The sequence below is a fragment of the Rhizobium sp. LC145 genome, assembly GCF_001005825.1.
In the GTDB taxonomy this organism is placed as follows: Bacteria; Pseudomonadota; Alphaproteobacteria; order Rhizobiales; family Rhizobiaceae; genus Neorhizobium.
Genome location: NZ_LBHV01000009.1, coordinates 115,344 through 172,070, shown reverse-complemented (window position 1 = coordinate 172,070; position 56,727 = coordinate 115,344). Strand labels below are relative to the sequence as shown.

56 protein-coding genes and 2 pseudogenes (2 of these 58 running past the window's edge) are annotated in these 56,727 nt (G+C 61.2%); 27 read left to right on the top strand and 31 right to left on the bottom strand.

Annotated elements, in window-relative coordinates:
* The 13 genes from YH62_RS22795 to YH62_RS31050 all read right to left on the bottom strand — a co-directional run.
* Positions 1-220, bottom strand: partial view of a carbohydrate ABC transporter permease gene (locus tag YH62_RS22795; protein WP_046796579.1) — the start only. The gene continues 662 nt to the left of window position 1, outside the view; only the first 220 of its 882 coding nucleotides appear in the window; it begins with the start codon at positions 218-220; its stop codon lies beyond the left edge, outside the window.
* Positions 221-228: 8 nt separating this feature from the next.
* Positions 229-1,158, bottom strand: a complete 930-nt coding sequence (locus YH62_RS22790; RefSeq protein WP_046796578.1) for a sugar ABC transporter permease — start codon at positions 1,156-1,158, stop codon at positions 229-231.
* A gap of 8 nt (positions 1,159-1,166) precedes the next feature.
* Positions 1,167-2,270: a sn-glycerol-3-phosphate ABC transporter ATP-binding protein UgpC gene (ugpC, locus tag YH62_RS22785; RefSeq protein ID WP_046796577.1), complete on the bottom strand. Its 1,104-nt coding sequence runs from the start codon at positions 2,268-2,270 to the stop codon at positions 1,167-1,169.
* A 30-nt stretch (positions 2,271-2,300) separates the two neighbouring features.
* Complete coding sequence (locus YH62_RS22780; RefSeq protein ID WP_082118463.1) at positions 2,301-3,089, bottom strand: GntR family transcriptional regulator; 789 nt, start codon at positions 3,087-3,089, stop codon at positions 2,301-2,303.
* A 156-nt stretch (positions 3,090-3,245) separates the two neighbouring features.
* Positions 3,246-4,481 (bottom strand): arsenite efflux MFS transporter ArsK, encoded by a 1,236-nt coding sequence (arsK, locus tag YH62_RS22775; protein WP_245282158.1) that lies wholly within the window; start codon positions 4,479-4,481, stop codon positions 3,246-3,248.
* 13 nt (positions 4,482-4,494) lie between these two features.
* Positions 4,495-5,205 (bottom strand): arsenical resistance protein ArsH, encoded by a 711-nt coding sequence (arsH, locus tag YH62_RS22770; protein WP_046796574.1) that lies wholly within the window; start codon positions 5,203-5,205, stop codon positions 4,495-4,497.
* Positions 5,205-6,260, bottom strand: a complete 1,056-nt coding sequence (arsB, locus tag YH62_RS22765; RefSeq protein ID WP_046796573.1) for an ACR3 family arsenite efflux transporter — start codon at positions 6,258-6,260, stop codon at positions 5,205-5,207. Before arsB ends, arsH begins: the two co-directional genes overlap by 1 nt.
* Before the next feature lie 9 nt (positions 6,261-6,269).
* A complete protein-coding gene (arsC, locus tag YH62_RS22760; RefSeq protein ID WP_046796572.1) occupies positions 6,270-6,692 on the bottom strand; it encodes an arsenate reductase (glutaredoxin) in 423 nt (140 codons plus the stop codon).
* 8 nt (positions 6,693-6,700) lie between these two features.
* Positions 6,701-7,243 (bottom strand): arsenate reductase ArsC, encoded by a 543-nt coding sequence (locus YH62_RS22755; protein ID WP_046796571.1) that lies wholly within the window; start codon positions 7,241-7,243, stop codon positions 6,701-6,703.
* Positions 7,236-7,598, bottom strand: a complete 363-nt coding sequence (locus YH62_RS22750; RefSeq protein ID WP_046796570.1) for a metalloregulator ArsR/SmtB family transcription factor — start codon at positions 7,596-7,598, stop codon at positions 7,236-7,238. The genes YH62_RS22755 and YH62_RS22750 overlap by 8 nt, the downstream gene beginning before the upstream one ends.
* 171 nt (positions 7,599-7,769) lie before the next feature.
* The gene (locus YH62_RS22745) at positions 7,770-8,375 is read right to left on the bottom strand and encodes a nucleoside deaminase (RefSeq protein ID WP_137326685.1); all 606 of its coding nucleotides are present in this window, start codon (positions 8,373-8,375) and stop codon (positions 7,770-7,772) included.
* Between the two features lie 19 nt (positions 8,376-8,394).
* Positions 8,395-9,867, bottom strand: a complete 1,473-nt coding sequence (locus tag YH62_RS22740; RefSeq protein WP_046796647.1) for a nucleobase:cation symporter-2 family protein — start codon at positions 9,865-9,867, stop codon at positions 8,395-8,397.
* 171 nt (positions 9,868-10,038) lie between these two features.
* Positions 10,039-10,161: a hypothetical protein gene (locus tag YH62_RS31050; protein ID WP_280950076.1), complete on the bottom strand. Its 123-nt coding sequence runs from the start codon at positions 10,159-10,161 to the stop codon at positions 10,039-10,041.
* 190 nt (positions 10,162-10,351) lie between these two features.
* On the opposite strand from YH62_RS31050, the gene YH62_RS22735 reads away from it, so the two are divergent.
* The 8 genes from YH62_RS22735 to YH62_RS22700 all read left to right on the top strand — a co-directional run bounded on the left by YH62_RS22735 (position 10,352) and on the right by YH62_RS22700 (position 18,944).
* A complete protein-coding gene (locus YH62_RS22735; RefSeq protein WP_046796568.1) occupies positions 10,352-11,023 on the top strand; it encodes a response regulator transcription factor in 672 nt (223 codons plus the stop codon).
* On the top strand, positions 11,023-12,360 hold the full coding sequence (locus tag YH62_RS22730) for a HAMP domain-containing sensor histidine kinase (protein ID WP_046796567.1): 1,338 nt from the start codon (positions 11,023-11,025) through the stop codon (positions 12,358-12,360). Before YH62_RS22735 ends, YH62_RS22730 begins: the two co-directional genes overlap by 1 nt.
* Positions 12,361-12,577: 217 nt before the next feature.
* Positions 12,578-13,375 carry a DUF3313 domain-containing protein gene (locus YH62_RS22725; protein WP_245282164.1) on the top strand — a complete coding sequence of 266 codons (798 nt, stop codon included), beginning with the start codon at positions 12,578-12,580 and terminating at the stop codon, positions 13,373-13,375.
* Between the two features lie 83 nt (positions 13,376-13,458).
* Positions 13,459-14,316, top strand: coding sequence for a MurR/RpiR family transcriptional regulator (locus tag YH62_RS22720; RefSeq protein WP_046796566.1), 858 nt, complete (start codon positions 13,459-13,461; stop codon positions 14,314-14,316).
* Between the two features lie 81 nt (positions 14,317-14,397).
* Complete coding sequence (locus YH62_RS22715; RefSeq protein WP_046796565.1) at positions 14,398-15,510, top strand: ABC transporter substrate-binding protein; 1,113 nt, start codon at positions 14,398-14,400, stop codon at positions 15,508-15,510.
* Positions 15,511-15,562: 52 nt separating this feature from the next.
* Positions 15,563-17,296 (top strand): iron ABC transporter permease, encoded by a 1,734-nt coding sequence (locus YH62_RS22710; protein ID WP_046796564.1) that lies wholly within the window; start codon positions 15,563-15,565, stop codon positions 17,294-17,296.
* Between the two features lie 11 nt (positions 17,297-17,307).
* Positions 17,308-18,348 carry an ABC transporter ATP-binding protein gene (locus YH62_RS22705; RefSeq protein WP_046796563.1) on the top strand — a complete coding sequence of 347 codons (1,041 nt, stop codon included), beginning with the start codon at positions 17,308-17,310 and terminating at the stop codon, positions 18,346-18,348.
* Positions 18,345-18,944, top strand: coding sequence for a histidine phosphatase family protein (locus YH62_RS22700; RefSeq protein WP_046796562.1), 600 nt, complete (start codon positions 18,345-18,347; stop codon positions 18,942-18,944). The genes YH62_RS22705 and YH62_RS22700 overlap by 4 nt, the downstream gene beginning before the upstream one ends.
* A 31-nt stretch (positions 18,945-18,975) precedes the next feature.
* Here YH62_RS22700 and YH62_RS22695 read toward each other — a convergent pair whose 3' ends face one another.
* Positions 18,976-19,629 carry a TetR family transcriptional regulator gene (locus YH62_RS22695; protein ID WP_046796561.1) on the bottom strand — a complete coding sequence of 218 codons (654 nt, stop codon included), beginning with the start codon at positions 19,627-19,629 and terminating at the stop codon, positions 18,976-18,978.
* 297 nt (positions 19,630-19,926) lie between these two features.
* Between YH62_RS22695 and YH62_RS22685 the strand changes: the two genes are divergently transcribed.
* The 5 genes from YH62_RS22685 (at position 19,927) to YH62_RS22665 (ending at position 25,696) form a co-directional block, all read left to right on the top strand.
* Positions 19,927-20,484, top strand: a complete 558-nt coding sequence (locus tag YH62_RS22685) for a TRAP transporter small permease (RefSeq protein ID WP_046796559.1) — start codon at positions 19,927-19,929, stop codon at positions 20,482-20,484.
* 13 nt (positions 20,485-20,497) lie between these two features.
* Entirely contained in the window at positions 20,498-21,778 is a 1,281-nt protein-coding gene (locus YH62_RS22680) for a TRAP transporter large permease subunit (RefSeq protein ID WP_046796558.1), read from the top strand.
* 63 nt (positions 21,779-21,841) lie between these two features.
* The gene (locus tag YH62_RS22675; protein ID WP_046796557.1) at positions 21,842-22,852 is read left to right on the top strand and encodes a TRAP transporter substrate-binding protein; all 1,011 of its coding nucleotides are present in this window, start codon (positions 21,842-21,844) and stop codon (positions 22,850-22,852) included.
* Positions 22,853-22,914: 62 nt separating this feature from the next.
* Positions 22,915-23,775 carry a shikimate dehydrogenase gene (locus tag YH62_RS22670; RefSeq protein WP_046796556.1) on the top strand — a complete coding sequence of 287 codons (861 nt, stop codon included), beginning with the start codon at positions 22,915-22,917 and terminating at the stop codon, positions 23,773-23,775.
* A 28-nt stretch (positions 23,776-23,803) separates the two neighbouring features.
* Positions 23,804-25,696, top strand: coding sequence for a sugar phosphate isomerase/epimerase and 4-hydroxyphenylpyruvate domain-containing protein (locus YH62_RS22665; protein ID WP_046796555.1), 1,893 nt, complete (start codon positions 23,804-23,806; stop codon positions 25,694-25,696).
* A gap of 10 nt (positions 25,697-25,706) precedes the next feature.
* Here YH62_RS22665 and fhuF read toward each other — a convergent pair whose 3' ends face one another.
* The 6 genes from fhuF to YH62_RS22635 all read right to left on the bottom strand — a co-directional run bounded on the left by fhuF (position 25,707) and on the right by YH62_RS22635 (position 33,439).
* Positions 25,707-26,447: a siderophore-iron reductase FhuF gene (gene fhuF, locus YH62_RS22660; RefSeq protein ID WP_046796554.1), complete on the bottom strand. Its 741-nt coding sequence runs from the start codon at positions 26,445-26,447 to the stop codon at positions 25,707-25,709.
* Positions 26,444-28,432 carry a Fe(3+)-hydroxamate ABC transporter permease FhuB gene (fhuB, locus tag YH62_RS22655; RefSeq protein ID WP_046796553.1) on the bottom strand — a complete coding sequence of 663 codons (1,989 nt, stop codon included), beginning with the start codon at positions 28,430-28,432 and terminating at the stop codon, positions 26,444-26,446. Before fhuB ends, fhuF begins: the two co-directional genes overlap by 4 nt.
* A gap of 2 nt (positions 28,433-28,434) precedes the next feature.
* Positions 28,435-29,301: an ABC transporter substrate-binding protein gene (locus tag YH62_RS22650; RefSeq protein WP_052760484.1), complete on the bottom strand. Its 867-nt coding sequence runs from the start codon at positions 29,299-29,301 to the stop codon at positions 28,435-28,437.
* 23 nt (positions 29,302-29,324) lie between these two features.
* Positions 29,325-31,778, bottom strand: coding sequence for a TonB-dependent siderophore receptor (locus YH62_RS22645; RefSeq protein WP_052760483.1), 2,454 nt, complete (start codon positions 31,776-31,778; stop codon positions 29,325-29,327).
* 109 nt (positions 31,779-31,887) lie between these two features.
* Positions 31,888-32,826, bottom strand: a complete 939-nt coding sequence (locus YH62_RS22640) for a FecR family protein (RefSeq protein WP_245282157.1) — start codon at positions 32,824-32,826, stop codon at positions 31,888-31,890.
* Positions 32,827-32,932: 106 nt separating this feature from the next.
* Entirely contained in the window at positions 32,933-33,439 is a 507-nt protein-coding gene (locus YH62_RS22635) for an RNA polymerase sigma factor (RefSeq protein ID WP_046796551.1), read from the bottom strand.
* A 239-nt stretch (positions 33,440-33,678) separates the two neighbouring features.
* Between YH62_RS22635 and ssuD the strand changes: the two genes are divergently transcribed.
* The 6 genes and pseudogenes from ssuD to YH62_RS22605 form a co-directional block, all read left to right on the top strand.
* The gene (gene ssuD, locus YH62_RS22630; protein WP_046796550.1) at positions 33,679-34,842 is read left to right on the top strand and encodes an FMNH2-dependent alkanesulfonate monooxygenase; all 1,164 of its coding nucleotides are present in this window, start codon (positions 33,679-33,681) and stop codon (positions 34,840-34,842) included.
* 50 nt (positions 34,843-34,892) lie between these two features.
* Entirely contained in the window at positions 34,893-35,897 is a 1,005-nt protein-coding gene (locus YH62_RS22625; protein WP_046796549.1) for an ABC transporter substrate-binding protein, read from the top strand.
* A gap of 3 nt (positions 35,898-35,900) precedes the next feature.
* Positions 35,901-36,707, top strand: coding sequence for an ABC transporter ATP-binding protein (locus YH62_RS22620; protein WP_046796548.1), 807 nt, complete (start codon positions 35,901-35,903; stop codon positions 36,705-36,707).
* Positions 36,700-37,536 (top strand): ABC transporter permease, encoded by an 837-nt coding sequence (locus YH62_RS22615; RefSeq protein ID WP_046796547.1) that lies wholly within the window; start codon positions 36,700-36,702, stop codon positions 37,534-37,536. Before YH62_RS22620 ends, YH62_RS22615 begins: the two co-directional genes overlap by 8 nt.
* A 357-nt stretch (positions 37,537-37,893) precedes the next feature.
* On the top strand, positions 37,894-38,268 hold the full coding sequence (locus YH62_RS22610) for a VOC family protein (RefSeq protein WP_046796546.1): 375 nt from the start codon (positions 37,894-37,896) through the stop codon (positions 38,266-38,268).
* A gap of 66 nt (positions 38,269-38,334) precedes the next feature.
* Positions 38,335-38,895, top strand: a pseudogene (locus tag YH62_RS22605) (aldo/keto reductase); the annotation flags it as partial.
* A 227-nt stretch (positions 38,896-39,122) separates the two neighbouring features.
* On the opposite strand, the gene YH62_RS22600 reads toward YH62_RS22605, so the two are convergent.
* Together YH62_RS22600 and YH62_RS22595 are read right to left on the bottom strand one after the other, a co-directional pair.
* Complete coding sequence (locus tag YH62_RS22600; RefSeq protein WP_280950074.1) at positions 39,123-39,356, bottom strand: YgjV family protein; 234 nt, start codon at positions 39,354-39,356, stop codon at positions 39,123-39,125.
* A 24-nt stretch (positions 39,357-39,380) separates the two neighbouring features.
* Entirely contained in the window at positions 39,381-40,001 is a 621-nt protein-coding gene (locus YH62_RS22595) for a nuclear transport factor 2 family protein (protein ID WP_245282156.1), read from the bottom strand.
* A 43-nt stretch (positions 40,002-40,044) separates the two neighbouring features.
* Here YH62_RS22595 and YH62_RS22590 point away from each other — a divergent pair, with 43 nt between their 5' ends.
* On the top strand, positions 40,045-40,998 hold the full coding sequence (locus tag YH62_RS22590) for a LysR family transcriptional regulator (RefSeq protein WP_046796544.1): 954 nt from the start codon (positions 40,045-40,047) through the stop codon (positions 40,996-40,998).
* A gap of 616 nt (positions 40,999-41,614) precedes the next feature.
* Here YH62_RS22590 and YH62_RS22585 read toward each other — a convergent pair.
* Positions 41,615-41,989: a hypothetical protein gene (locus tag YH62_RS22585; RefSeq protein ID WP_046796543.1), complete on the bottom strand. Its 375-nt coding sequence runs from the start codon at positions 41,987-41,989 to the stop codon at positions 41,615-41,617.
* 220 nt (positions 41,990-42,209) lie between these two features.
* On the opposite strand from YH62_RS22585, the gene YH62_RS22580 reads away from it, so the two are divergent.
* Complete coding sequence (locus YH62_RS22580) at positions 42,210-42,473, top strand: hypothetical protein (RefSeq protein WP_046796542.1); 264 nt, start codon at positions 42,210-42,212, stop codon at positions 42,471-42,473.
* A gap of 826 nt (positions 42,474-43,299) precedes the next feature.
* On the opposite strand, the gene YH62_RS22575 is transcribed toward YH62_RS22580, so the two are convergent.
* On the bottom strand, positions 43,300-44,379 hold the full coding sequence (locus tag YH62_RS22575; protein ID WP_046796541.1) for a D-TA family PLP-dependent enzyme: 1,080 nt from the start codon (positions 44,377-44,379) through the stop codon (positions 43,300-43,302).
* Positions 44,380-44,565: 186 nt separating this feature from the next.
* On the opposite strand from YH62_RS22575, the gene YH62_RS22570 reads away from it, so the two are divergent.
* From YH62_RS22570 to YH62_RS22545, 6 genes are read left to right on the top strand one after another with little or no spacing between them, the layout of a single operon-like run.
* Positions 44,566-45,411, top strand: a complete 846-nt coding sequence (locus YH62_RS22570; protein ID WP_046796540.1) for a transporter substrate-binding domain-containing protein — start codon at positions 44,566-44,568, stop codon at positions 45,409-45,411.
* Between the two features lie 57 nt (positions 45,412-45,468).
* Complete coding sequence (locus YH62_RS22565) at positions 45,469-46,131, top strand: amino acid ABC transporter permease (protein ID WP_046796539.1); 663 nt, start codon at positions 45,469-45,471, stop codon at positions 46,129-46,131.
* A gap of 7 nt (positions 46,132-46,138) precedes the next feature.
* Positions 46,139-46,801: an amino acid ABC transporter permease gene (locus YH62_RS22560; protein ID WP_137326689.1), complete on the top strand. Its 663-nt coding sequence runs from the start codon at positions 46,139-46,141 to the stop codon at positions 46,799-46,801.
* Between the two features lie 12 nt (positions 46,802-46,813).
* Positions 46,814-47,584, top strand: coding sequence for an amino acid ABC transporter ATP-binding protein (locus tag YH62_RS22555; protein WP_046796537.1), 771 nt, complete (start codon positions 46,814-46,816; stop codon positions 47,582-47,584).
* Between the two features lie 18 nt (positions 47,585-47,602).
* Entirely contained in the window at positions 47,603-47,992 is a 390-nt protein-coding gene (locus tag YH62_RS22550; RefSeq protein ID WP_046796536.1) for a RidA family protein, read from the top strand.
* A gap of 50 nt (positions 47,993-48,042) precedes the next feature.
* Positions 48,043-48,873, top strand: coding sequence for an IclR family transcriptional regulator (locus tag YH62_RS22545; RefSeq protein WP_046796535.1), 831 nt, complete (start codon positions 48,043-48,045; stop codon positions 48,871-48,873).
* A 203-nt stretch (positions 48,874-49,076) separates the two neighbouring features.
* Here YH62_RS22545 and YH62_RS22540 read toward each other — a convergent pair whose 3' ends face one another.
* From YH62_RS22540 to YH62_RS22505, 7 genes and pseudogenes are all read right to left on the bottom strand, one after another.
* On the bottom strand, positions 49,077-50,150 hold the full coding sequence (locus tag YH62_RS22540) for an LLM class flavin-dependent oxidoreductase (protein WP_046796534.1): 1,074 nt from the start codon (positions 50,148-50,150) through the stop codon (positions 49,077-49,079).
* 8 nt (positions 50,151-50,158) lie between these two features.
* Complete coding sequence (locus YH62_RS22535) at positions 50,159-51,100, bottom strand: ABC transporter substrate-binding protein (protein WP_082118460.1); 942 nt, start codon at positions 51,098-51,100, stop codon at positions 50,159-50,161.
* 74 nt (positions 51,101-51,174) lie between these two features.
* Positions 51,175-52,113, bottom strand: a complete 939-nt coding sequence (locus YH62_RS22530; RefSeq protein ID WP_046796533.1) for an ABC transporter substrate-binding protein — start codon at positions 52,111-52,113, stop codon at positions 51,175-51,177.
* A gap of 31 nt (positions 52,114-52,144) precedes the next feature.
* A pseudogene (locus YH62_RS31045) lies at positions 52,145-53,934 on the bottom strand (amino acid ABC transporter permease/ATP-binding protein).
* 10 nt (positions 53,935-53,944) lie between these two features.
* Positions 53,945-54,496 carry a GNAT family N-acetyltransferase gene (locus YH62_RS22515; protein WP_046796639.1) on the bottom strand — a complete coding sequence of 184 codons (552 nt, stop codon included), beginning with the start codon at positions 54,494-54,496 and terminating at the stop codon, positions 53,945-53,947.
* Between the two features lie 25 nt (positions 54,497-54,521).
* Positions 54,522-55,709 carry a M20 aminoacylase family protein gene (locus tag YH62_RS22510; protein ID WP_046796638.1) on the bottom strand — a complete coding sequence of 396 codons (1,188 nt, stop codon included), beginning with the start codon at positions 55,707-55,709 and terminating at the stop codon, positions 54,522-54,524.
* 67 nt (positions 55,710-55,776) lie between these two features.
* Positions 55,777-56,727, bottom strand: the 3' portion of a protein-coding gene (locus YH62_RS22505) for an LLM class flavin-dependent oxidoreductase (protein WP_046796532.1). It continues 387 nt past the right edge of the window; 951 of the gene's 1,338 nt are visible here — the last part of the coding sequence; its start codon lies beyond the right edge, outside the window; the stop codon is at positions 55,777-55,779.

Sequence of the window (56,727 nt, the reverse complement as noted above, 5' to 3'; positions counted from 1 at the left end):
AGAACATCCGGTCCGAGAGCACGCGGTCGTAAGCCGCAAGCGTCATGTCCACCGGCCAAAGCGTGACCCGGCCCGAGGTGACGGCAGCGCCAGACGAGAGCGACGCCGAAAGGATGTAGATGAACGGGTAGAGCGTCGACAGGACAAAGAGCCCAAGCAGAATGGCGTTGATCCAGCCAAAGATCTTGTCGCCGCGGGAATAGAGATTGAAACTGCTCATCCCGGACCTCACCAGAGCGACGTTGAAGAAAGTCTTCGGCTGATGCGATTTGCCGAATAGACAAGGGCGAAGGCGATGACCGCGTTGAACAGCCCGGCGGCGGTCGCCAGATCATACTGGGTTCCCTGCAGGCCGGTCCGATAGATGAAGGTCGAGACGACATCGGCCGTCTCGTAGGTCGGCGGGCGGTAGAGCAGGATGATGTATTCGAAGCCGACTTCGACCAGATTGCCGATGCGGATGATCAGCATGATGATGATCGTCGGGAGAATGCAGGGCAGCGTGATGCGCCACATCATCTGCCAGCGCGAGGCGCCGTCCACGCGGGCCGATTCATAAAGCGTCGGGCTGACCCCTGCGATCGCCGCGAGATAGACGATCGATTCGAAACCCGCTTCCTTCCATACGGACGAGCCGATGAAGACGGGCCGGAACCATTCGGGCCTGGTCAGAAAATAGATTGGTTCGAAACCCAGGCTGGTCAAAAGCAGATTGACCACGCCCGTGGAGGGCGAAAGGAAATTGATGACGATGCCCGCGACGATCACCACCGAGATGAAATGCGGCAGATAGACGATCGTCTGCGCCCAGCGCTTCGCGACGGCGTTCTGCACCTCATTGAACATCAGAGCCAGGATGATCGGTATCGGGAATGCGAAGATCAGCCCCAGCCCACTGATGGCGATCGTATTCCAGAAGGCCCTGATGAACATGTCGTTCTGGAACAGAACCTCGAAATGGGCAAAGCCCACCCATGGACTGCGCTCGATGCCCCGGAAGATCGAAAAATCCTTGAAGGCGATCAAAAGCCCGTACATGGGCTTGTAGAGAAACAGCACGAACCAGATGACCATTGGCGCCAGCAACAGGTAGAGCTGCCAGTCCAGCCGAAAGTCTTCCGCAAATGAATGTAGCGTGTTGCGAAACGATTGTTTCATGCCGGTTCTCACACTTCAGCCTTGAGAGTGCGGCCGGTCGCGGCATCGAAGATGTGGATGCGGCTACTATCGACGCCCAGCCGGGAAACGGCATTCAGCTCGTGATTGGAATAGAGGGTTTCTTCCTTGGCGATGAAGGACTGCCCGTCCGTCTTGCCATGCAGTAGGGCTTCTGCGCCAAGCGGCTCCACCAGTTCGATCGCGCATTCCAGAACATCGCGGGCATTGTCCGTCCTGACCGACATGATTTCTGGGCGGATCCCGAGCTTGACGGGTTGCCCATCCGCCGCTGAACGCGCGAAACTGTCGGGGACGGCAAGGCTTTGTCCACCCTCGCCGGCAAGCACAGCTCTGACCTCACCATTCCGCTTGGCGATCAACGCATCGAGCAGGTTCATCGGAGGCGACCCGATAAAGCTCGCGACAAAGGTGTTCGCGGGCTCCAGAAAGACCTCCATCGGCGATCCGACCTGCTCGATATTGCCGCCGTTCATGATGACGATGCGATCGGCAAGCGTCATCGCCTCCACCTGATCATGCGTCACATAGATGCTGGTGGCCTTCATCCGCCGGTGAAGCTGCTTGATCTCCGCGCGCATATAGGTGCGCAGCTTGGCATCGAGGTTGGAAAGCGGCTCGTCGAAGAGGAAGACCTTCGGCTTGCGCACGATCGCCCGCCCCATGGCAACGCGCTGGCGCTGGCCTCCCGAAAGATCGGCGGGCTTGCGCGAGAGGTATTCGGTGAGCCCCAGGATCTGCGCGGCTTCCGAAACCGCCTGATTGATCACCTCGCGGCGCTCCCGCCTCACGCGCAGCCCGAAAGCGATGTTCTCCGCGACGCTGAGATGGGGATAGAGCGCGTAATTCTGGAACACCATCGCGACGTCGCGATCCTTCGGCGCGACCTTGTTGACCTCGCGGCCGCCGATCGAGATCGTGCCTTCCGAAATATCCTCCAGGCCAGCCACCATGCGCAGCGTCGTGGACTTGCCGCAGCCAGAGGGTCCGACGAGCACGACGAACTCCTCGGGCTCGATCGCCAGGCTGATGCCATGGACGACCTCGAAGGCGCCGTACCGTTTGATGACGTCGTTGATCTGGACTGCGGACATGAAAGGCCCCTCCTCAAAAGCCTTGGATGTTCAGGCGGTCGTCTTGGGACCTCTCGCAACACGCTTCTTGGCGACGCGCGTATTGATCTGCTCGATATAGGCCCAAATCTTCGGGTTCTTGGACAATTCGGCGATCTTGGATTCGAGCGATCCGAGATGACGGACCACCGCCTCGCGCGCCTTCTCGATGTCGCCAGTCTCGATGGCGCTCACGATGTTCTCGTGCTCCTCGATCACCTTTTCGGTACGGCGAACCGCAAAGACGCGCTTGAGATGGCGCATGCGATCCATCTCGCCCTTGGCCTGATTGACCACGCTCCAGGCGCCGGGAAGCCGGGCTGCGGCGAAGATCGTGCGATGGAATTCCTCATCCAGGAGGAAGAAGTCGGTGAACTTCTCGTCCTTTGCCGCGGCTCGCTGCCTGGCAAGGCAGGTCTTCAAACGCGCGATGTCTTCCAGGGAATGGCGCTTGGTCGCTTCGACGACGGCGCCCTCCTCCAGCTTGAAGCGGATGAAACAGGCCTCCATGTAGCGCTGCACGTCGATGGGGGCGATATACGTGCCGCCTTGCGGCACCACCTTGACGAACCCCTCTTCCGCCAGCCGGATGATCGCCTCGCGAACCGGTGTCTTGCTGACGTCGAGCAGCGCCGCGATCTCTTTTTCCGAAAGGGCGCGCCCCGGCAGAAGCTTCACTTCAACGATGAGCTTGCGCAGCAGCGCATGGATGCGGTTGGCCATGTTGCCGCCGGACGGCAGCTCTCCCGGACTTACGAGATCGGACAGTGGCAAGGAAGGGAATTCAACCGTGTCAGGCATATCAGTTCTTTAACTGAGATATTAGTTCCTATTTTGATATATCGACGGAATGGCCGGCCTGTCAACACTGGATGATCGACAAACGGAAAAATGCCGCCTTGCCAGAGCGGCAGGCGGCATGGGGATTTCCCCACCTCGTAGGGTTCGATGAAAAAATCAGGCTTCGGTTCTGTGCTCGCTCAGCGCAATCGGCTTGTTTGTCGCGCCAGTCTTCGCGTCATGATGCGCAAGCCTTCTGATCGCCAGAAGCGCCAGCACGGCCCCTGCCCCGAGGATGCCGGTAGACAGCAGGGTCCATGTCGCCTCCGCATGCTGCATCATCAGCGCGAAGGCAAACGGTGCGACCGATCCGACGATCAGGCGCACCGAGGTGATCTGGCCTTGGCGCGCGCCATATCCCTGCGCACCGAACAAAACCAGGGGCAGCGTACCGCCGACGATGCTGTAAAGGCCATTGCCCATGCCGAACAGGACGGCAAACAGGATCGCACCGGCAAAGGACGGCGCCGTGGCAAGCAGAAGAATGAGCGCGACCGGCAGCAGCCCGGCCGAGATGATGGCGAGCGAGAGTTGCGACAGCCCGGCTCCGAAGATCATGTTGATGAAGCGGCTGGCCACCTGCGAGGGTCCGAACAATGCGCCCACGGCAACGCCAGCCAGGCCGAGGCCGAGCGCTGAAAGCATCGGCAGCATGTGGACGAGAACCGCCGAACTGATGAAGCTCTGGAGCGCGAAGGCGACGGCCATGAACAGGAAACCCTTGCCGCGAACCTCTGGTGAGAGGGTTCCCTGAAGGGGTGAATGGGGATGAGTCGCCTCGACATCGGCCGCCTCAGCTTGCCTGATGGTGGTTCGGCGCGACATCCACATATGGATCGGGAAGCATAAGACCACGTGCAGCAGGGCGAAGACGAGATAAACCTGCTGCCAGGTCAGAAAACCATGGAGCCAGGTCGTAAGCGGCCAGAAAATAGTCGAGGCGAAACCGGCGATCAGCGTCAGATAGACGATGCTGCGCTGCGCGGTCCGGGGATGGCGCTGGACCAGCAGCGGAAAGGCCGCGCTGTATTGCACGAGCGTCGAGGCGATTTCTATCGCGAGCAAGGCGGGTACGAAGGCGAGCCCCGAGGGAGCGAGCGCGCAAGCCGCAAGAGCCAGCGCCGCCGCCACCGAGCCGATCGCCATGATGCGACCGGCACCGAAGCGATCGATCCACCGTCCCGCCAAGGGCGCCGCCAGTCCGCCCGTCAGCAATGCCGCCGACAGCGCCGCGTAGATCCATTCGCCAGACCAGCCGAGATCCCGCGCCATGGAAGGCGCGAGAATGGAGAAACTGTAGTAGAGCGTTCCATAGCCGATGATCTGCGTCAGGCCGAGTAAAGCGACATCCATCCAGGACCGCATGTCAGATGGCCCTCAGCCCGATGTCTGACGCCAGCTTCGCCGCCGCTTCCTTGCGCTCGCTGTAACGGTCGGTGAGATAGCCTGAGATGTCGCGCGTCAACAGCGTGAACTTGATCAATTCCTCCATAACATCGACCACCCGATCGTAGTAGGAGGACGGCTTCATGCGGCCTTCCTCGTCAAACTCCTGATATGCCTTGGCGACCGACGACTGGTTGGGGATCGTCACCATCCGCATCCAGCGGCCCAGCACACGCATCTGGTTGACGGCGTTGAAGCTCTGTGAACCGCCCGACACCTGCATGACGGCAAGCGTACGGCCCTGTGTGGGCCGGATCGCTCCCACGGAGAGCGGAATCCAGTCGATCTGCGCCTTCATTACCGCGCTCATCGCACCGTGTCGTTCAGGACTGGTCCAGACCTGACCTTCCGACCAGAGCGACAATTCGCGAAGTTCCCGCACCTTCGGATGATCGACCCCGGCACCGTCGGGCAAGGGAAGATCATGCGGATCGAACACACGGGTCTCCGCGCCGAAATGTTTCAGCAGGCGCTCGGCCTCCAGCGTGAGAAACCGGCTATAGGAGCGCTCACGTAACGAGCCATAGAGCAACAGGATGCGAGGCGGATGACTTGAGGGGGCTGCGCGCAGCCGTTCAAGAGACGGCGCGTCGAGGCTCTTGTCATCGACATTGGGCAGATCACACGGCATCAGCGGTTCGCCTCGGCGACGGCTGCCGTCTTGCCGCCACGTTCGTACCAACCCTTCGAACGGTTGACGATCCAGACGACCGAAAGCATCACCGGCACTTCGATCAGCACGCCGACGACGGTCGCGAGTGCCGCGCCGGAGTGGAAGCCGAAGAGGCTGATTGCGGCCGCAACAGCCAGCTCGAAGAAGTTCGATGCGCCGATGAGGGCCGATGGGCCGGCCACGCAATGCTGCTCGCCGGTGAGCCGGTTGAGCAGATAGGCAAGACCCGAGTTGAAATAGACCTGGATCAGGATCGGCACGGCAAGCAGCCCGATGACCAGCGGCTGGGCTATGATCTGCTCGCCCTGGAAGCCGAACAGCAATACCAGCGTCGCCAAAAGGGCGGCGAGCGAGGCAGGACCGAGCCTTGCCAGAACCCGGTCGAGCGCGGATTGTCCTCCGGCAGCAAGTATCGAGCGACGGACAAGCTGCGCGACGATCACCGGGATCACGATGTAGAGCACGACCGACAGGATGAGCGTATCCCATGGCACGGTGATCGCCGACAGGCCGAGCAGAAGACCGACGATCGGGGCAAAGGCCACCACCATGATGGCGTCGTTGAGGGCAACCTGGCTCAAGGTGAAATGCGGCTCGCCTTTCGTCAGGTTCGACCAGACGAACACCATCGCCGTGCAGGGTGCGGCTGCGAGGATGATGAGACCCGCGATATAGCTGTCGATCTGGTCGGCGGGCAGGTGCGGCCGAAACAGCCAGCCGATGAACAGCCAACCGAGCAGAGCCATGGAGAAGGGCTTCACTGCCCAGTTGACGAACAGCGTCACGCCGATGCCGCGCCAATGGCGGCCGACCTCGCCGAGTGCGGCGAAGTCGATCTTCAGCAGCATGGGAATGACCATCAGCCAGATCAGCAGCGCAACGGGCAGGTTGACCCTGGCGATCTCGGCCGCGCCGATCACCTGAAACACGCCGGGCATGACATGGCCGAGGGCGATGCCGACGACGATGCAGAGCCCGACCCACAGGGTGAGATAGCGTTCAAAACTGGACATGGTTCGCCCTCATTCCGTCACGCGATGGCCCTGCTCGTCCAAGACGCGCTCGCCATCCTCCTTGATGAACGCGCCGCGCTGGGCAGGCAGCAGGTCGAGCACTTCCTCGGAGGGCCGGCAGAGTTTCACGCCCTTCGGGCTGACGACGATCGGGCGATTGATCAGGATCGGATGCGCCATCATCGCGTCGAGAAGCTGGTCGTCGGTCAGGCCCGGATCGCCAAGCCCGAGCTCCGCATAGGGCGTGCCCTTCTCGCGCAGCAGCGCATGGGGGGCGATGCCCATGCGCTCGATGAGCTGCACCAGCATCGCCCGCGACGGCGGCGTCTTCAGATATTCGACGACATGCGGCTCGATGCCGGCATTACGGATCATCGCCAGCGTGTTTCGCGAGGTTCCGCAATCGGGATTGTGATAGATGATAACGTCCATGATGCACCTCACGCAGCGCTGTTTTTGGGTGAAGAAGCACCTTCCGACCGACCGATATCCACGAGCTTTTCCCGAAGCGATACCTTGTCGAGGCTTTCGACCGGGAGTGCGGCGAAGGCGGTGATGCGGTTTTTGAGATAGCGGAAGGCGGTGACGAAGGCCGCTTCCTTCTGGATGTCCGGCCCCTCCACCGCGGCCGGATCCTCGATGCCCCAGTGCGCCGTCATCGGCTGCCCCGGCCAGACCGGGCAGGCCTCGCCGGCGGCGTTGTCGCAGACGGTGAACACGAAATCCATGACGGGCGCATCGGGACTGGCGAACTCCTCCCAGCTTTTGGAGCGGAAACCCTTGGCCGGATAGTCGAAGCTTTGCAGCACCTTCAGCGCGAAGGGATTGACGCCCCCCTTTGGCTGGCTACCCGCCGAAAAGGCGCGGAAGCGGCCGGCGCCATCCTTGGCAAGAATGCTTTCGGCCAGGATCGAGCGGGCGGAATTGCCGGTGCAGAGGAAGAGCACATTGAAGATGCGGTCGGGCTGATGTGCATCAGGCATGACTGGCGCCTTTCGCGGGTTCGCAGCAGGACGACAGCGCGGCAACGGCCGGATTGCAAACCTCGGGGTGGCCCTGGCAGCAGTCGCGCATGAGAAATTCGACCAAGCCGGAGAGCGCCGGATAAGCGGCGCTGTAGATGATCGACCTTCCCTCCCTGCGGGATATGACGAGGCCGGCCTGTTCCAGGTGGCTTAAATGAAAGGACATGCGCGACGAGGACGCCCCGTCCATCGCCTGGCCGATTTCTCCGGCGGCGGAGCCCTGCGGACCGGCTGCCACCAGAAAACGCACTATCCGCAGCCGGGTCTCCTGGGAGAGCGCGGTGAAGGCGTCGAGAGCTTGTTTTTCGTCCATGGTTATCTCAACATCTCAACAGACATTGAGATAATGAATATAGGAAGACGAGCGACGACACCAGCCCCTTTCGGCTGGTGTCGTCGCTTTATTTGAAACCGCCGCGCAGAAGATTCAGGGGCTCGACAGGCAACCGGGTGCCCGATGACGCGAGCCCCCGTCAGCGGCGGGTCAGTTAAGAGGGATGGCGTTGCCGTCCTTGCTTGCCTGATACACTTGTGAAAGCTGATCGTACTTGCGGCTGATCGCGTCAGCGCGTTCCTTCAGCTGCTCACGCTGGGGCTCCGGCATGCCGTCGATGAGTTCGCGGATCGAGAGCGCTCTCCAAAAGGCGTTCCTCCTCTTGTAGCCGCCCGGCTCAAGCGTGAAGACCTCCTTGAGGATCTTCAGGTCGTGAGGAATGGAGAACATGTCGCGCGAATCTTCATGGCTGAAGAAATAATAGAAATTGTCGAAGCCCGCCCATGTAATCGCCGAAAGACACATCGAGCAGGGCTCGTGGGTCGAAAGAAAAATGAGGTCGCGCGTGTCCGGCCGCTCAGCCTCCGCCATTTCATAGAACCGCTTCAGGGTATGCACCTCGCCGTGCCATAGCGGGTTCTCTGTTTCGTTGTTGGTTTCGACGAGCACCGTCGAAAGGTCAGACTTCCTGAGCAGCGCGGCGCCGAAGACCTTGTTGCCGGCCGCAACGCCCACTTCGGTGGCGGGGATGACGCCCTTTTCCATCGTGGTGAGCAGGGCGTCCAGAAGACCGTTCGTTTCTTCCTGTTCAGTCATTTCCATTATTCCTCGAGAGCTAATGCGCTTCGGAAGGTATCAGCGGCACTTCGACACCCTTGGCGTTGTAAAGTTTGCCGTTCAGGAAATAGTCGCCGTCGTGAAGGACCGCGATGTCCTGATAGCGGATCGTCCGTTCGCTTGCCGCCACGAACACCGATTGCTGATCCGAATTGCCGGTGGTGAAATGGTTGAACAGCAGGTTGAGGCAGATCGCCATCAACGCGGCGGAACTGATTCCGGAATGGAAGATGGTCGCCACCCAGGCAGGGAAATGCTCATAGAAGCTCGGAGAGGCGATCGGGATCATGCCGAAGCCGATCGAAGTGGCGACGATGACCAGGTTCATGTTGTTGTTGTAATCCACCTTCGACAGGGTGCGAATCCCGCTAGCGGCAACCGTGCCGAACAGCACGATGCCGGCGCCGCCGAGAACGGCGCTTGGAACCGCCGCGACAATGCGGCCCATCACCGGCAGGAGGCCGAGGGCGACCAGGAAAACCCCGCCAGTTGCCACCACGTAGCGGCTCTTGACGCCGGTCACCGCGACAAGCCCGACATTCTGGGCAAAAGCGCTTTGCGTGAACGAGCCGAACACCGGCGCGATGATGCTCGACAGCATATCGGCTCGAAGACCATCACCCAGTCGCCGCGAATCCACCTTCGTCTCGACGATCTCGCCGACGGCGAGAATATCGGCCGACGTCTCCACGAGCGTCACCATGATGACGATGAACATGGAAATGATGGCGGCGATCTCGAAAGTCGGATAGCCGAAGTGGAAAATCGTCGGGAGGGCGAAGAAGGGACCGTCGGGCACCTGCGAGAAGTCGGCCATGCCGACGACAAAGGCGATGACCGTTCCGATCACCAGCGCCAGCAAGATGGAAAGCCTCGATATCGACGGACTTCCGAGCTTGCTGAGTACCAATACGATCACCAATGTCACAGCAGCCAGTTGGATATTGGCCGGGCTGCCGAAGTCCGGCGAGTTCTTGTTGCCGCCCATCGCCCAGAATGCGGCGACCGGCATGAGCGTCAGTCCGATCGTCGTCACGACGATGCCGGTGACGAGCGGCGGAAAGAAGCGCGTGATCCGCGAAAAGACCGGTGTGATGATCAAGCCGATCAGGGAAGCGGCGATAACCGCGCCGAGAATGGATTGAATGCCGCCATTCCCCGAGATCGCGATCATGGTCGCCACGCCGGAAAAGGAGACGCCCTGAACGAGCGGCAGACGACATCCGAAGAAAGGCAGTCCCAGGGTTTGAAGAATCGTGGCAAGCCCGCCGGCAAAAAGCGAGGCCGTGATAAGCAGGCCCACTTCACCTGCATTCAGCCCCGCGGCCTGCCCCAGGATCAAAGGTACGGCGACGATACCGCCGTACATGGTGAGAACGTGTTGAAGTCCATATGCTAAGTTGGCTCCAATGCTGAGCTTTTCGTCTTCCGGCCGCGCATCCTGTGCCATTTGCTCTTCAGCGTTTGCCAAGGTAATCTCCTCCATACCTTTGCGATCGCCGCCTTTCCTCCAAGGCGGAAGCGAACGATATCGCAGCGAGAAGAGCAAGCCTTACAAAAAAAAGGCGAAACACCTTCAGGGATTCCTGGCATCTCCAGCAACGCAGGGAGAGAGATCGACCCTCGACCCCTCCCCTTGCCCCTACATGGCAAACCGCTCTGCCAGAAAAATCAGCATGAGCACCGGCCCGCCCAAAAGCGCGACCAGCAGGATCGAGGATAGGAGAAGGCCGCCCAGCAGGCGCAAGACTGTTTTACGGTTCATATTTCTTGCCTAAGCCGATCACCGAGGTCCGTTTCAGGCGGTCGCGTATTCCACGGCCGACGAACCCGTTACTAGGTCCTGATCCTGGGCTTCAACAATTGCGGCAGCATTACCTGATGGTCCTTCTTTCCCCGTAATGCTGCCGCAACCTTCGCGGCAGACAAGGACGGGACCGTAGGGGCGATGGACGATGAGACTTCTGTTGATAGAGGACGAGCCGGAATTGGCGAACGCGCTGTCGGCGGCGTTGAAAAAGCACGGGATCGTCACCGACCACACGATGCATCTCGATGACGCATTCGAGCTGACGCGTCAGAACGATTACGATGCGATCCTTCTGGATCGCCGCCTGCCCGACGGCGAAGGACTGACCTTCATCCCGAAGGTAAGGCGAGCAGGCACCGAAACACCGATCATCGTGCTGACGGCGAGAAACGAACCACTGGAGCGAGTGGAAGGGCTGGACGTCGGCGCGGACGATTATCTCGGCAAGCCCTTCCTGGTGGAGGAGCTGATGGCGCGCGTGCGTGCCGTGCTGAGACGCCCGTCCAGTCTGGCGGAATCGAGCATCGCTGTCGGGCGGATGGTAATCGACCCGTTGCATCTGAACGTAGCAATCGCCTCCACACCCTTCGACCTGCCCCGGCGCGAACTCCTCGTGCTCGCGGCACTTGCCAAAAGAAAAGACAAAACCGTTCTTCGGTCGACGCTCGAAGCGGCGGTCTACAATTACGAGGAAGAAATTCAGTCCAATGCACTCGACGCGCATATTTCCAGGCTGCGGAGACGCCTGCAGGATGCCGGCGCCGGCGTTGCGATCCACAATATCCGGGGCGTCGGATATCTCCTGAGGGAAGAGTGATGCGCCTGGCGGACAGAATAAATCCATCGCTTTGGTGGAGACTGAGCTGGCAGCTCAGTCTGGTCATTATCGCTGTCGTCGTCGCAGTCATCATCGGGCTTTGCATCTGGGCCACCACGGTCGTCTCACCGAATGTCGCCAGGGAAGATACGATTACCGCTGTCATCGCGGGAGCGGTGGAGCCTGATGCGCAAGGCAGGCTTCAGCTTCGCGAAACACCTGAACTCAAGGCGCTCAACCAGGAGCATCGCAGGCTTTGGTATATCGTAGCGACAACCGACGGGACTTCCGTTTCCTACGGCGTCGTCCCGCAAGTCTACACCGAGATCGCACACCTGACGCACCTGTTCCAGGATGCGGATCTACGAGGATCAAAGAGCACAACTGAGATCGCGTCGATCGAAAACGTGGAGACGGTGGTCGGAGAAGTCCGAATTCTGTTTGGCGGCTTCAACGACTTAGGCTGGCCCGCTCTGGCGCTTCTCGCCAGGAGCTATCCGATCTACATACCTTTGGTCGCAATCGCCGTGCCTACCATTTTCCTCAGCGTCTTCCTTATCGTGAGGCATGCGGTGGCGAGGGTGAGTGATGTCGCTCAAAAGGCGTCGGAGATCGAACCGCGCCGGCCGGAAGCGCGCCTGCCGGTGGACGGCATCCCCAAGGAAATCGCACCGCTCGTGGTGGCGTTCAACGGAACGCTCGGGCGGCTTGAGGATGAGTTCAGGAAGCGCCAACGCTTCTTGATCGATGCGGCGCATGAACTGAGAACGCCGATCGCGATCATGCAGACGCGGATCGACGGCATGCCCGAGGGTCAGGAGCGCAGGCGTTTGCTGGACGACGTCGCACGCTTGGCGGAAACCGCAGAACAGCTCCTCGATTTCGAGCGCAACGACCAGGCGAGCGATCTCCATGAGGCGGTCGATCTCGTCGAGATCGCACGGATGATCGTCGCGGATCTCGCGCCGCTGGCAATTGCCGCTGGATACCAGATCGCCTTTCAAAGCGACGTGGAGAGCCTTGAACGCAATGGCAACCGTCCCGCCCTGCAAAGCGCCATCGGCAATCTGGTGCGTAATGCCATCGATCACGGCGGCAACGAAGGAATGATCACCGTTTCGGTCTCTCGGGCCGGGATGGTTTCGGTGAGAGACGAAGGGCCGGGGATACCGGTTGAGCACCAGGAGCTGGTATTCGAGCCTTTCTATCGCGTCACGCCCAAAAGCAAGGGCGCCGGCCTCGGCCTGAGCCTTGTAAAGCAGATCGTCGCCAATCATCGAGGGCAAGTCAGTCTTAAAAGCGGTTCGACCGGAACGCAGGTGGCAATTGAGCTCTGATGGCCGGTTTGATGACCAGGCTTCTAAGCATTTCTGCGATTTCCATCTCTGTTCGGGTGCCCCTGTAATGTTGCCGCAATTCTTCATTCGCACTTTCGCCGCGGATCATCCCTCATGGAGACAGAGCGTGCGCAGCATTCCATCCAACAAATCACTTCTGCGACTTGTCGCGGCAAAGTCCTCGCCGTTGTGTCTATGCCTGGCTCTGCCGCTGGCGATGGCGATAAGCGGATGCACCTCGGTGCCCTTGAAGGAGGGCGGAACGCTTACCTCCTACAGCAATCTTGGTGCTCCAAAGGGGAAATTCTCCAAGAAACGGCTTTACGTCGATGGGCAAGGTCTCGCCGCCGTGAAGACGGCCAGCATCGTGCCGACGACCTTCTCCTTCAGCGCCGCGTCCCGCATCAAGTCGCAAGCCGATCGCTCATTGGTGTCCAACGCGCTGGACCGGGCACTTTGCGTCGCGCTGAGCGACAGATACCAAATGGTGCCGGCCGGGCAGCCAGCCGATCTGACCGTCCGATCCGTCGTCACGGATATCGTTCCGACGAACAAGACAATGGCGGGCGTTGCAACCGTCGTGACCGTGGGCAGCAGTTTTGCCCTGCCCGTCAGCGTGCCTCGTCTGCCTTACGGCCTCGGCGGACTTGCCGTCGAGGCGGAGGCAGCCGACAACAGCGGCACGCAGCGCGCTGCGATGGTGTGGGCTCGCGGCGCAAATTCGATCCAGAACAGTCCCCGCGTTTCCGAGGTGGGAGACGCCTATGGTCTGGCGACGAAATTTGCCGGCGACTTTTCGAAGATGCTGATCACAGGCAAGGAGCCGAAAGGGCTGGATCTGGATCTCTCGCTTCCATCGCGGCAGCGGGTGCAGTCCTGGCTCGGCGGAAAGCCAAAATACGCCGCCTGTGACGCATTCGGCCGATCGCCCGGCTTGGTGGGAGCCGTGGCCAGCAAGTATGGCGCGCCGCCGCAATGGACCGAGAAGAAACCCAAGCCGTCCGTAACGCACTGAAGCCCACAGAAAGAACGTCTCGAGTTGATTTTCCCCGCGCGACCGGTTAGCCCGTCTTTTAGCAGAAACCGGTCGCATCACCTATGTCATACGCCCAGCGAACCAAGGCACTCGTAGAGCGTGTTCAGGAAGTCGCGGCCAGCCTGACCGAAACGGAACAGCGGCTGATCTCCGAACTCCTGAAGGCGCCGCGCGAGATCGCGCTCGGAACCTCCAGCGAATTTGCCGCAAGGCTGGGCGTACATGAAGCCACGACATCGCGCCTGTCGCGAAAGCTCGGCTTTACCTCATACGCGCAGTTCCGCGCTCACCTGCGCGACGAATTCCTGCGCGATTCAGCTCCGGCCAGTCGGATTTCGGCAACCCTCAGCGATACGCGATCGCAAGGTTTCCTCCCCCTTTTGATCGAGCAGGAGCTCGCGGCCCTGGCCGCGGTTTCCGACCATGTGACGGACGACCAGATCATCAAGGCGGCTACCCTGCTCGACCGCGACAGGGTACTCATCTACGGGCATGGAAATGCGGAAACGCTGGCGGTGCTGATGGAACGCCGGCTGCGCCGGCTCGGCACCACGACACAACGGCTGACCGGCAACCGGCGCGACCTTGCCGAGCAGATGCTGACGGTCGGGCCGAAGGATTGTGTGCTGCTCTTCGCCTTCCGCCGCCAGCCGCCGGACTACACCCATGTCATGGAAATAGCCCAGGAGATGAAGGCGCCGGCCCTGGTCATTTCCGGAACGATCGGCCCCTCGCTGCAGCCGAAGCCCGATCTCTTGCTGTCCGCGCCGCGCGCCGGCAGCCGCGACAGCTATCAGACGCTGACCGTTCCGATGGCACTTTGCAACGCTGTCATCCTCGCACTCGCAGATCGCAAGGGAGCCGATGCGCTCGCCAAACTCGATCGGCTTGGCGAGCTCATAACAAAATTTGAGGGGTGATTTGCAAGTAAACTTGCACGTCATAAAAATGTAGCAAGAAAACTATACATGGGCTATATATCCACCCAAGAGGAGACGCCCATGTACAAGATACTTGCACCGCTCTGCGCGCTTGCGCTGGCGACCACAGCCCATGCCCAAGATCTCGACAGCCAATCCACCGCAGAATTGCTGCCTCAGGCGCAGAAGGAAGCCAAGGTGACGGTCTATGCCTTCACCAGCCGCATCGGCCGCGTCGAGAAGGCCTTCGAAACCGCCTATCCGGGCATCGACATGGTGACCTTCGACATGTCGTCGACCGAGCAGATCGCCCGCATCAAGAGCGAGGCCGCCGCCGGCGTGGCAGGCGCCGACGTCATTTACATTTCCGATGCCCCGGTCGTGCTCACCGAACTGCTCAGCCAGGACCTCGTTGCACCCTATGTGCCGCCGCGCGTCGCCGGTGACCTGCCCGAACACTTCAAATCCCCGCTTCTGGCCCAACGCCTCTCCACCAAGGTGCTGATGTATAACGAGGAAGCACATCCGGACGGCTCGCCGGTCAAGAACATCTGGGCTCTCACGACGCCCGCATGGAAGGGCCGCGTGATCATGGTCGATCCGCTGCAGCGTGGCGACTATCTCGATCTCATGACGGAGCTCGTGCTGAAGTCGGACGACATGGCCAAGGCGTACGAAGCCACGTTCGGCAAGCCGATCAAGCTTGGCGCCGGCGTCGAAAACGCCGGAGAGCAGTTCATTGCCGACCTGTTCGCCAACGATCTGGTGCTCGTCGGCTCCACCGACGACGTCAACAAGGCGATCGGTGCCAAAGGCCAGCAGAACCCGCCGATCGGCTTCACCAGCTATTCCGACCGTCGCGACAACGAGGACGAAGGCTGGGCGCTGCAGGTTGCAAACGACGTGGAGCCTTCCAACGGCATCGTCTTCCCGGCCTTCCTCGCGCTCAATCCGAAGGCAGCCAATCCGGCCGCCGCACGGCTCGCCATCGACTTCATGATGGGAGACGAGAGCGAAACCGGCGGAGACGGCTTCAAGCCCTTCTATGTCGCCGGCGACTGGCCGACCCGCACGGATATTGCCCCGCATCCCGATGCCGTTCCGCTCGCCGACTTCAAAGGCTGGCAGATCGACCCCGCCAAGACGGCAAAGATCCGTGCCGAAGTCGCCGACTTCATCCTCGCGCTGCAGTAAATCCTGATAGGCGGAGCGGGCGCGCAAGCGTCCGTTTCCTCCGGAGCTCCGCATGACAATCCCGCTTCGCCGCCTGGGCTCGCCCCTCGCACGTCACGGCCTGACCATCGCCATGGCCGTGATCCTCATCGCTTTGGTGGCCGCTCCTCTCGTCACGATCCTCATCCAGACCCTGCAGCCTGCATCCGGTGCCGCAGCATGGATGGATGTGCTTACGGGCCGCCTTTCCCAAAACCTGTTCTGGCGCCCGACCGCCAATACCATGATCATCGGGCTGGGAGTTGCCGCCGGTTGCGTGCTGCTTGGCGGCTTCCTCGCCTGGCTGGTGGTGATGACCGATATTCCCGGCCGACCAGCCGTCGCCTTCATGGCCACCCTTCCATTCATGATCCCGAGTTTCGCGACCGCGCTCGCCTGGGGCAGCGTCTTCCGCAACGGCCGTGTCGGTGGCGGGGGCGGGCTGCTCGAAGGTCTCGGTTTCAGCGTACCCGACTGGCTTTCCTGGGGCATGGTGCCGACGATCATCGTACTCATCGCCCACTACTATGCGCTTGCCTTCACCGTCATCGCCGCAGCGCTCGCCACGGTCAACGGCGATCTCGTCGAGGCGGCGCAGATGACCGGAGCCTCGCGCAAGCGCATCCTGCTGGGCATCGTCCTGCCGGTGGTCGCCCCGGCCATCATCGCGGGCGGCTCGCTCGCTTTCGCAGGCGCAGTGTCGAACTTCGCGGCCCCTGCCCTGCTCGGTCTGCCCGTTCGCATGCAGACCCTATCGACCCGTCTGTTCGGCATGATCGAGATCGGCCAGACGGAACGTGGCTACGTGCTCGCCATCCTGCTGATCACAATCTCCGCGGTTTTTCTGGGATTTGGCAACCGGATCCTGAACAGCCGGCGCAGCTTCGCCACCATCAGCGGCAAGGGGGCCAGGCCGCGCCGCTTCTCCCTTGGCGGCGCAAGGCTGCCGTTGGCGATACTTGCATGGGCCATCTGCATCCTCACCACCATCCTGCCAATCCTGCTTCTGCTTGCCGCAAGCCTTGCTCCGTCATCGTTGTCGCTCTTCTCGGGCTGGTCACTGCATTACTGGATCGGCCACTCCGATCCCGCTTTCGCCCGCGGCCAGCCCGGGATTTTCCACAACCCGCAACTGATCTCCGCGCTCACGACGACGGTGATGCTCGGAGCGATCGTAGCTGTCGCCGCTAATCTTCTCGGCATTCTCATCGCGGTCGCGCTCACCCGCCAGAAAGTGCCGGTGCTGAGCAATCTGGTGTCTCAGATGAGCTTTCTGCCAATGCTTTTGCCCGGCATCGCCTTCGCCGCCGCCTACATAGCTCTCTACGGCGCCCCGATCGGCCCGCTGCCGGCGCTCTATGGCACGAAGCTGCTGCTCGCGCTCGCACTGACCGCCGCCATGCTGCCTTTCGCGGTGCAGACCGGGCGGGCAACCGTGGCACAGATCTCCGGCGACATCGACGAGGCCGCCCGCATGACCGGCGCGGGGTTCTTCCGCCGACTGGGAGCGATCACCCTGCCGCTTGCCATCCGCGGGCTTGCGGCCGGCCTGCTGATCTCCTTCGTCAATGTCATCGGCGACCTGGCGATCACCATCCTGCTCTATACACCGACGTCACCGATGCTGGCGGTCCTATCCTACAGCTATGCCTCGGACGGCTTTCACCAGTTCGCCAACGCGGTCACACTCGTCATTCTCGTCATCTCCATGCTGGCCACCGGCGCCGCCACGCTGCTGCACGGCCGCCGGCGTCAGAACTTTGCCTGAGGCTCCGCCCCGTGATTTCGCTCAACCAGGTCTTCAAATCATTCGCAGGCACCAATGCCGTCGACGACGTCAGCTTCTCGGTGCCGGAGGGCGCCTTCCTGGTGCTGCTCGGCCCGTCCGGCTGCGGCAAAAGCACCATGCTGCGCATGCTGGCGGGGCTCGACCAGCCGACCGGCGGACAAATCCGCTTCGGCGACACCCTCGTGGCCGACGGTCAATCCGGCTTCGCCCTTCCGCCCGCCAGACGCAATGCCGGCCTCGTCTTCCAGTCCTATGCCCTCTGGCCGCACATGACGGTGGCCGGCAATATCGAATGGCCCCTCAAGGTGGCAAAAATTCCCCCTGAGGAACGACGAAGCCGGATCACGGCCGCCATGGAAATGCTCGGCATTTCGCAATTCGCCGACCGCTATCCCGGCGAGATCTCCGGCGGCCAGCAGCAGCGCGTGGCGCTGGCCCGCATGATCGCTCCCCGGCCGAGGATCATGCTCTTTGATGAACCGCTATCCAATCTCGACGCCACGCTGCGCGTCGAGATGCGGCTGGAGCTCCTGAAGGTCCATGCCGCAAGCGGCGCCACCTCCGTCTACGTCACGCATGATCAGGTCGAGGCGATGACGATGGCGACGCATGTGGCGGTGATGAACCGAGGGCGGATCGAACAGTTCGATGCGCCCGAACGCCTGCTTGCAGACCCGTCTTCGGCTTTCGTCGCCGGCTTCGTCGGCACGCCGCCGGCCAATCTCATTCCGATAGCCGACGGCAAATGGTTCGGCACCATGCCCGACCCGGGCCTGCCCAATGTCACGGGACACGCCATGGTGCGCCCCGAGACGATCTATCTGGTCGATAAGCCAGACCCGCGCACGCTGACCCTTACACTTGCCGAAATCGTGCCCATGGCCGGCCGCCGCCTGGTGACCGGCATCGCCGACGGCATCCGGATCACCGCGATTTCGGACGACGCGAACCGAATTCCGCCGGAGCTGCACTTTCGCCTGCCAGCCGCGCCGGCGGCGATTTTCGATAGGGAAGGAAACCGTATTTCATGAAACGCATTCTATTGGTGCGACACGGCGAAAGCGAATGGAACGCTGTCCGCCGCCTGCAAGGCCAGGCCGATATCGGACTTTCGCAACGGGGCGAGCAACAGGCCTGCGCGCTGGGCCCGATGATCGCGACCTACAATCCCGACCTCGTTCTCACATCCGACCTGAACCGCGCGGCAAGGACCGCTGCATTGCTCGGCTATCCGGATGCGATCAGGGAACCCCTGCTGCGCGAGCAGAATGTCGGAGCGTGGACGGGCGCTAAGATCGCACACTTGCTGGCGGAGACACCGGACGACTATGCAGGCTGGCGGGCCGGAACCTTCGCCCCGGAAAACGGGGAAATCTGGGCCGATTTCCGCGCCCGTGTCGGGCGCGCAATGAAGCGCGCGATCGAAGCGAAGGAAGAGACCGTCTTGCTCGTCTGCCATGGTGGCGTGATACGCGCCGCGCTCGACGGCGCGCTCGGGCTCCCGCCGGCCCGCATCATCCCGGCCGGCCCCGCAAGCCTCACGATCCTCGCTTTCCCGAAGGACGACGCGAGGCTCGAAGTCTTCAACGCCACCACATTCGCGCCGCTGCTCGACGCACCGGACTGAGCCCGACCTGGCATGATAAAAGACGCTGTGTTCAGCGATCTGGCTCCGGGGCGGTGAGGTAGCTGATCACCGCGTCAGAGATCAATTTTTTGTGGCGATCGTAGAATTCCGGAGCGGAAAGATCGCGGCGGAAGATCGTCCCGAACGTATACCTGTTCGACACCCGGAAAAAGCAGAAGGCGCTGATCAGCATATGAATGTCGACGGGATCGGCGTCCCGCAAGAACGTGCCTTCGGCCACGCCTCGCCGGATGATGGCTTCGATCATCTCGATCACAGAGACGTTCAGGTCACGGATCGCTTCCGAGCGCAGCATATGCGCCGCATGGTGGATATTCTCGATGCTGACGAGGCGCACGAATTCGGGATTGGCCTCGTCATGGTCGAAAGTCGTCGAGATCAGCGTCCGGAGCGCCTCTTCCGGCGGCAGGTTGGCGAGCTCGAGATCGGCTTCCAGCGTGCGGATCTTGCGGTAGGAACGCTCGAGGACGGCGAGGTAGAGCCCTTCCTTGCTCCCGAAATAATAATAGATCATCCGTTTGGAGGTACGGGTCTTTTCGGCGATCGCATCGACCCGCCCGCCGGCCAGGCCGTGCGTGGCGAACTCCTCCGTAGCGACGTCCAGAATGTCCTCCTGGGTGCGTTGCGGATCGTTTTTTCTGCCGTTCTCGCGCTTCGCCGCCATCCTCAACGCCGCTTTCGTTTTGCCTGTCGCCTGCCTTCGGTCGAGAGATGCCGGCGAGCCTGAATCTGCTCACTCTTTATTTTCTGCATCTTTTCCAAAGTCATAGCGGGCTTACCGATAGCTTTCAATAGATGCCGCTTGACATACTCACTAGTTCGTACATTTTGATGAGATGTCAGCCGGTTCCTGAGGAGGCGACCGGTGACGGAGGGCATCTTGTCAAGGTAGGTCAAAGGGCGACTGTTTCGCAGTTGCCATTTCGCCATCCCTAACAAGGCCTCGGGAGGACTGCCGGACATGACACGAATTATCGATTTCTACTTCCTCGCCCTGAAGGTCGCCATCGCGCTGCTTCTGGCTGCAATGATCGTTCTCGTCTTCGGGAATGTGATCCTTCGTTATGCCTTCAATCAAGGCATCACCACTTCCGAGGAACTTTCCCGCGTCTTCTTCGTCTGGCTGACCTTTCTCGGCGCTGTAGTCGCGATGCGAGAGCACGGGCATCTCGGTGTCGATTCGCTTCTCAAGCGGTTGCCACCGCGCAGTGCACGGATCGCCGTGCTGCTCGGACAGGGACTGATGCTGATCGCCACCTGGCTGATGATCAGCGGAAGCTGGACCCAGACCCTCATCAATCTGCCGGCCGGCATGCCGGCGACCGGCATTTCAATGGGCTGGTTCTATGGCGCCGGGCTCGCCTTCGGCATTCCGACTTTCCTGATCATTCTCTGGGACATGTTCCAGGTGGCGACCGGCCGCATCGATCTGGCAACGGCGCAACTCGTCCGCGATAGCGAGGAAGAGATTGCCCATCCCGATGCGGCGGCCACCGCCTCCGGCGCGACCAAGGCCTGAGGGGAGACGCAAGATGACGCTTACGATCTTCCTCGGCGCTCTTCTCGGTCCCATGGCGCTCGGCGTGCCGATCGCCTTTGCGCTCATCCTCAGCGGTGTCGCGCTGATGATGTACATGGACATCTTCGACGCGCAGATCGTCGCGCAGAACGTACTGAACGGCGCAGACAGCTTCCCGCTGATGGCCGTGCCCTTCTTCTTGCTCGCCGGCGAGGTGATGAACACCGGCGGACTTTCGAAGCGGATCGTCAATCTCGCCATGGCGCTTGTAGGCCATCTTCGCGGCGGCCTCGGCTTCGTGGCGATCTTCGCGGCCTGTGTGCTGTCGAGCCTTTCCGGCTCGGCCGTGGCCGATGCCGCGGCTCTCGGCGCGCTGCTCTTTCCCATGATGCTGAAATCCGGCCATGATCCGGCCCGCAGCGGCGGTCTTCTTGCATCCGCCTCGGTCATCGGCCCGATCATTCCACCCTCGATCGGCTTCATTCTTTATGGCGTCGTCGGCGGCGTCTCGATCACCAAGCTCTTCCTCGCCGGCATCGTGCCTGGCCTGTTGATCGCCGCTGCACTCTGCATCACCTGGATGATCATCGCCCGCAAGGAGCAGTTCGAGCTGCCGGCAAGACAGAGCAGGGAGGTTCGGCTCAAGGCATTCCTGGATGCCGCCTGGGCGCTGATGCTGCCGGTCATCATCATCGTCGGGCTGAAGTTCGGCGTCTTCACGCCGACCGAGGCCGGCGTCGTGGCGGCCGTCTATTCGCTGTTCGTCTCGATGGTCATCTACCGCGAGCTGCCGCCTTCACAGCTCTTCCCGGTCTTCGTCTCAGCCGCGAAGATCACCGCTGTCGTCATGTTCCTTGTCGCTTGCGCCGCCGTTTCGGCCTGGTTGATCACGGTTGCCGACGTCCCGGGCGATCTCGTCAGTCTCCTCGAGCCGCTGATGGACAACCAGACGCTGCTGCTGATCGCGATCATGGTGCTTATCGTGCTCGTCGGCACCGCCATGGACATGACCCCGACCATCCTTGTGATGACGCCGGTGCTGATGCCGATCATCAAGCAAGCGGGCATCGACCCGGTCTATTTCGGCGTGCTGTTCATCATCAACAATTCGATCGGTCTCATCACGCCGCCGGTCGGCACCGTGCTCAACGTCATCTGCGGTGTCGCCAAGCTGTCGATGGAAAATCTCATGAAGGGTGTGATGCCCTTCATGATCGCCGAACTGATCGTCCTCTTCCTTCTCGTCCTCTTCCCGCAACTGGTGACCGTGCCGGTCGCCTGGTTCGGACATTGAGGGCGAAAGGAGAGAACAACCGATTTCAACCGGCCGGAAAACGGCCAAATCTGGGAGGAAAGCATGTTCAATACGATGAAGAAACTGGCGCTGGGGCTCGCCTTGCCGGCTCTGCTGCTGGCGGGCACCGCATCTGCCGAAATAGGCTCGCATACGCTGAAATTCGCGGCGGCCAACAACAAGGGCCATCCGCAGGTCACCGGCATGGAGAAATTCGCCGAGATCGTCAAGGAGAAGAGCGGCGGCAAGATCGAGGTCAAGCTCTTCCCCGGCGGCGTCCTCGGCGGCGACGTGCAGACCGTCTCGGCGCTGCAGGGCGGCGTGGTCGAAATGCTGGTGCTTAACGCCGGCATCCTGGCCAGCAACGTCAAGGCCTTCGGCGCCGTCGACCTGCCGTTCCTGTTCAACAGCGGCGAGGAAGCCGACAAGGTGATGGACGGCCCGTTCGGCGAGAGCCTCCTTCAGAAGCTTCCCGACACCGGTCTTGTCGGCCTCGCCTATTGGGAACTCGGCTTCCGCAACCTGACGAACAACCGCCATGCGGTCACCAAGCTCGAAGACATCAAAGGCCTGAAGATCCGCACGCTTCAGTCGCCTATCCCGATCGAGCTGTTCAACGGTCTCGGCGCCAATGCCGTGCCGCTGCCTTACACGGAACTCTACACCGCGCTCGAAACCGGCACGGTGGACGGCCAGGAAAACCCGGCCGCCAACATCATCAATGCCAAGTTCTATGAAGTTCAAAAGTACATGACGCTTAGCCGTCACCAGTACAATCCGCAGGTCGTGCTGATCAGCAAGAAGTTCTGGGACGGCCTCAACGATGAGGAAAAAGCTGTTCTCCAGTCGGCGGCGACCGAAGCCCGCGACTTCCAGCGCCAGGTCTCGCGCGAAGCAGATTCCAAGGCGATTGAGGAGATCAAGGCAACGGGCATGCAGGTCGACGAACTGAGCCCGGAAGAGACGCAGAAACTGCGCGATGCCGTGAAGCCGCTGATCGACAAGTTCAGCGCCGAGATCGGCGCCGAAACCGTCTCGCTTCTCTTCAAGGAACTGGACGCCGCCCGCAAGTAACGACGATGCCGGCCCGTCCTGCGGCGGGTCGGCCCTCCAATACCGCGAGGACGATAAGCGCAATGGCCGAGACACTCCTGAAAACACTTAAAGCCGGGTTGATCGGCTCGGGCATCCAGGCCTCGCTGACACCGGCAATGCACATGCGCGAGGGAGCCGCGCAAGGCCTTGCCTATGATTACCAGCTCATCGACCTTGCTCAGCTCGGCCTGATGGCCGACAGCCTGCCGGAACTCCTGGAGCAGGCGGAAGCAGAGGGATTTGCCGGCGTCAACATCACCCATCCATGCAAGCAGCTCGTCATTGCCCATCTCGACGAACTTTCAGACGAGGCGCGCGCACTTGGTGCGGTCAACACCGTGGTGCTGAAGGACGGTCGACGCCATGGCCACAATACGGACTGGTGGGGGTTTGCCGAAAGCTTCCGCCGGGGCTTGCCGGATGCCGATCTCTCTTCCGCGGTCCAACTTGGCGCAGGCGGCGCCGGCGTGGCGACCGCATACGCGATCCTCACGCTCGGCATGAAACATCTAACGGTCGTGGACCGTGAACTGGAGCGTGCCGAGCAGCTGTCAGAAAGCATGTCCGGTCTTTTTCCGGAGGCGACCGTTGAGGCCTCGAGCGATATCGCCGCGGCGATGGACGAGGCCGCCGGCATCATCCACGCCACACCCACGGGCATGGCGAAATATCCCGGCCTGCCGCTACCGGCCGAACATCTTCAACCAAGGCACTGGGTTGCCGAAATCGTCTATTTCCCGCTGGAGACCGAGCTCCTGCGTATCGCGAGGCAGAAGGGTTGCCGCACGCTCGATGGAGGCGGCATGGCGGTCTTCCAGGCGGTCGGCGCCTTCCGGCTCTTTACCGGACGCGAGCCGGACGCAGAGCGGATGATGCGCCACTTCCAGACCATGACAGAGTGAAGGCAGCCACCGAAACGGGGATCAAGCCATGAAAACCTCCATAGCCACGGTATCGATCAGCGGCGAATTGCCGGAAAAACTCGACGCGATCGCCAAGGCCGGCTTCGACGGGGTGGAGATCTTCGAAAACGATTTCCTGGCCTTCGACGGCAGTCCGGCGGATGTGGGGGCAATGGTGCGCGACAAGGGGCTGGAAATCACCCTGTTCCAGCCGTTTCGTGATTTCGAGGGAATGCCGCCTTCGCACCGCTTGCGCACTTTCGACAGGGCCGAGCGCAAGTTCGACGTCATGCAGGAACTCGGTACCGACCTGCTGCTCGTCTGCTCCAACGTCTCTCCCGTTTCGCAAGGCGGCATCGACAGGGCAGCGGCGGATTTCCACGAGCTCGGCGAGCGGGCCGCCAGGCGCGGACTGAAGGTGGGCTATGAGGCGCTGGCCTGGGGGCGGCACATCAACGATCATCGCGACGCCTGGGAAATCGTCCGGCGAGCCGATCATCCCAATATCGGCCTGATCCTCGACAGCTTCCATACGCTGTCGCGCAAGATCGACATCAACTCGATCCGCTCCATCCCGAAGGACAAGATCTTCATCGTCCAGCTTGCCGATGCGCCGCTGATCGACATGGACCTTCTCTACTGGAGCCGGCATTTCCGAAACATGCCAGGGGAAGGCGATCTGCCGGTGACGGAATTCACCACGGCGGTCGCCGAGACCGGCTATGACGGCTATTTCTCGCTGGAAATCTTCAACGACCAATTTCGCGGCGGATCGACCCGGTCGATCGCCGCCGACGGGCATCGCTCGCTGATCTATCTCGGCGACCAGGTGCGCCGCAGCCCGAATGCGCAAAGCCTCTCGGTCGCGGCCATGCCCGAGCGAGCCACCGTCGAAGGCGTCGGTTTCGTCGAGTTCTCCACCGACGAGAAGGATGCCGCCGATCTTACCGCGATACTGAAAACGCTTGGCTTCCGTAAGACGGCGGCTCACCGCAGCAAGAAGGTGAGCGTGTTCGCCCAGGGCGACATCCGGCTTCTGGTCAATACGGAGGAAGCCGGTTTTGCCAACGCGGCCTACGCGGTGCACGGTACCTCGGCCTATGCGATGGCGCTGAAAGTTGCGGATGCAAAGGCGGCACTTCAAAGGGCGCTGGCGCTGGACGCCGAGCCCTTCAGCCAGCCCGTGCAGATCGGAGAGGTGGAGATACCGGCGATCCGCGGCGTCGGCGGCGGGCTGGTCTACCTCCTGGACGACAAGACCGATCTCGGCCGCATCTGGGAGATCGACTTTGCACCCGTCGAGGATGATGACAGGAAGGTCACTGATGCCGGGCTCCTGCGCGTAGATCATGTCGCTCAGACGGTTTCCTACGACGAGATGCTGAGCTGGCAGCTCTTCTACACGTCGATCTTCGAAGCCCATAAGACGCCGATGGTCGATATCATCGATCCCGCCGGCGTCGTGCGCAGCCAGGTGGTGGAGAGTGCGAGCGGCGCGCTTCGCATCACCCTCAACGGCGCGGAAAACCGCCGGACGCTCGCCGGCCGCTTCATCGCGGAGAAATTCGGCTCGGGCATCCAGCATCTCGCCTTCCATACCGGCGACATCTTCGCCACTGCCGAAGCACTCAGGAAGAACGGGTTCCGGCCGCTTCCCATATCGCCCAATTACTATGGGGATGTGGAGGCGCGGTTCGGTCTGGAAGCGGAACTCACCGAACGCCTCAGGGCGGAAAACATCCTCTACGATCAGGATGAGAGCGGCGAATACTTCCAGCTCTACAGCGGCACTCTCGGCGACGGCTTTTTCTTCGAGATCGTGGAGCGCCGCGGCTATCGCGGCTATGGTGCCCCGAACGCAATCTTCCGCATCGCCGCGCTGAAAAAGGCGCTCGGCCCCGAGGGCCTCCCGAAAGTCTGAAAAGGATCGATCATCGCGGCAGCCGGGCGCGCTTCCCCGGCTGCTCGTCCAGTGGACAGGTCTTGCAGAGTGAGAGGCTTGGGATCAGATAGCGGATGCAGCAGACGCGCCGCTTGCGCAGGGTTTCCTCGCCTGAAGCCAGGTACCTGACGGGTTCGAAGACCCTGTTCGGCTGCCTGTCATGCCAGAGCCGGCTCGCCAAAAGCTGTCTGCCATGAACCACACCCGCATGTTCCTCTCCGAGCTTTCTCGCGCAGGAGGCAACGACATTTTCGATGATGTTGCCGGCATTGCTCCAAAGCACCTTCTGCGACAGGCCGCTTGCCGTCGAAATCGCCGGAATGATCAAGGAGAGATGCCCGTCGAGCAGGTCCTCAAAACGTTCCATGAAATCGGAAGGCGTGAATGCCTGCCCTTCATCGCGCAGTCGAAACGCCTCTGCCCTACCGTCCGGCGACAGGATGATGCCGGTCTCCTGAAGACCGATCGGCAGCTTGCGATCGAGAACCATATTGGCGGCGAGGACCGGCGTGATCAGTCGCGACAGATACCATTTCGACCATTGGGAGGCGACGGCGCGAGGCTCCGCGTCGGCATAGTTTTCACCAAAGCGGCTCAGCAGCAGCCTGAGCCTATCCTGTTCCAGGAGTGCGCTGCAGGCCAGATGCGGGCGCTCGTCGGCCGTAAGGACAAGATGGCTGCCCAGGGCTTCGAGGTCGCCGGAAAAGCGCGGAACAAGCGAGGGTATCATCGCTTCATCGCCAGCAGGATGAAGTAAAGGCCGCCGAGAAGCGTTGCGACAATTCCGGCCGGAACCTGCCAGGGAAAGGCTATGTTTCGTCCGATCCAGTCCGCCAGCACCATGATGATCGCGCCGATGATCGCCGCGCCATAGACTTGCGCCAGTGGAGTTCTAAGCCCGGAAATGCGGGCAAGGTGCGGGGCGGCAAGTCCCGCAAAGCTCAGCGGCCCCATGATCAGCGTCGCCGCACCGGTCAAAATAGCGGTGAAGACCAGCAGCAGCAATCTGCTTGCCGCAAGCGGCACGCCGATGGCCGCAGTGACCCCCTCCCCGAGCGGCAAGACCCGCAACCAGCGCCCGAACAGCGGAACGACCGCGAGCGACAGGCCCGCGAGCGCGACGACGATCCACGCATCTTTCTGCGTGACCGAATAGGTCGAACCTGCAAGCCAGCCAAGCAACCGCAGCACCCGGATATCTCCAAGCAGGGTCAGCAGCGATCCCAGCGAACCGGAGAGCGCTCCGATGGCGACCCCGACGAGCAGCATGCGCTCAGGGCTGAACATCGAGCGACTGCCGAGCCACAGGGTGAATACGAGCACCGCGAAAGCACCGCCCGCCGATATCAGCATCATGGTCTCGCGGGGTAAGGGCGGGAGGAGGAAAACGGCGACCATCAGGATCAGCGCCGCGCCGGAGGAAATGCCGAGCAGTTCCGGGCTTGCAAGCCCATTTCCCGTCAACCGCTGGAGGGCGGTCCCCGCGATGGCGAGCATGATGCCGCCGCCGGCCGCCGCCAGGACGCGCGGCAGGCGCCAAGGCAGCAGCTCGCCTATTTCACTGCCACCAGCGATGAACCATCCCTCCGGCAGCCGACCGACAAACAGGGCCAACAGAAGCGTGACGACCAGAGACAGGGCGGCAATCAGAAACCAGAAAGAAGCCCTGCCGCGGGGATATTCAACGGACCGGCCGTCACGCGGCGGCTGTTGCGTCTCGGTCCGCATCCGACAGATGAGCCATATCAGAAGCGGCGTTCCGAGAAGTGCGGTCACGGCTCCTGCCGGCACATCCATGCCGCCGGCGAGAAAAAGAACCCCCTGGTCGACAAATGCCAGTATGCCGGCGGCGATCAGCGGACCATGGATCAAGCGATCGGAGAGACGCCTGGCGCCGGAAAGGCGCGCGATGGCAGGCCCTGCAAGCCCAATGAAACCGATGATCCCTGCATAGGCGGCGACGAGCGCGCTCAACAGGGTCGCGGTGGCGAAAGAGGCCAGCCGTATCATCGGAACCGAAGCGCCCGCGCTGCGCGCGCTCGCCTCGTCGAGGTCGAAAAGGCCCATCGGCTTTCTGAGGAAGAACGCCACAAGGCCACCGGCGGCCAGGACGAGGGAAAGTCTCCGTACCTGATTCCAGTTATCCTGTACCAGCGAGCCGGTCTGCCAGACCAGCAGGTCACTCAATTCCTCGAAGTGGGTCAGGAAGAACATGCTGCTCAATGCTTCCAGGCAGAGCGACAGGACAAGTCCCACCAGAATGACCGTCAGCGGCGCGAAACCGGCACGCGCCGCCAGCAACGCGACCACGCCCAACGCCAGCATGCCGCCGAGGATGATCATCGGCTCCTGCCCATGAGCGAGAAGACCGGGTACCCACAGAACAGCCGCGACGAGCGAAAATTTCGCGCCGGCAAATACGGCTAAGGTTCCCGGTTCGGCCAGCGGGTTGCGCAGCATCTGCTGGAATAGAACGCCCGAAAGGCCGAGCGCCGCCCCCGCGATGAGGCTCAAGGCGAACCGCGGAAGCAATCCGTATCGAACGGCAATCGTGGCGAGATCTGCATCGGATGCCGTGAACAACTGACGCCAGTCAGGCAGTCTCGCGCCGATATTGAGCAGGAGGAGACCGAAGGCCGCGCTGAGCAGCAAGACGACCAGCAGCGGGGCAAGCCCGTGGTTCCGTGTTGTGGGTAATGAACTGGCGATAGCCATGATCAACCCTCGGCCGGCAAAAGCGCTGCGAGCTGGCCGGCAAGCCGCATGGCGCTTACCACGCCTCCGCTCGGATAGACCACCGGCATGCGGGTGACGCGGTTTTGCCGCACGGCGGGCAGCGCTTGCCAAAGCGGACTTTCGGCAAGTCTCGCGATCGCCAGATCCGTTTCGCGGCCGCGATCGAAATGCACGATGCGCGCGTGCGGGTTGCCGGCAAGCTGTTCCACGCTGATGGACGCGACGCCGGACGCATTGACCCGCCCCTGCCAGGCATTGGTGAGGCCAAGGCTCCTTAGAACATCGCCAACCAGGCCGTTTCCCCCGAAAATCGCCGCGTGACGGCCGTCCTGGTTGAAGCGGCAGAGATAGAGCGGCGGCAGCGATTTCGATTGCAGCTTTGCCCGCGCTTCCTCGATCGCCACTTCGCATCGCCCCACCCAATCTCCGGCCTGACGCTCCCGGCCGACGACCGCCCCGAGTTGGCGCAGGAGCTCCTGCGCATGCTGGACCGCAGGCGTTCTTGCAGGAAAGGAATTGAGCGACAGCGTGGGCGCGATGGCGCGAAGATTTTCTAGCCCGCTTGCCTGCCACTCCGCCATGACGATCAGGTCCGGCTTCAAGAGCTGCAGATATTCCATGTTCGGCTCCTGCAGCGGGCCGAGATCGACTGCTTCGTCGCCAAGCACCGGCTCGGCGACCAGCCTTCGATAAAGCGGCACATTGGCGACGGCCAGAGGCGCAATACCGAGGGTCAGGAGCAATTCCGTCACCAGAAGTTCCATGGAGACGATACGGCGAGGCACCCCTTCCGCCTTGCCGTCCCGCGCGAAAGCGAAAAAGCAGGCGGCGAGCGCTCCCTTCAGCAAGTCCCTCCTGGCAACGGCTGGCCCTACCATTTGTAGGAAAGCGTCGCCGTGACCGTCAGCGGCTCGCCATAACGGCAGCCGTCCGAATAGACGCAGGTGTAGAACTCCTTGTCGAAAAGATTGCGCGCGTTCAGTTTCAGCGTCGCGCCCTCCAGATCCTTGTTCATCGCGCCGAGATCGAAGCTCGCCATCGCATCGACGAGAACATAGCCGGGAACATCGCTCCTGCTGTCGATCAGGTTCGTCTCGCCGATATAACGAATGCCCGCGCCGACCGTGACGCCCTCAAGGCCGAGATCATCAAGCTTGTAATCGGCCCACAGTGCGAAGGCATTTTTAGGCACCAGCGAAATCTGCTCCCCGATATAAGCGGGCATGGCGTTTTCGGTAATTTTCGCATCCGTATAGGTATAGGAAGCGATCAACCCAAGATTGCCGAACTCCGCGCGCGCTTCCAGTTCGACACCCCGGGATCGAACCTCGCCATACTGGTAGGTGAGCCCGCTGGAATCAGCTGTCGTCAGGTTCTTCTGCGTCAGCTCATAAACCGCCGCACTGAGGAGAAGATTGCTGCCATCGGGCTGGTAACGGACGCCGGCTTCGTATTGCAGCCCCTTGTTTGGCTTCAATGCCTCGCCGGTCGCATAGTCGAGGCCAGTTTGCGGCTCGAACGATTGCGCAATGCTGAGATAAGGCGCAATGCCGTTGTCGAAAAGATAGACGAGACCGGCCCTGCCTGTCAGAGCGTCGTCGTTCTGCTCGGTCACGACACCGGTCTGATAGGACCTCGAGCGGCTCTTGCTCCAATCCTGGCGGGCACCCAGCAGAAGCACCCAATGATCATCGAACTTGATCTGGTCCTGCAGATAGATGCCGTACTGGTTGCTGAGGTTATCCGAGCCGCGATTGACCCTGTAATTAATCGCCGGATCGGTCAGGACAGTGCCGGTGTCGAGGTCTAGAATGCTGTAGCCGGCGCCACGATAGCGGTCGTTGTCGTAGCTGCGCCGGTAGTAGTCGAACCCGGCCAGAAGCGTATGCTCCGCACCGGCCGCATCGAAGGAATATTCGACTGAGGTGTCCGCCGTGACGCCGTATGATCGCTCATAGCGCTTGCTCGCCAGCCTGTAGAGGTCGCCTCCCGTCAGCGAGAGCGGCGCGATATTGCCCATCATGTAGTCCCATTGGACATCGGATTTGAAATAGCGGGCGTTGTTTCTGAACTTGATGCCGTTATCGAGCTCGTGCTCGAAGAGATAGCCGATGGTGAAGATGTCGCCGTTGTAGCGATCGAAATCATCATTGCCGAGGAAGGCGTCGCGAGGAATGTTGCCCCGGCTGACATCCTGATAGAGCAGCGGCGTCGCAAACCGCGTGTGAAAATGCGTATAGGTCGAAAGCAGCGTCAGCGACGTCGCGTCGTCCGGCGCGAAGGTGAGAGCCGGAGCGATATAGACCTTGTTGTCGGGCGTCTCGTCGACCCAGTTGTCCGCATTGCGGACCAGTCCTGTCAGACGGTAGGTCAAAACGCCGTCATCGGTAACCGGGCCTCCGAAATCGGCGGATATCTGTTTGCGATCATAGCTGCCGTATTCGACATTGACCTCATGGAGCGGCGTGTCCGTCGGCCGCTTTGAGATGGCATTGACGACGCCACCGGGGGTGAGCTGACCATAGAGCATCGAGCCTGCGCCGCGCATGATGTCGATGCGCTCGATCCCATAGGGCTCCTGCCCGCCGTCATAGACATTCGACTGATACTTCAAGCCATCGCGCAGGTTTCCGGAATTGCCGGTCGCGATGTTGAAGCCGCGGATAGTGAAATCGTCCACCGCCCGACTGAAGGCACCCGATTGGCTGACGACGCCCGGCGTATAGGAAAGCGAACTGGCAATAGAGCTCGCACCCTGATTGGACATCTGGTCGGCGGTGATGACAGAGATGGCCTGCGGCGTCTCGATGAGCGGCGTATCCGTCTTGGTGCCCGCCGAACTCACACGCGCCACGTAGCCATCGACCGGCCCGACCGCGCTCTCGCCCTGGACGACGATCGTGGGAAGGATGGTCGAGCCGTCACCGGTGCTGCCCGTGACGACGTCTCCGGCAGGCGCATGGATGGTGACCGTGCCAGGATTGGCAATACGATAGGCAAGCCCTGTTCCGGCAAGCAGCCGCTCCAATGCCTGCTCCCTGCTCATTACGCCGTTCACGCCCGGCGATTGCTTGCCGCGCGCAAGCGCTGCCGGATAGAGAACCTGAAGATTTGTGCGGTCGCCGAAGGCTGACAGCGCGGCGCTCAACGATGAAGCTGGGATGGAATAGGAGGCCGCTGCCGGCTGGCTGGCACGGGAAACGGTGGGTGTCGTGTCTTGCGCAAGTGCGGCAAACGGCAGCAACGCCGCGCTCGCAAACAGGGCTGCGGCGAACCGGTGCATATTCGTGTTCTTGTGCTGTCCCTTTGACGCGACGCGTACCATGATCCCCGTTCCTGTCCGTACTACCCGCTTGGCGGCTTTCGCCACACATGCGCTAAGACGGATCAGGTGATCTCCACCTCACCCCTGGAGATGAAAAAAATCACGATGCTCAAGCCGGAAGCAGAAGGACGACGTATGGCGTGATTTCGAACGCGCGGACCGGCAATGTCTCGACGATCGCATCGAGCACGCCATCCGGATTGCCGACGTCGAAAATGCCGCTGACGCGTAAATTCCGGAGCCTGTCGTCGAGAATTCGGATCGTGCCCCTGCGGTAGCGGTTCACATCCGAGACGACCCGGCCGAGCGGCTTGTCCTCGAAAATCAACCGGCCGCGACGCCAGGCCGTCTCGGCCTCCGTATCCGCCCCCTCCACGAGACCGAGACCACCCCGGCTGAAGGAGACGACCTCTCCCGCATTGACGCGAATACCGGCGCCATTGGGCGCGACGACCGAAACGGCGCTTTCCTGCACGCTTGCTGTCACCGCATCCTCCCAGAGATGCACGACGAACTGCGTTCCAAGCGCCGTCACAGTGCCTCCGGCCGCGGCGACGGAAAAGGGCCGTGCTTCGTCTCGGGCGACATCGAAATAGGCCCGGCCGCGATGGAGCACGAGACCGCGCCGGGAGGCGGTATAATCGAGCGAAAGCGCGCTGTCGGCATCGAGCGTCACGCGCGTTCCGTCATCCAGCGTGAACTCACCAATCTCGGCGACCGAGGTGAACTGGTCGCTATAAAGATAATCGGTTGCCCCGCCCATCCACGCCGCAGCGCCGGCGGCAGCCAGCATCGCACCGGCGCCCAGCAGGCCGCGCCTCGACAACCGGGCAGCCTGGGTTCGGCTGCCGTTCCTTTCATGGAGGGCAGGCGCACGGGCATGATCGAGGTCCGACCACATCCGCTGGAGCCGCGCATATTCCTCCCGATTTTCCGGACAGTCCGCAAGCCATATGGCGAGTTCACTGCGATCGGAAGCCGTGGCTTCGCCGGAATTCATGCGGACAAACCAGGAAAGCGCCTGCCGCTTTCTTTCTTCCGGTGTCATATCGTCATCGAGGCGAGCCATTTGTGCCCTGAATCATGCCTTTTGGCCAAGAAATCATTCCTTAGACGGATAAATGGATATCTGACCACACCTGGGGCGGAGATTTTTAGTTCAAAAGATCGGCAAGGCTGTCGCGCAGATGGACAAGCGCCTTCATCACATGCTTTTCGACCATGCTCTTGGAAATTCCGAGCCGCTCGGCAATTTCAGCATGGCTGAGCTCTTCATATTTGTGGAGCAGGAAGACCTGACGTTGCCGTTCAGGCAAGGTCTGGATCGCCCTTTCCAGCCGAGCGACGCGCTGCTTGAAATCCACCTCCAGCTCGGCGGAGGGCTTGGCTTCCGCGATTTCCGCCGGAAGCCCCGGCTGGATATACCGGCTCTGAACGGCATGCGCGCGGGCATGATCGATCGAGAGATTGCGGGATATCCGAAACAGATAGGCGCGCGGATTGCCGACGACCTCGCCCGCAGCCGGGCTCATGGCGGCGAGCCGCAAAAAGGCATCCTGAACAAGATCGGACGCCGTATCCTCCGACACGCCGCTGCGACGCAGAAACCGTAAGAGTTCCTTGGAATGCCGCCGGAATAACTGTTGTAGATCCCAATGCAAGTCTGGATCCTAGGTGCCGCGCAAGCTTAAGCCTGAGAAATTTACTCATGTTTATCCTCGGGAAAATGCCTTGCCAAGGGCCGAAGACGCAATTCGCGACAGCAAATGAAATGCCGTTCGCCCGCAAGCCCTCACCTTAGTTGCCGTATGGCGCCGTGCCGATGAGAACAGAATAATCTTTCTTCTCTATCGAATAGGTCGTGTTTAGCCTCTCCTCTGCATTCGAAAAGGAGACGCTGATGACCGCCGCCGGACCGTTGAACTTCTTCTGGTTCATCCCGACCCATGGAGATGGTACTTATCTGGGCACGGATCATCTGAGCCGGAAACCGGAATTCCGGTATTTCAAGCAGGTTGCGATCGCCGTCGACGAGCTCGGCTTCGAAGGCGTGCTTTTGCCGACAGGTCAGTCCTGCGAGGATTCCTGGATCACCGCGACCGGCCTTTCGGTCGTTACCGAGCGGCTGAAATACCTCGTTGCGCTTCGCCCCGGCGTCACCTCGCCCACCTTTGCCGCACGCCAGACCGCAGCCCTCGACCGCCTGAGCAACGGAAGGCTGCTGCTCAACGTGGTGGTCGGCGGCAACCCCACGGAACTGGCCGGCGACGGCATCTTTCTCGGCCATGACGAGCGTTACGAACAGGCCGGAGAGTTCCTCGATATCTGGAAACGGCTACTCGCCGGCGAGACCGTCGATTTCAAAAGCAAGTATTACGAGCTCAAGGGCGCACGTTCCGATTTCCCGCCAATCGGCCAGCCGCATCCGCCCCTCTATTTCGGCGGTTCTTCGGAGGCCGGCCAGGACCTCGCGGTCGATGCCGTTGACATGTATCTCACCTGGGGCGAGCCGCTGGAACAGGTGAAGGAGAAGATCGAATCCGTTCGCGCCAAGGCCGCCAGAACCGGTCGCAAGATCCGCTTTGGCATGCGCATCCACTTCATCGTGCGCGAAAATGAGGAAGACGCCTGGCGCGCAGCCGACCAGCTCATCGGCAATATTTCCGACGAGCAGATCGAGCGCAGCTACCGGCGTTTTCAACAGGAAATGGACTCCGTCGGCCAGCGCCGACAGGCCGCCCTGCATGGCGGTCGCCGCGACAAACTGCTGGTTGCGCCAAATCTCTGGGCCGGCGTGGGACTGGTACGCACCGGTGTCGGCACCGCCCTCGTCGGTACGCCGGAACAGGTGGCTGAACGGCTACGAGAATACCAGGCGCTCGGTATCGATACGATCATCGGCTCGGGCTATCCGCATCTCGAAGAGGCCTATCGCGTCGGCGAACTCCTCTTCCCGCTGCTCGGTATCGACCGCAACCGAAATCAGGGGCTCCGCGACAGCGTCGCCAACGAATTCGCCGTCGGCAATTACGGTGGCTCGAAACTCGCCAATGCCGCGGGCTGACCGCGAAGTCCCCTCCACACCTTCACGTCTGTCTCTCGAAAGGTCCATCCATGCCGAAACCCTTCAAGCTCGCCGCCGCCGCGGCTCTGGCACTGAGCGTGCTCACGCCCGCGACCGGCGCCTCCGCCGAAGGACTTATCCGCATTTCCCAGCAGTTTGGCACGCTCTACCTGCCGCTGCACGTGATCCGCGACCAGAACCTGATCGAGAAACACGCAAAAACGCTCGGTCTCGAGGAGGTGAAGGTTGAATGGGCGCAGCTTTCTGGCGGTGATGCCATCAATGCCGCGCTTCTTTCCGGCTCGATTGATATCGCCGCGGCCGGTATAGGCCCCTTCTTGACGCTATGGGACCGCACCGACGGCGCCGTCAAGATCGTCGCGGGGCTCGCGAACCAGCCGAATTACCTCGTCACCAACAATCCGAACGTGAAGTCGCTGAAGGATTTGACCACGTCCGACAAGATCGCGCTTCCCGCCGTCGGCGTCTCGGTCCAGGCACGCATCCTGCAGATCGCGGCAGAGAAGGAATTCGGCGAGGGCAACCAGAACAAGCTCGACAACATCACGGTCAGCCTGCCGCATCCCGACGCGACCAGCGCGCTGCTCTCCGGCTCCACCGAGATCACCTCGCATCTGTCCAATACGCCGTTCCAGGAGCAAGCTTTGAAAGACGCCAAGGTCCACAAGGTCTTCTCTTCCTACGACGTCCTCGGCGGCCCGGTGACCCCGACCTATCTCTATGCCACGACCGACTGGCGCGAGGAAAACCCGAAAACCTTCCAGGCCTTTTTCGAAGCTCTGAAGGAAGCCGACGCCTGGATCGAGGCGAACAAGAAGGCGGCGGCGGAAACCTATGTCCGGGTCGAAAACTCGAAGTTCGATCCCGCCTTCGTGCAGTCGCTGATCGAATCTCCCGAAAGCAAATTCACCGTCGTCCCGTCCCGCTCCTATGTCTTTGCCGATTTCCTCCACCGGACCGGCGCCATCAAAAAGAAAGCCGAGAGCTGGAAGGACTACACTTTCGAGGAATTGCATAACGAAAGCGGAAGCTGAACCATGCTGGCGCGCGACCCCTTCCCGGTGGCGGTGTTCGAAGTCGACCGCCTTACCCTCGATTACCCGTCCCCGGCCGGAACCGTCCGGGCGGTGGACGATGTCTCCTTCCGCGCCGGAGAGGGCGAGCGGCTCGTGCTTCTCGGCCCCTCCGGCTGCGGAAAGTCGTCTATCCTGAAAGCCGTGGCGGGCTTCCTCAAACCTGCTTCCGGGACGATCAGGGTGCGGGGCCGGGAAGTCAAAGGTCCCGGTCCGGATCGCATCGTCGTCTTTCAGGAATTCGATCAGCTTTTGCCGTGGAAGACGGTGCGCCAGAATGTCGAGTTTCCGCTCCACATGGCAAGCCCGCTCGCAAAGACGGAAATCCGCGACCGCACCGAGGCAACGCTGAAGAAGGTCGGCCTGGAACGGGTCCTCGACAGCTATCCGCACACGCTTTCGGGCGGCATGAAGCAGCGCGCCGCGATCGCCCGCGCACTGGTGACCGACGCCGACGTGCTCTTGATGGACGAGCCCTTCGCAGCACTCGACGCGCTCACCCGCAGCCAGCTCCAGGGCGAACTTCTCGATCTTGCCGAGGAGCTTGGTTTCACGCTGCTTTTCGTCACCCATTCCATAGAGGAAGCGATTCTGATCGGCACGAAGCTGCATCTCCTGAGCCCGCATCCGGGGCGGACGATTACCAGTCTCGACACAAGCGGATTCGCTCGCAGCGATGTCGGCAGTCCCCGCCTCGAATCCCTGTCGCGCGAAGTGCACGATCTGCTGTTTTCGCCGAAGGCCCGGAAAGGAATTCCCGAACATGTCTGATCTTTCCTTGGTCGGCACGCCCGCAAAATCCCAGGTGCTCGACCGCCTCCGCGATTTCGCCCGGAACTCGGCGCTCCTTCGAAAGGTCCTGGTGCTGGCGCTGCTTGCCCTGATCTGGGAGTTTTCAGCCCGCTTCAGTGCCAAACCGATCCTATTCCCCACCTTCACCGCCACCATGGCGGCGCTGTGGGAGGCATTGACCACCGAAAACCTGCTTACCGCCTCCTGGACATCGTTGACCGTCCTTCTCAAGGGCTATGTGATGGCGATCGCGGCAGCCTTTGCCATCGTCTCGCTTGCGGTCGTCAGCCGTTTCGTCCGCGAGCTCCTGCAAACGCTGATTTCCATGTTCAACCCGTTGCCCGCGATTGCGCTTCTGCCGCTCGCCATGCTCTGGTTCGGGCTGGGTGAAAGGAGCCTGCTCGTCGTGCTGGTCCACGCCGTTCTCTGGCCCTTCGCGCTCGCCACACTGAGCGGCTTCGAAAGCGTGCCCGAAACCCAACGTCTGGTCGGTCGCAATTACGGCCTAAATGGGCCTGGCTATGTTTGGCGCATCCTGATACCGGCGGCATTACCCTCGATCCTCTATGGCATGAAGATCGCCTGGGCATTCGCCTGGCGCACGCTGATTGCCGCCGAACTCGTCTTCGGGGTCAGTTCCTCGACCGGGGGCCTTGGCTGGTTCATCTTCCGCAACCGTAATGAACTCTTCACCGACAAGGTGTTCGCCGGACTTGCCATGGTCATCATCATCGGCTTGGTGGTCGAGGGCGTGGTCTTCCGCCTCATCGAGAACGTCACCGTACGCCGCTGGGGCATGCAGCGATAGCCTCACGCCGTCCTCGCCGCAGCGAAGCCCTTCTCCAGATCGGCAACGAGGTCGCTCACGTCCTCGATGATGCATTTGCGAAAGCAGAGAATTAACCTGCTGGCGCGAGCCTCTGCCCCGTTACCGCGTCAAAAAGATGTAATTTACCGAGGTCCGGTCAAAAACTGAGCATGTCGCCTGGCTGGACGCTGACGCGTTCACGCACGGCGGCGATCAGGCGCCTCCATATCGGTCATAGGGGTGTCATCGCGCCTGCCTGAAAGCAGATATCATCTTGGCATCGGCGTCACGTTAAGGCACTTCGAGCTTTAAACGTCAGGAAATACCGATACAGAAGCATCCTACAGGAGATGAAACATGTTCACCCACGTCATGATCGGAAGCAACGACTTGGAGCAGGCGAGAAGCTTCTACGACGCCACCTTTGTTGCATTGGGAGGCAAGTCCGGCGAGATGGATGCGAGAGGCCGACTGATCTACGCCCATGAGGGCGGTCGCTTGATGATCACGAAACCGATCGACGGTAAGCCAGCGACTGCGGCCAACGGTGGGACGATCGGTATTGCCGCCGCGAGCCCCGAACATGTTCTGGCGTGGCATGCCGCCGGTATCGCGCATGGTGGCACGGCCATCGAGAGCCCACCTGCAGAGCGCCCGAATGGGGCGTTCGTCGCATATCTTCGCGATCCAGATGGAAATAAACTCACGGTGCGGTCTCAGCCGACGAAATGATATGGCGTGGTCAGAGCCTAGCGGACAGCGTGTTCGAGGGATAGAGGCGGCAGGCATCGCCGGACCAACAGGGTGGCGCTGGAGGATTCCATCGGTGCCATGGCTGAACTCGTCAGAGCGGGCAAGGTGAAGTGGGTTGGTTTGTCCGCTGTCAGCGCGTCCGAGCTGCGCGCGGCGCATGCCATTCATCCCATCGCGGCCCTTCAATCGGAATGGTCGATCTTCACGCGCGATATCGAACACGACGTGATCCCCGCCGCGGCCGAACTCGGTGTGACGGTGGTGCCATATTCCCCGCTTGGGCGTGGCATGTTGACCGGCCGGGCTTTCGCAACATCCCTGACCAACACCGATGCTCGCCAGCATTTCCCAAGGTTTTCAACTGAAAACCGTGCGGCAAACATGCTGCTGGTCGCAGAGGTCGAGGACATCGCGGCGGCGCAGATTGCGCTTGCCTGGCTTTATGCCCAAAGTCGCAAGCTCAACGTCAAATCGGTGCCGATCCCAGGAACGCGTAAGCGCAGTCGTCTCTTGGAAAACGTCGCGGCAGCGTCCATGATCCTTACGGAGCCAGAGATGGAAGCACTCGCGCCACTCGCCTCGGCAGTCCAGGGGATCAGCGGATAGAAGAGCTACCAATCAGCGTCGCCGGTGGCGGCGCTGCACTTTCGCAGACGGCCATTTCGGGCCAACGCGAAGTAGCTTCCGGTTTGCGCCTCCATGGCGGTCATTAAGACCGTCATCAAACCTGCTCGAAAGCAGACATTGCCCCGACGGCGGCTTCGCCTCGCCTACGCGCGGTATAGCGGAAGCCGCCGGTCGCGCTCATATGTGGGAGCCCGCTGCTCTGCGGATCAAGCCTGCTCTCTTGCGATCTGGTAGAGTCGCCATCCGTTGAGGGGCAGGAGCACTGCCTCCATCAAGATCAGCGGCGGACTCCAGATCATGGTTCCGTAGACGGCGAAACAAAGGCTGCTTGCTATCGCCATCATGCGAAGCTGAACCATGCGCTGCGTCAGGTAGGTGATCACGGTCAGGACGCTGCCGGCAAACCCGATGATCTCGATCCAGGAATTCATGTCAGGCACTCCGCTGGCGTTGGGACGCGCCGTTCATTCCCCGCGCGCCAGCGCCGAAGCCTGGTCCAATCCAATCGGTCGCACGAGGGGGTCGGCATGGCGATGAACGAGCTGCCAATGCGGCCCTTGGCGCCTGTAGACTTGAGTGACCCGCAGCGACCAGTCCTGATCGGGTAAACCGAGGACTTCCCCATGCTGGCGCTCAACGAAGGCGAGGACGACCAGGTCATCGGAGGCATAGCTGATTACCCTCTCGAGTTTCGCCTCGCCGTTCCGGAAGGAACGCGACAGCTCGGCAAGACGCGCCGGGCTGGCGTCAAAACCGTGGCTCATCGGTCCGCCGAACGGCTGCATCAAGGTGAAGTCATCCGACAGCCGGATCATCCCGTGCCACCTCCACATGTCCCCGGCATTGAACGCGCGTGCCTGTTCTTCTGTGCGTCGGATAAGCTCGGCGACTGTCTCCGACGAGGCGGCCAAGCTCGGTTGAACGAGGAGCAAGAGCTCTGAACATGCGACGGCGGCCAGGGTGCAGCGTGACGTGGCACCTGCGGTCCTCGCCCATTTCGCTGCTGCTTTTCTAAAACTCGAATTCCAGATGCACATGGCGCCTCCTTTGGTCTCGTTTGCCTCGATGGGTATGACGAAGGACATGCCATCTTCCATATGCTGAATCTAATGATATGATTTCAGCGATATGCTGAACCATATTGATCTATCGAGGACCGACCTTAACCTGCTTGTGCTGTTTGAAGCCGTGATGGAAGAACGCCATGTGGGCAGGTCAGCTCAACGCCTCAACCTTTCGCCGTCCGCGGTAAGTCATGGGCTGCGGAGGCTTCGTGCCCTCCTCTGCGATCCGCTTTTCATCAGGACGCCGAGAGGCGTCGTCCCGACCGATCGGGCTCTGGAACTTGCCGGGCCGGTAGCGGAGGTGCTCGAGCGGGCGCGCCAGATCATCATCAGTTCCGAGGCCTTCGACCCGCAACGCTCGTCGCGCCGCTTCACCATCGGGGCGCCTGACGGAGCATCTTCCGTGCTTCTCCACCCTCTTCTGCAGAAACTCGCCAGCAACGCTCCGGGTGTTTCGCTTGGGGTGCGCCAATTGCTGCCCCGGCCTGGAGAAACGTCCATGGCATCAGCCTGGGGCGATGCCCTGATCGACCTCGAAAGGCGGGCGATAGACATCGCAATCATTCCTCACGACAACATTCCCGCCCGCTTCCAGCATGAACTGCTTTATGAGGAGGATTTCGTGGTGGCGATGCGCGCCGGGCATCCGTTGAAATCGGGGACCACCCTTGCCAGCTATTGCGAGATGAAGCACCTCGTCGTTTCCCATTCTGCCGATCCGTTCGGCTTTGTTGACGCTGTTCTCGCGCAACAGGGACTGACACGGGAGGTCGCGCTCACCGTACCGAACTTCATGCTGGCACTGGCGGTGCTGGCTGATTCCGAACTGGTCGGCGCATTGCCGCGCCACTTCGTCCAGATGTTTGAAACGAAGTTCGGCATAGAGCACGTGGATGCTCCGATCGACCTTGGCCGGTTCAAGATGAACCTGGTGGTCCCGAAAGCCGCCCTGATGGACACCGGCATCGCCTGGCTGGTGAACACGATTAGGACAATGCGCTCGGCGGATTTGCCGTGAAGCTTTGCCCCCCCGATTGAAGGACCACCATATTCCGCGGGCACCTGCTATTGACCGTGCAACGGCTGCATCGCGCGCCAGAAGCGGTCACCGGCCTGAAATAACCGGTCCGACAACATGGGCAAGCCCGCTTATGCCATGTGATGGGAATGTTATGATCTCATCTGCGTCAACATGGCTGATGTTGTATGCAGCAGTTCTGAGGTAGTGCTCCCCACAATATATAGCGTCAAGTAATAGCCTGGAAATATCCAAAATGTGGGATTGGTTCCCTATAGTCTTCCTTCCGTTCAAGGTTCTCGTGTTAGGCACGGGCATGTTCTTCGCCATCAAGTGGCATCACGATCAAGCGAAGAAGAAATAACGAAACCAGCGAGCCGTAAGCGCCTGCCGATTAGAAGGCCCCCATTTAGTCCCCCTAGAGCCGATAGCGGACTTCGGCGAAACGCGGCGGTATGGCCGCTTTCGTCTCCAGCGTTCGGAAAGCAGTCAGACCGCAGACGACCCCAAAGCTGCCAATACGGATTGTGCCGGCGTACGACCAGCAGATGCCCCGGAATGGACAGAGAACCGTTGCTCATATGATGACCGCTTCAGGAGCGATGCCACAACGGCTCTAATCTGCTGCTGTCTCCTCGCGCACGGCGTCCAGGAGGAGGTACACGACGATGTATTTGATCGTGTACGGCGTACCGCTGTCGGAAGTACCCTCGAGGGTTCCGCCATCGGCCGGATGCCACGTATAGTAAAGGGGATTGTTGGCAATCAGGGTGGCCACTTTGCCCGCATATCTGCCGTCTAACCGATAACGTTTTTCGGCGAGCGGCCACATGCGCTGGTAGTCCTCCTGCGTGACGCGAATCCGCAACGCTGCCCTCTGGGTTTTGCTGGCGCGCTCTGCGCCTTCGCGCCCGGATGCCGGAATATCCAGCATCACCTCCTCGGCATCATCGAAGATCGACTTCAGTTCCTCTGGCCACGCACGCTTCATGGACTACTCCTCCTTCGGCCGGGGCTCCGGTTGCTCGGGAATCTAGTCCCACCTTGTTCTTGAAGCAAACGGCAGCGCCATACCCGCCGTTGCGATGTCCGGGAATTTCCCTATGGTACTAGTGTTGCTGCCTACATAGTCGCGTGTGTTCCTCTCGCACACCTTCTGGAAGGCGATACGACAGGAACCATAGGTGCCATTGGATGAAGAGCGGGTCTCGATGACGAAAGAACCAAAGCTGGAGCATTCGGATCTTTCCGGCGAATTCGAAGACGATGGTGTTACGGTCCTGGTGGACATTCACAGGGCCGCCGGCAGTAACGACGGCTGGACCCTCGAGGTGATCTCGCAGGAGGAAGATGTGACGACGTGGGAGGACAGCTTCGCTACCGACAACGAAGCGTGGGAGGAATTTCTTGCCACGACCGAAAGGGATGGCATTCGTTCCTTCCTCGGCGACGACGACAGCAAGTCCGTGCACTAGGCGCTATGGAACGGCTGAGCAGGAAGTGCGCTTTGCCATTCTCTCCGCGCTGCAGTTGCGGCGCTTGATGGTGGCGTCACCACCTGCGGATTGCGCAAGACCGGGTTTTGATGGCCTGTCTAGAAGACAAACATGTAAAGCAGGATGATCACGAAGATAGGAACGCCCATCGCCCACAACACAATACCCTTGAGCATCTATTTTCTCCTTCTGTCTTCCGACACACAACGCGTTGCGCCTGCCGCGGTTCCTGCCCGCGGTGACGATGGAGACTTCGGATTGACGATAATTGCTTCGGACGCTTTGCGTCATGATCGCGATTAACTCATGGCGAGCGCATCGCCGAATCCAGAAAGCAACCTGTTATGCCCGGATGCGCGGAAAGCGGAAGCTGGGATAGCGGGCGTCCGTTATGTCTGACTGCCCGCTTACGAAGTTTGAGCTTGTGCACGGCATAGACCGCGGACACCGCGCCATCTTGCTTATGCAGAATTCCGTGTGCAAAGCATGGCGCCACCGCAGACGTTTAAAGAAGCTGGTTATACACCTGAGAAAACCAACGCCTGCCGGCTGGAGAACCGCGACGATATCCAATCGGTCATCGCGCGTTATCGCAAGCACAGTGGGACGCTTTTATGAGCAGGTGAGGCTACACAGCTGAAGACCTCTCCGATCTTTCCGTGACCCAGACTTTCTTCTTCGGGCTCTGGATGCGCTTTCCCAGGCTCGAACCATGCGGACCCGAATATCGCCTGCTTTGCTGGCGAGAGCGTACTCGCTAGGCATCAAGGTCATTCGAAGCATGAAGTACGCGGTTTCCGGATGGTCATACCACCTTCCCACGAGCCGAGACTGATAGCCGTTTCAATGCGACATTTCCGCCGCTGATCACGAACAGGCTGTCAACCATGTTGGTTACAACGCATGCGTGGTTCGGCACGATGCGCACCCTTTCGCCCACCCTCAAATCAATTGGTCTATCGCTCACCAGGCGACCGTGCTCCTCCGACAATTGATCGATGACGATGTCGTCGCGACCTAGAACATGCCCGTAGCCGGTCAGGCCAAGAAGATCCGATGTCAACGTCTTGGAACCAGCATCGATAATTGCCCGATTTTTCGCTGGAACCGATACAACCGTAGCGACAACCGTCAGAGCACAATCCTTCCATCCGCACGAGCCGCGAGCGACGAGCGAGCGATCGTTGTAGACATAGGTGCCGGGCCGATACTCCGTGGCGACCGGCGCATCCGCCGCGTGCATCATGGTCGGCGTGCCGCCGGATGTGATGACCGGTACCGCGATGCCGCGGGCTTCGATCAAGGCTTTCGCCTCCGTCATAAACGCCTCCACACCCGCCTCACCCGCGGCTGGCGGATAAGTCATCAGCCCGCCAAAAATCAAGCCGGGTGCCTCCGCGATGCGCGCCGCAAGCAGGTCGGCATCTCTCGGGCTTGCAACGCCGCAACGATTGGCACCGGTATTGCATTCCACCAGCACCGACAGCGGCCTGTCGGACGATGCGAAAACCTGCGAAAGCCCGTCGATCACCTCGGCGCTATCGGCCACTACCGACAGTCGGACCTTTTCGGCGAGCGACCGCAACCGTACCAGCTTTTGCTCGCCGACAATGTTGTAGGTAATCAGAACATCACGGATCGCGGCGCAGCCGGCAACCATCGCCTCGGCTTCGGAAATCTTCTGGCAGGTTATACCGGTCGCGCCCGCGGCGAGCTGTATCTCGGCAAGCAGCGGCAGTTTGTGCGTCTTGATGTGCGGGCGAACCTTGATGCCATGCGCGTTCGCATAATCCTGAAAGCGAGAGATATTCGCTTTGGCGATGTCGAGATCCACCAACACGGCCGGAGTGTCGATGTCGTTGAGATAATCCTGGTCGAATGACATGCCGATCTCCGAATGCCGTTGTGTAGCGATTGGGCGGTCAGGCCCCGCGAATCCCATTTCTCCGAAAAACGGTAGGACGGTCTATTGACAATTTATGACGAGTGCCCCTGAATACGTCAATCCAGTAAAATGGACAGCCGTCCGGTATATTGGACATCGTTCGAATAGTCACAAAAGGGGAACGCGATGACTAACTCTTTTCGTACCGGCGTGTTGATACTCGCTGCTGCCACTTTCCTGTCGGCGGTACCAGCCATGTCTCAGCAGACCAGCAAGCTCGATGAGGTTCTGGCTCGTGGCCATCTGATCCTCGGCACCGGCTCGACCAATGCGCCGTGGCACTTCAAGAGCGCCGACGACAAGCTGCAGGGCTTCGATGTTGACATGGGCCGCATCGTTGCAAAGGCGCTGTTCGGCGATCCGGATAAGATCGAATATGTCAACCAGTCGTCGGATGCCCGTATCCCGAATATCACCACTGACAAGGTGGATCTGACCTGCCAGTTCATGACCGTCACCGGCGAGCGTGCGCAGCAGGTTGCCTTCACCATTCCTTACTATCGCGAAGGCGTGGGACTGATGCTGAAGGAGGGCGGCCAGTACGCCGACTACGAAGCACTGAAGGCCGCCGGTTCGTCCGTGACCATCTCGGTCCTGCAGAACGTTTATGCCGAGACGATGGTGCATGCCGCCTTGCCGGAAGCGAATGTCGACCAGTACGATTCCGTCGACCTCATCTACCAGGCGCTGGAATCGGGCCGGGCCGATGCGGCTGCGACCGACCAGTCCTCGCTCGCGTGGTACATGACCCAGAATCCCGGCCGCTACAAGGACGCCGGGTACGGCTGGAACCCGCAGACCTACGCCTGCGGCGTCAAGCGTGGTGACCAGGATTGGCTGAACTTCGTCAATACCGCACTCCACGAAGCGATGACCGGTGTCGAGTTCGACTTCTATGCGACCTCGTACAAGACCTGGTTTGGCAAGGAACTTGCCCCGCCGCAAATCGGCTTCCCGGTCGAGTACAAGTAACTGACGATGGAGCGGGAAGGTTTTTCCCGTTCCATTTCCTCCTGACGACGGATTGTCATGGGTTACACACTGAATTTCGCTGTAGTCTGGCGCAACTTCGACCAGTTGCTGGCCGGTCTCGTGCTGAGCCTTGGACTTGCCTTCATCTCCATTCTAATCGGCGTCGTGATTGGGCTTGTGGTCGCGTTTGCGCTGACCTCGAAAAGCCGCGCCGCGCGTTGGCCGGCAGTTGGCTATGTTACGATCATCCGCAACTTGCCGATCCTGGTACTCGTGCTGTTCGCCTATTTCGCGTTGCCCCAAATGGGCATGCGGCTCGGCAAAATCGAAAGCTTTATCGCGGTCCTGGCGATCTATTCCGGCGCCTATCTCGCGGAGGTGTTTCGGGCGGGCCTTCTGTCCATTCCCAAGGGATTGCCGGAAGCGGGATTGGCGATCGGTCTGACGCCGATGCAGATCCGCACTTCTATCATCATGCCGCTGATGTTCCGCAACGTCTTGCCGTCGCTTTCGTCGACGATCATCTCACTGTTTAAGGATACCTCGCTTGCCGCCGCGATCGCTGTACCGGAACTGACCTTCGAGGCGCGCAAAATCAATGTCGAGAGCTTCCGCGTCATCGAGACTTGGATCGTGGCATCTGGCCTGTATGTCGCCACCTGCACCATTCTGGCCGCGATGATGCGTTTCGCTGAGCGCCGGCTGGCCGTTTCGAGGTGAGATCATGATGGATTTCTTCGCATTCCTCGAGCAGCTGTGGATCGCCCGCTTCGTCATCTTGAACGGCCTCAGCGTCACGGTCTCGATCTCGCTGCTCGCGATCGTATTCGGTTCGATAGCTGGCGTGTTCGTCGGCCTTGTGCTGACCTACGGATCGCTGCCTTTGCGCTTTGTCGTGCGGGGTTATATCGACATCGTTCGCGGCACCCCCGTCCTCGTGCTGGTTCTGGCGAGCTATTATGTCTCGTCGGCCGTGGGCTTCGATCTCGGCCCGTTCGCGGCCGGCGTTCTTGCGCTCGCGATCTTCTGCTCCTCCCATGTGGGCGAGATCGTGCGCGGCGGCCTTCAGGCCATTCCGATCGGCCAGACCGAGGCGGCCAAGGCGATCGGCCTCACCTTCAGCCAGACGTTCGCCAACGTCCTGTGGCCGCAGGCGCTGCGCCAGTTCCTGCCCACCTGGGTCAACACGGCCGCGGAAATGGTTAAAGCCTCAACGCTGCTATCCGTGATCGGTGTGGCAGAGCTTCTGCTACGAACCCAGGAAATCATTTCCCGCAACTTCATGAGCCTCCAGTTCTATTTCTTCGCTGGCCTGCTCTATTTCGTCGTCAATTTCGCCATCGAGCGCTTCGGCAAATATGTCGAGCGCAAGACGGCTGTGCCGACCTAAGGGTTTATACCGATGGCAAAGACAATCCTAGAAATCGTAGGACTGCGTAAGACCTACGGCTTGCTCGAAGTGCTCAAGGGCGTGGACTGTACGGTCAGGGAGGGAGAGGTAATCTCTATCATCGGCTCCTCCGGCTCCGGCAAGACCACTATGCTCCGTTGCATCAATATGCTGGAGGAATTCCAGGGCGGCACGATCAGACTCGACGGCGAGGAGATCGGCTACCATGTCGAAGGTACGCAACGCCGCCGTAAGGGCGAGAAGGAAATTGCCCGCCAACGCGCGCTGACCGGCATGGCTTTCCAGCAGTTCAACCTCTTCCCGCACATGACCGCAGCGCAAAACGTGATGCTCGGCCTCGTCAAGGTGAAGAAGATGGGTGGTGCGGAGGCCCGTGCCATCGCCGAAAAATGGCTGGAGCGCGTCGGGCTCGGAGCCCGCGCCGATCACTATCCCGGCCAGCTTTCCGGCGGGCAGCAGCAGCGCGTCGCAATCGCCCGCGCGATCGCCATGAATCCGCGCTTGATGCTGTTCGACGAGGTGACCTCCGCACTCGACCCGGAGTTGGTCGGCGAGGTGCTGCAGGTCATCAAGGGCCTCGCCGCCGATGGCATGACGATGCTGCTCGTCACCCATGAGATGCGCTTCGCCTTCGAGGTATCCTCCCGAGTCATCTTCATGAACCAGGGTGTGATCTGCGAAGAAGGTGATCCGAAAGAAATGTTCGTTCGCCCTAGGACGGAACGCTTGGCGGAATTCCTGAAAACATCAAGTTTCAACTAGAAGAAAAGCGAGATTCCCATGACCATCAAACGTTACGGCGCCGGCGAAACCGGGGCTGGTGGACAGCCCTTGCCCTTTGCTCGCGCCGTCGAGGCGAACGGCTGGCTCTACGTCTCCGGTCAAGTTCCCATGGAAAAGGGCGAGATCGTCCGTGGTGGCATCGTGTCCGAGAGCCGAAAGGCCATTGAGAACATGATCGGCATTCTGAAGGAAGCCGGCTACGGTCTTGAAGACATTGTGCGCATCGGCGTCTGGCTCGATGATCCCCGCGACTTTTGGAGCTTCAACGGCGTTTATGCCGAGTATTTCGGCGAGAACCCGCCTGCTCGCGCTTGCGTTCAGTCGCGGATGATGGTCGATTGCAAGGTCGAGGTCGATTGCGTGGCCTACCGCGCCGATCGTAGCTGAATTTTTGGCATCGCGCCTCTTGGGCTGCGATCCTTCTTTCGAGGAGCCTCATGGCTGACGCCGAAGACATCGTATCGAGACGCACACGCGGCCTGGACCGGGCATTCGAGATTCTCGAATTCCTGCGCCGGAAGCGTCAGCCCATGCGGCCGAACGAGATCGCATCGTCCATCGGCGCACCGCGCTCCTCAATCTACGAGCTGGTCAACCTGCTGCTGCGCCACGGCATGCTGGATTATGAGGGCGGCGATGGTCGCGTCTTTCTCGGCCGCAAGCTCTATTTCCTCGGCACCGCCTATGCAGAACAATTCGACCTGATGCGCGAATGCGACCGCATGCTGGTCCGCCTGGCCGAGGAAACCCGCGAAACGGCGCAGATGTGCCTGCTCGAGGGCGACAAGTACACGGTGGCGATGATGCGCGAGGGGCTGCGGCCGTTCCGTATCTCAGCAAATGTCGGCGAGTTGGTCTCGATCCCTTGGACGGCGTCCGGCCGGCTGTTGGTGGCGCATCTCTCGGATGAGGAAATCCTTGACTTTATTCCGCCCGGCGATTTCGTGCTGCCGAACGGCCAGCGGCTTGATCCGCAGGAGTTCATCGCACAGGTCCGAAAGGCGACCGAGGACGGCTACTTCACCTTCAATAGCGTGGTCGAGAACTTTACCCACTGTTTTGCGGCGCCCATCCATCGGGCCGACGGCGTGTGTATCGCCACGCTCTGCCTCGTTGCGCCGCGCGAGGACGGCATTCGCAACCGTGACGGTTATCTGGAAAGCCTCACCCGCGCTTCACGTGAGATTTCCGAAAAGCTCGGCTTCCACGGGGTACAAGCAACAGCCAGCTCTTCCTCCGGTGGGTATGACAGGACGTCTTCTGCCTGATCCCGGACCCTTTGCGCCGAATACTCGTATGTCTGCTTTTCGCGTTCGATGCTTAACTGCGGATGGCCTGCCCTCGCCCCCCTCTTTCGATCGAGGCGGAAGGTGGGGCGAATAAGACTGCCTGTGCGCGGTATTCAGTCATCGATCCCGCCCGCACGACTGGGTGTTGATGCCCAGCGTGTGAAGCGGCGTGCATTGTTTGGTCATGCGAATGCTTTCCAGAAATTGAGAGAATCGAGATCCAGGCTGGTGTCCCTCGACGGTTTCCAGCCCAGATGCGGCGCGATCTTTTCGGCAAAGTCCGTGATGATCTGGACATATTCCTCGAGAGCGAACTCGTAGGGCAGTTCCAGACGCAATTCGTGTACCTCCCGCAGCACGTCGTCAGCCAGCAACCGCTCCAGGATCTCGTCGGAACCGCCGACCAGATCGCGGCTGAAGAGCGTGCGGCGCGGCCCTTGCGGCGACAGCGTGCGCTCGTGCCTGCTTGCGGCATATGCGCAATATCTCTCCCGCGTTCTCCTGTCGGCGCTGTCGGTCGGCACGATCACCCTGCCGGCGGCCACGCGAGGCGTCTTATCCGGCGGCAGGACGGCGCGGTAAGCCTGGAGCTGCCTCGCCTGCGTCTTGAAGAAATCATCGCCGGCATCACCCGAGGTGAGACTACCGATCATCAGGTTGAGACCGGCCTTTCCCGCCCATTCGCAGGAGCGGAGCGAGCCGCCCCCATACCAGACGCGGTCCCGCAGCCCCTTGGCATAGGGCTGGAGCCGCGCCCGCTGGCGATTGCCGGGCGAGACCACATAGGTTTCGTCATCGCCGATGAAATCGCCGCCGAGATTGGCAAGCAGCCGCTCGACGCGGGCATATGAAAAGTCGAAGCTGCGCCAATCTCCGTCGAAGACCAGAGGCGCCACCAGCTCGGCATGCAGCGGCGGCCCGGCGCTCACGCCGACATTCAAGCGCCCGCCGGACAGCGCATCCGCCATGGAAAGATCCTCGGCAAGCCGGAAGGGGCTTTCGTAGCCGAGCTGGATCACCGCCGAACCGAGCTCTATCCGCTTCGTCCGCTGGCTTGCCGCCGCCAGAAACACCGCCGCCGAGGAGACGCCATGCTCCAGATGCCGCTGGCGGACCCAGGCACTGTCATAGCCCAAGGCTTCCCCCGCCTCGAAGAGCTTGAGCGAGGCTTCCAGCCCACCGCCGGGATCCTCGTCGGGATAGTTTCCGGGCGTGAGAAAGCCGATATGGCGAATGGAAAGCGAAGCGTCTGTCATGATGCGGATCAGCTCTTGGGAAGTCCAGGCGGATTGGTTTGCGATTGAGGCAGTGCCTCTTCGGCGAGCTGCCAGCGCTCCAGAAGCCTGGCGTAAGCGCCGCTCTTCATCAGGTGATTGGTCGCAAGCGTCAGCGCGTCCGCAAGCCCTGACCCCTTGCGGGTGGCGATCGCCACATCCGAGCGTTCCGGCCAGCCGGCCGAGAGCGTGCCGACGCGCTTGATGTTCTTGTCGCGAGCGGCGATGTAGGCGAGCTGTGCATGCGGCTGGACGATAACGTCCACCCGCCCGGCGCGCAGCGCCACCAGCCGGGCCGCCTCGTCGTCGTGGTATTGCAGCTGGATAGGCTCCAGCCCGGCCTTGACGTTCTCATCGCGCCACTTGAGCAATATGCGTTCCTGGTTGGTGCTGGCGCCAACGGTGATGCTCAATCCCGCCGCGTCCTTCGGCTCCCTGATCTCCTTGACGTCGCTGTCGGCCTTCACGAAGAAGCCGTGCAGTCCCTGGCGATAGGTGGAGAAATCGAACTTCTCCTTGCGCTCTTCGGTTACTCCGACATTTGAGATCACCGCATCATACTTGCCGGAGACAAGGCCGAGCGGCCAGTCGGCCCAGGCAACAGGCACCAGTTCCAGGTCGAAACCCAGGCTGTCGGCGACAGCGAGTGCGTAGTCCGGATCGGCACCGACCACGGTCTTTGCATCGGTCGCATAGGTTGCGAGCGGCGGACCGCCCGGCGATATCGCCACGGTGAACCTGCCGGGCGACACGAACTTGAAGTCGTGAGGGATGGCGGCGATCGCCGCCGGGTCCTTCTCTGCCCGCACGCGGCCTGGCTGATCGGGCGACAGATCGAAAATGTCTTCCGCCGCCAGGGCGCCATAGGCGAGAAGCGGCAAGGTGAGGAGGCCAGCGGCAATCGCGCGGCCGATCTTTCTGGTGAGGTTCATGGGTATTGTCCATTGAAGGAGGGTTGAGGCGGGACGGGAGAGCCGCCCTCGCCTTTCGGCTTGCCTGCGTCCCATCAGCTTTTCGGCAGGCCCGTTGGATTGGTGCGCGACTCGGCGACCGCCTCGGCGGAAAGGTTCCAGCGCGAAAGCACCTTGGCGTAATTGCCGCGTCTGCGCTGCTCGTTGAGGGCGCCAGTGATCGCGTCCGCCAGACCGGAACCCTTCCGCGTCGCGACCGCGATCTCCGCGGTCTGCGGCCAACCGCCGGAGAAGGTCCCGACCAGCTTCGTCTTCTTCTCCTTTGCCGCCTTGAACGCCGAGGTGGCGTTGGGACCGAGATAGGCATCGGCACGGCCCGATTGGAGCGCTACGTCGAGCACGGCCTCGTCGTCGTAATACTGCACCTCGCTGGCCGGCAGGCCCTTCGCATTGTTGGCCTCGATCCAACGCAACAGGATCTCCTCCTGGTTGGTGCCCGAGGAAACGATCACCTTGAGGCCAGCCACGTCCTCCGGCTTGGTGATGCTGGTGACCTTGCTCTCCAGCGGCACGTAGAAGCCGAGAAGATCATTGCGGTAGGTCGAAAAATCGAACTTCTCCTTGCGCTCCTCGGTGACGGTGATGTTGTGTATCGCCGCGTCGAACCGACCGGAGGCGACGCCAAGCGGCCAGTCGGCCCAGGCGATCGGCACCAGTTCGAGCTCAAGCCCCAGGCTGTCGGCGACGAGCTGGGCGATATCCGGCTCGCTTCCCACCGGCGTCTTGTTGTCCGTGGCATAGGCCGCGAAAGGCAAGCGGCCGGGAACGGAAGCGACCGTCAGCTTTCCCGGCGTGACGAATTTATAGTCGGCCGGAATGAGCTTTATCGCTGCTTCGACCTGCTCGACCCGGATGCGATCCTTCTGCTCGGGCGAAAGATCGACCTCCTGCGCCTGGGCGGTTGCCCCGAAGAAGCCGGAGAGGGAAAGCAGGCTTGCGATCGCGAGGCCGAAAATCCTTGATCTGTAAGTCATGGCGGGATGTCTCCTTGTTCGAGATTTTTGTTCAGAGGACCTTGGCGAGGAACGCGGCCGTGCGCGGATGCTCGGGCCGGCTGAAGACCTTGTCCGGCGAGCCGGTTTCGAGAATCCGGCCCCGCTCCATGAAGACCACCAGGTCCGATACCTCACGGGCAAAGCCGATTTCATGGGTGACGATGACGAGCGTCGTTCCGGAGCGGGCGAGTTCCTTGATGACGTCGAGGACCTCGTTGACGAGTTCCGGATCGAGCGCCGAGGTGGGCTCGTCGAAGAGCAGCACCTTCGGCTTCAGCGCGAGCGCTCTGGCGATCGCCACACGCTGTTGCTGGCCGCCGGAAAGCTGTCGTGGATAGGCATCGCCTTATCCGCAAGGCCGACGCGGGCCAGCAGCTCGCGCGCCTCGGTCAAGGCCTGCTCGCGCGTATTGCCGCGAACGCTGACCGGCGCTTCGGCAATGTTTTCCAGAACCGTCAGATGCGGGAAGAGATTGAAGTTCTGGAATACCATGCCGACTTCGACGCGCCGCTTCAGGATATCCTTCTCCTTGAGCTCATAGAGCGTCTCACCATCCTGCCGGTAGCCGATCAGCTCGCCGTCGATAGCTATGAAGCCGTCATCGACGCGCTCGAGATGATTGATGGAACGCAGGAGCGTCGATTTTCCCGATCCCGATTGACCGAGAATGGTGGTGACGCTGCCCGCCGGAAGGGAGAGCGTCACCTCGTCCAGGACCTTCAGCTGGCCGAAACTCTTCGACACACCATGGATCGTGACCTCGCCGCCACGGAAATGCAGGGGGGCGATTGCCGCGGCGCGGCGTTCGACCGGCCGGTCCGCAACTTCCGGCGTCCTTGCCGGCTCGGCAGCCTTGGGGACGATCCGGCGATAAAGGCTGGTGAAGATCGACGGCGGCGGGTTGCGCAGCGCGCCTCGCGCATAATGCCGCTCGATATGATGCTGGACGATCGAAAGGACGGTGAGGATCACCAGATACCACACGGTCGCGACCATAAGCAGGGGAATGACCTCCAGATTGCGGCGGTAGATGATCTGGATCGTGTAGAAGAGCTCCGGCAGGGCCAGGATGTAGACCTGCGACGTGCCCTTCGCCAGACCGATGATGTCGTTGAAGGCCGTCGGCAGGATGGAACGCATCGCCTGCGGCAGGATGATCCGTGATGCCTGGCGGCTGCGGGGCAGGCCGAGCGCGGATGCGGCTTCGAGCTGGCCCTGATCGACGGAAAGGATGCCGCCGCGAATGATTTCCGAGGCGAAAGCCGCCTGGTTCAGAGTGAGGCCGAGGACGGCCGCCGCAAACGGCGTGATGAGCTGGGTCGTGTTCCAGCTGAAGAAATTGATGCCCGTATAGGGCACACCGACCGTGACCGTCTCGTAGAGATAGCCGAGATTGTTGAGGATCAGCAGCAGCACGATCAGCGGGATCGAGCGGAAGATCCAGATATAGGTCCAGGAGACGCCGGCCAAGAGCGGCGAGCGCGAGACACGCGCCAGCGCCAGCCCGGTCCCCAGGATAAACCCGAAGAAAGCGCCAAGCAGCGTCAAGAGCAGTGTGCGCGCAAGTCCCACCAGCACCGGTTCTGCGAAGAACCATTCCGCGAATACGTCCCAGCCCCAGCGGGGATTGCCGAGAACGGAGTGGAGCGTCGCCGCGATGACCAGCAGCGCGAAGATCGTGCCCGCCGTGCGAGCGGGATATCGCGCCGGAACGATGCGGTAGTGGGAATAATCTCCCTTGGCGGCGGTGGTTTTTCGAGGTTCGGCGACGATACCGTCGAAATCGGTCGTAACGGCCATGATGATCTCCTCACGCGCTGTGGAATGCGCCGGCGACCGGCTGTGTTGCTGCTGGCACCGGCCGGGCCTGGGCCTTGACCGGAAGCAGTTTTTCGAAGGGCAGTTTGCGGATCGTCTCCAGATCGGCCGTGGTGTCGAAAAGGGCCGTGTAGCCGTTGGTGAGGTAAAGCCCCACGGCTTCCGGCTGGCGAAAGCCGGTCGTCAGATAGATGCGGGAATAGCCCTGCCGCGCCGCCTGCGCCTCCAGCTCAACCAGCACCCTTCGGGCAAGCCCCTGCCGGCGAAGGCTCGAATGGGTCCAGATCCGCTTGAATTCGGCGGTTCCTTCGTCCTGGTGCCGCATGAAGGCGCCGCCTGCGATCGCCTGACCGTCACGCAGCAGCAGGAGGAAACCGCCATTCGGCGGCGCGAAGACCTCCGGCGCATAGCGGTTCATTTCCTTGGTGGCGCCCTCGGCATCGTAGAAGCTGCCGTAACGGCTGTCGTATTCGAAGGTCAGTTCCTCGATCAGCGGCTTTGCCAGCGGATCAAGCGTGGTGGTGTAGACAAAACGGTCGCTCACGGGATCGCTCCTCTTCATCGGCTGGTCAGGACAGGAAGGCTTCGGCAAGCCGCACCCAGAGCCGTGCGGCCGGCGCAATGATCTCGTCGTTGAAATCGTATTGAGGACTGTGGAGAGGCGCGCTGTCGCCATTGCCCACGAAGAGGTAGGACCCCGGCCGTGCCTGCAGCATGTAGGCGAAATCCTCACTGGCTGTCCGCGGGCGGAAGTCCTTGGCAACCTGCTCAGGAGGGAAATTCGATTCCGCCACGCTGCGCGCAAAACGGGTTTCCTCGACATGATTGACGACTGCCGGAAAACCCCGGCGGTAATTCACCTCTGCCTGGGCGCCGAAGCTTTCCGCCTGCGCCTGCGCCAGAACCGGCACACGCTGTTCGAGCCTGTCGCGGACCTCCGGCGAATAGGCCCTTGCCGTCAGCTTCAGCTCGACGCTTTCGGGAATGACATTGGAGGCCGAGCCGCCATGGATCGAGCCGACCGTCAGCACCGCCATTTCCAAGGGATCGACATTGCGGGCGACGATGCTCTGCAGCGCGGTGATGAACGATGCCGAGGCGAGCACGGGATCGACCGCCTCGTGAGGTGCCGCACCATGCCCGCCCTTGCCGACGATGCGGATCAACGCCTGATCGACCGAGGCCATGGCCGGGCCTTCCACGAAGCCGAATTGCCCGGCGGTCACACCCGGCCAATTGTGGAGACCGAAGACAGCGTCCACCGGGAACCGCTCGAACAACCGGTCCTCGATCATCTTGCGGGCGCCCGCCCCAACCTCTTCGGCCGGCTGGAAGATCAGCGTCAACGTGCCGGAGAACTTTCCATGCTCGGCAAGATAGCGCGCGGCCGCGAGCAGGATCGTCGTGTGGCCATCATGGCCGCAGGCGTGCATCACGCCGGGATTGCGGCTCGAATAGGCAAGTTCGGTTGCCTCGTCGACCGGCAGCGCATCGATATCCGCCCGGATACCAATGCGCCTGCCGCCTTTCCCCCGCCTGAGCGTGGCGACCACCCCATAGCCACCTACTCCCTCCGTCACCTCGTAGCCGTAGGAGAGGAGGTATTTGGCCACGACTTCGGAAGTCCGCCGCTCATGGAAGGAGAGCTCCGGATACTGATGCAGGTCCCTGCGGATCGCCACGAATTCGTCGATCGAGGCAAGGATCGTCCGTTCGGCGTCGTCGCGATGACGCGCGCCGTCTATATGGATGTTCATGATCTTCTGCTTTCCGGGTCTTGCCGCCGCCCGTTCGGCTTGCGGCCGCTTCACCCTTTTCAGTTGTTCAAGCCCGTGCTTTTTCCGTCTCCCGCGACCCGGCCGCGTAAACGCTCTCGCGGTAGGGCAGTCCGAGATGGTCTCGAAGCGTCTTTCCTTCGAGATGCGGATCGAAATAACCGCGCTCCTGAAGAATGGGGACCACCAGACGGATGAAGTCGTCCAGGCCTTCCGCGATCACCGGGAAACCGAGGATGAACCCGTCCGCCGCATCGTTTTCGACCCAGTCGATGATCTTGCCGGCAATCGCATCCGCTGCACCGACGAAGCCTTCACGCGGGGTTGCGGCCTCAAGCGCCACCTGACGCAGCGTCTGGTTCTTCTCCTTCGCGATCTGCTTGATCCGATCCGTCGTCGAGCGGAAGCTGTTCTTGCCGATCTCGCCAAGGTCCGGAAAAGGCTCGTCCAGCGGATAGACGCTGAAATCGTGATGGTCGAAGAAGCGCCCGAGATAGGCGAGCGCATCCTCGATCGAGATCAGGTCGCGAATGATCCGGTATTTCTCCTCAGCTTCCGCTCGTGTCTTTCCCACGATGGGGCCGATGCCCGGGAATATCTTCACGTCGTCCGCCGAGCGGCCTTGCGCGACCGCCGCCTGTTTCACCCGGCGTGAGAAAGTCTGGTTGTCCTCCAGCGATACCGCATGGGTGAAGACCGCGTCCGCATGCCTGCCGGCCAGGCCGATGCCGGCATCTGAGGAGCCCGCCTGGAAGATAACCGGCTGCCCCTGCGGCGAGCGTTGGATGTTGAGCGGTCCCTCCACCTGGAAGAACCGCCCCTTATGGTCCAGCCTGTGCAGCTTTTCGCGATCGAAGAACTTGCCGGTTTCGCGGTTCCGCACGAAGGCGCTATCATCCCAACTGTCCCAGAGGCCCTTGACGACCTCCAGATATTCATGCGCCATCTCGTAGCGCAGCGCATGTTCGGGATGCGGGCGGCTGTAATTCCTCGCCGTTCC

Coding starts and splice junctions, on each gene's coding strand:
- YH62_RS22790 (WP_046796578.1), bottom strand. CDS start 1,158: ATGAAACAATCGTTTCGCAACACGCTACATTCATTTGCGGAAGACTTT.
- ugpC (WP_046796577.1), bottom strand. CDS start 2,270: ATGTCCGCAGTCCAGATCAACGACGTCATCAAACGGTACGGCGCCTTC.
- YH62_RS22780 (WP_082118463.1), bottom strand. CDS start 3,089: ATGCCTGACACGGTTGAATTCCCTTCCTTGCCACTGTCCGATCTCGTA.
- arsK (WP_245282158.1), bottom strand. CDS start 4,481: ATGGATGTCGCTTTACTCGGCCTGACGCAGATCATCGGCTATGGAACG.
- arsH (WP_046796574.1), bottom strand. CDS start 5,205: ATGCCGTGTGATCTGCCCAATGTCGATGACAAGAGCCTCGACGCGCCG.
- arsB (WP_046796573.1), bottom strand. CDS start 6,260: ATGTCCAGTTTTGAACGCTATCTCACCCTGTGGGTCGGGCTCTGCATC.
- arsC (WP_046796572.1), bottom strand. CDS start 6,692: ATGGACGTTATCATCTATCACAATCCCGATTGCGGAACCTCGCGAAAC.
- YH62_RS22755 (WP_046796571.1), bottom strand. CDS start 7,243: ATGCCTGATGCACATCAGCCCGACCGCATCTTCAATGTGCTCTTCCTC.
- YH62_RS22750 (WP_046796570.1), bottom strand. CDS start 7,598: ATGGACGAAAAACAAGCTCTCGACGCCTTCACCGCGCTCTCCCAGGAG.
- YH62_RS22745 (WP_137326685.1), bottom strand. CDS start 8,375: ATGACTGAACAGGAAGAAACGAACGGTCTTCTGGACGCCCTGCTCACC.
- YH62_RS31050 (WP_280950076.1), bottom strand. CDS start 10,161: ATGAACCGTAAAACAGTCTTGCGCCTGCTGGGCGGCCTTCTCCTATCC.
- YH62_RS22735 (WP_046796568.1), top strand. CDS start 10,352: ATGAGACTTCTGTTGATAGAGGACGAGCCGGAATTGGCGAACGCGCTG.
- YH62_RS22730 (WP_046796567.1), top strand. CDS start 11,023: ATGCGCCTGGCGGACAGAATAAATCCATCGCTTTGGTGGAGACTGAGC.
- YH62_RS22725 (WP_245282164.1), top strand. CDS start 12,578: ATGGCGATAAGCGGATGCACCTCGGTGCCCTTGAAGGAGGGCGGAACG.
- YH62_RS22720 (WP_046796566.1), top strand. CDS start 13,459: ATGTCATACGCCCAGCGAACCAAGGCACTCGTAGAGCGTGTTCAGGAA.
- YH62_RS22715 (WP_046796565.1), top strand. CDS start 14,398: ATGTACAAGATACTTGCACCGCTCTGCGCGCTTGCGCTGGCGACCACA.
- YH62_RS22710 (WP_046796564.1), top strand. CDS start 15,563: ATGACAATCCCGCTTCGCCGCCTGGGCTCGCCCCTCGCACGTCACGGC.
- YH62_RS22700 (WP_046796562.1), top strand. CDS start 18,345: ATGAAACGCATTCTATTGGTGCGACACGGCGAAAGCGAATGGAACGCT.
- YH62_RS22695 (WP_046796561.1), bottom strand. CDS start 19,629: ATGGCGGCGAAGCGCGAGAACGGCAGAAAAAACGATCCGCAACGCACC.
- YH62_RS22685 (WP_046796559.1), top strand. CDS start 19,927: ATGACACGAATTATCGATTTCTACTTCCTCGCCCTGAAGGTCGCCATC.
- YH62_RS22680 (WP_046796558.1), top strand. CDS start 20,498: ATGACGCTTACGATCTTCCTCGGCGCTCTTCTCGGTCCCATGGCGCTC.
- YH62_RS22675 (WP_046796557.1), top strand. CDS start 21,842: ATGTTCAATACGATGAAGAAACTGGCGCTGGGGCTCGCCTTGCCGGCT.
- YH62_RS22670 (WP_046796556.1), top strand. CDS start 22,915: ATGGCCGAGACACTCCTGAAAACACTTAAAGCCGGGTTGATCGGCTCG.
- YH62_RS22665 (WP_046796555.1), top strand. CDS start 23,804: ATGAAAACCTCCATAGCCACGGTATCGATCAGCGGCGAATTGCCGGAA.
- fhuF (WP_046796554.1), bottom strand. CDS start 26,447: ATGATACCCTCGCTTGTTCCGCGCTTTTCCGGCGACCTCGAAGCCCTG.
- fhuB (WP_046796553.1), bottom strand. CDS start 28,432: ATGGCTATCGCCAGTTCATTACCCACAACACGGAACCACGGGCTTGCC.
- YH62_RS22645 (WP_052760483.1), bottom strand. CDS start 31,778: ATGGTACGCGTCGCGTCAAAGGGACAGCACAAGAACACGAATATGCAC.
- YH62_RS22640 (WP_245282157.1), bottom strand. CDS start 32,826: ATGACACCGGAAGAAAGAAAGCGGCAGGCGCTTTCCTGGTTTGTCCGC.
- ssuD (WP_046796550.1), top strand. CDS start 33,679: ATGACCGCCGCCGGACCGTTGAACTTCTTCTGGTTCATCCCGACCCAT.
- YH62_RS22625 (WP_046796549.1), top strand. CDS start 34,893: ATGCCGAAACCCTTCAAGCTCGCCGCCGCCGCGGCTCTGGCACTGAGC.
- YH62_RS22620 (WP_046796548.1), top strand. CDS start 35,901: ATGCTGGCGCGCGACCCCTTCCCGGTGGCGGTGTTCGAAGTCGACCGC.
- YH62_RS22615 (WP_046796547.1), top strand. CDS start 36,700: ATGTCTGATCTTTCCTTGGTCGGCACGCCCGCAAAATCCCAGGTGCTC.
- YH62_RS22610 (WP_046796546.1), top strand. CDS start 37,894: ATGTTCACCCACGTCATGATCGGAAGCAACGACTTGGAGCAGGCGAGA.
- YH62_RS22595 (WP_245282156.1), bottom strand. CDS start 40,001: ATGTCCTTCGTCATACCCATCGAGGCAAACGAGACCAAAGGAGGCGCC.
- YH62_RS22590 (WP_046796544.1), top strand. CDS start 40,045: ATGCTGAACCATATTGATCTATCGAGGACCGACCTTAACCTGCTTGTG.
- YH62_RS22585 (WP_046796543.1), bottom strand. CDS start 41,989: ATGAAGCGTGCGTGGCCAGAGGAACTGAAGTCGATCTTCGATGATGCC.
- YH62_RS22580 (WP_046796542.1), top strand. CDS start 42,210: ATGACGAAAGAACCAAAGCTGGAGCATTCGGATCTTTCCGGCGAATTC.
- YH62_RS22575 (WP_046796541.1), bottom strand. CDS start 44,379: ATGTCATTCGACCAGGATTATCTCAACGACATCGACACTCCGGCCGTG.
- YH62_RS22570 (WP_046796540.1), top strand. CDS start 44,566: ATGACTAACTCTTTTCGTACCGGCGTGTTGATACTCGCTGCTGCCACT.
- YH62_RS22565 (WP_046796539.1), top strand. CDS start 45,469: ATGGGTTACACACTGAATTTCGCTGTAGTCTGGCGCAACTTCGACCAG.
- YH62_RS22560 (WP_137326689.1), top strand. CDS start 46,139: ATGGATTTCTTCGCATTCCTCGAGCAGCTGTGGATCGCCCGCTTCGTC.
- YH62_RS22555 (WP_046796537.1), top strand. CDS start 46,814: ATGGCAAAGACAATCCTAGAAATCGTAGGACTGCGTAAGACCTACGGC.
- YH62_RS22550 (WP_046796536.1), top strand. CDS start 47,603: ATGACCATCAAACGTTACGGCGCCGGCGAAACCGGGGCTGGTGGACAG.
- YH62_RS22545 (WP_046796535.1), top strand. CDS start 48,043: ATGGCTGACGCCGAAGACATCGTATCGAGACGCACACGCGGCCTGGAC.
- YH62_RS22540 (WP_046796534.1), bottom strand. CDS start 50,150: ATGACAGACGCTTCGCTTTCCATTCGCCATATCGGCTTTCTCACGCCC.
- YH62_RS22535 (WP_082118460.1), bottom strand. CDS start 51,100: ATGAACCTCACCAGAAAGATCGGCCGCGCGATTGCCGCTGGCCTCCTC.
- YH62_RS22530 (WP_046796533.1), bottom strand. CDS start 52,113: ATGACTTACAGATCAAGGATTTTCGGCCTCGCGATCGCAAGCCTGCTT.
- YH62_RS22510 (WP_046796638.1), bottom strand. CDS start 55,709: ATGAACATCCATATAGACGGCGCGCGTCATCGCGACGACGCCGAACGG.